We start from the raw sequence: 57,671 nt of genomic DNA, 5'->3' as shown, positions 1-57,671 counted from the left end.
CATTCGTCGCTGGCGATTAAAACAATCGCTGGGCCGTACTTGGCTAAGAAGACCAGAGATGCTGGAAAACCTAGCTCTGACTGACGAACAGGAAATATTGCTTGTTGAGTTCATAAATGAACATAAAAGTCACAAGTAATTAGATATTTAGATTCAGTTTATTCTAGGGTATATACAAATGAGTAATATCATCGCAGCTCTTGAGCAAGAGCAAATGAAATCTGGCCTGCCAAAATTTGGCGCAGGTGACACTGTAGTTGTACAGGTTAAAGTAAAAGAAGGTGACCGTGAGCGTCTACAGGCGTTCGAAGGTGTTGTAATCGCAGTTCGTAACCGCGGCCTTCACTCAGCATTCACAGTTCGTAAAATCTCGAACGGTGAAGGTGTTGAGCGTACGTTCCAAACTCACTCTCCTATGGTTGATAGCATTGCTGTTAAACGCCGTGGTGCAGTACGTCGTGCCAAGTTGTACTACCTACGTGAGCGTTCTGGTAAGTCTGCTCGTATTAAAGAGAAACTTGCTAAAAAGTAATGCTAAATCAGCATTTCTCATAAGAAAAAAGGAGACCATATGGTCTCCTTTTTTTTGCTTTCGGTTTATAGCATGCTATTTATAATGATTATCGCGGTGTCGATTGGCCATCCGCGGCTCTAAGTGATTGATAAACCATTGATAGCTTAGAGCTATGCTCTCCTTAGTATTGATCTTCCGACCACCCATCGCTATCAGACATATCTGGTGCTCCAGGGATCGCGTTATCTTCGTCTGCCCACTCACCAAAATCTATCATCTGGCATTTTTTACTACAGAACGGACGGTGAGGGCTTTGTTCGCCCCATTCTACATCTGCGCCACATTGTGGACATTTTACTATGGTTGGTTTTTTCATTTACAGTTCTCAGTTACAGACGGAAAGCTCAAATTCAATATCTTGATTGCTAGCTTGTCCGGTTTCAAAATTAATAAATTTGATGACAAAACGGTTTTTATGCCCAGATACCATAGGGTAAACACCGTACTCTTGACTAAATTGCAGGCGCACCATATTAGCTTCTTCTGCGTCACTTTGGAAAAATCCGCCGCGAGCTAGCTGTGGCTTCATCTGGTTTGAGCTTCTGGTTAGGTTTAACCATTGCTGTAACCCATGATTTAACGGCGATAAAGAACGTAACCAGCGTTGCGCATCCATCATACGTTTTTCTAGTGGTTGATGAAGCCAGAAATGTAGCGCTGGAAGATCAAAGCAGCACGCACCGCCGGGCAGGTTAAAGCGCTGTCGGATTGACGATAGAAACCTATCTTCTCTAAGCTGGGTCCCAAAGCGCTGCGCCTTAATGACCTCGCTATGGACGCGATCTATCTCACCTAGCAGACCTTGTAAGCGTTTTTGGTCTACTCCAGGAACATTGAGCCAGTTAGAGTAGGTTAATTTAAGCTTATCTAGGTCTTTGAGTAGTTCTGGCTTTAATTGAATTTGCTCAAATATATCTAATAGATCAAACAGTGAGCGAAATAACACATGGTAATGCTGAGTATCAGAGAAGGCTGCACAATGATGAGCCTGTCTTAATAGGCTTTCAATACGTAGGTAAGTACGGCTCTTTTCATTGAGTGGATGTTCGTATTTTTGAATTGTCATACCGAGAACGTTACCTTTCAGTTGCACTTCACTCTCCATTGTTTACCTCTGTCATCGCTAAATATTGGAGATGTAAACGCTCAACCTGTTCAGCTAGGTGCCGATGATCGTTATTGGTTATCACATCATCTGCAATAGCTAAGCGTTGGGCTCTACTTGCTTGTGATTTTAGTATAGATTCAACTTGGTGCTGTGAAACCTGATCGCGTGTCATTGTTCGGTCAATTTGAGTCTTTTCTGAGACATCGACCACTAAAACACGCTGCGCGAGGTGTTGAAGCTCATTTTCTACCATCAAAGGGATAACAAGCAGGCAGTAAGGAGACTTAACATCGTGTATCTGCCTTAGCATTTGCTCTCTAATCAGTGGATGCAACAGAGCATCTAACCACTGCTTTTGCTGGGGGTCATTAAAGATAACGGCTCTTAAACAACGTCGATTGAGGCTGTCATCAGGGTTTAGGATGTGTTGGCCAAACCTATTAGCAATTGCTTGTAGTGCTTCAGTTCCAGCTTGGACAACTTCTCTGGCAATGATATCTGCATCAACAACTTCAATACGGTATTGGTCATGAAATAGGTTAGCGACGGTTGTTTTGCCGCTACCTATGCCACCGGTTAAGCCAATAACTAAGCTCATCATGCACCCCCAAAGTAAATGCCTAAATACCAGTGAATAATTTGGTCACCGGCAATGACATATATCCAGCCCGCAACGGCTAAATAGGGACCGAATGGAAAGGCTTTTTCAATGCCTTGCTTTTTGAGCCTTAACTGGATAATGCCAAATATAAGACCAACAAGAGATGACAGTAAAATAATAAGGGGTAGGGCTTGCCAACCTAACCAAGCACCTAGAGCGGCTAATAGCTTAAAGTCTCCATAGCCCATCCCTTCTTTGCCTGTAACTAGCTTGAATAACCAGTACACACTCCACAGCGACAAATACCCTGCCATAGCCCCAATCACAGCCTGGGATAGCGTGATTGAGCTTATTCCGGTTAAAGCTAAGGCAATGCCTGCCCACATTAAGGGAAGGGTGAGGCTATCAGGGAGCAACATGGTATCGAGGTCGATAAAAGTGGCGCAGATTAAAACCCAAGTAAGCCCAAGCAGTGCTACAGCATATAGGCTGAATCCAAACTGTATTGCGATCACCAGGCATAAGGCGCCAGATAATAGCTCGATAAGTGGATAGCGCGGGCTTATCTTCGCCTCGCAGTAGCGACATTTTCCTCGCAAAAGTAGCCAACCTAAGAGCGGAATATTGTCTCGTGCTTGGATTTGAGTATTGCATTTAGGGCATTGAGAGCGAGGTAAGCTAAGGGAATAATGCCCACTAGGTACCTCAAGTTTCGATTCTGGGTAAGCTTGTGCAAACTCGGTTTTCCATTCCCTTTCCATGATGATAGGAAGGCGATAGATAACGACATTTAAAAAGCTGCCAATAATCAAGCCTAATAGGGTTGCAAGTATTGGAAAAAGAGCCGGAAATTGGATGAAGTAATAATCGAGCATGAATCGCCCATATGCATGAAATTCTGAGAATTATTTTATATTAATCTTCTAGTTGAAGCTATTCATCAAGCTGAATATTGGCAGATAAATAGATAGCACTAATGTCCCTACAATAACGCCCAGTAGTAGAATAGTAATAGGTTCAATCAGCTTATTAATATTGTCTGTCAGCTCAACAAGCTGCTGCTCTAGATTGGTGGCAGCGCGCTGCAGTAGATCAGGGAGCTTACCACTCGATTCACCAATCGCGACTAGCATGCCAAGGCTATCGGGAAGCGTAGGAATGTTGATGATCGACTGATGCAGGGTGTTACCACTCTCTATAGAGCGCTTGGCATTGATTAAAAACTGCTTCAGATAGTGGTTATTTACCATTGAGCTGGCCTGTTGCCATGCATGCAGTATTGGCGTTCCAGATTGAATACTGGATGAAAGAACTAGGCTAAAGCGAGCCCATTCTCCACTTTGAATCGCTTTTCCTAAAATTGGACACAATAAAATCCATTTGTGGAGCGGACGAGTGAGTACGTGATTTTTTTGCAACGCCTTATAGATTACGACTGATACAGTGGAAAAAGAGATAAACAGGCTTACTCCATAGCTTTGTAGCCATATTGAAAGGTCTAATGTGGCTTGAGTAAGGGGTGGAAGCTCAGAGCCAAAACTTAGAAATAGATTTTCAAATTGAGGAATCACTACCATCAGCATTAGTATCATCACCAATAAAGCAACCACAACAACCATGCTTGGATACAGGCAGGCTGCTCGAATTTTTTTGTGTATGGCGGCCTTTTTTTCACGTTGATGTAATGCCCACTGTAAAGACTCAACGAGTCGACCATTGCTTTCACCAGCTGCGACAAATTGCAAATAAGCAGTATCAAAATAATGGTGTTTGCTTAAACTGCTGTGTAAAGACTCTCCTTGGCTTATATCACTCAATATCTGATCCAGAAAAACATACAGTTCGAATCTTTTGTCACGCTGGCGATCTCTAAGCTGCCTAATAGCTTGAATGATAGGGAATCCAGCTTCTAATAGGGTAATAAATTGCAGGGTTAGCGCATCAAGCTGTTGATTGTTAAATGTAAATCGAAATCGATAACTCATGGATACCTGGCTTTGAATTACCTTATCTGGCCGTATCTGTTGTTGCGCTAACATGCTCTCCAATTGGCGATATGAATAGGCATAGCTGTGGCCTGTAATCGACTGTTTAGTATCCGTTACCCCTATCCAGTGGAAACAATACAGCTTAAGCATTGGATGACTCACTGCCTAATACGCGTTTGATTTCAGCCTGATCAGTTAGCCTTTGGTCAAGGCAGTATTGGGCTGCCTTTCTCAGGCTTATACCTTGAATGAGATTACCGCTAGGTTGATGATTGATGTCAGATTGTTGATCAATAGATAAAAGCTCAAAGATCCCCATTCTACCTTTGTAGCCTTCATGGCAGTGATGGCAGGAAGTATTGCAGTGTTTACATAGGGTTCTTATAAGGCGCTGTGCCACCACTAATTTAACTGTGCTAGTGATATCTAAATCAGAAACCCCTAGATTGGCTAAACGTAAAAGTGATTCTTGAGCATTATTCGTATGCAGGGTAGAAAAGACAAGATGCCCCGTTTGCGCAGCATGAATGGCAATCTGAGCCGATTCAGAGTCACGAATCTCGCCTAACATAATGATATCGGGATCTTGGCGCAATAAGGCTCGTAAGGCAGTAGCAAACCCAAAGTGTAAACTCGGGTCTATCTGAATCTGATTGTACTCTTCTACTTGGATCTCTATAGGGTCTTCAATGGTGCAGATACTGAGCCTCGGGTCGTGCAATGATTGCAACATGGAATACAAGGTAAGGCTTTTGCCGCTGCCGGTGGGACCTGTGACCAATATTAATCCATTCGGCTTGGTGAGTTGCTGTTTGAGGTGAGCAAGCTGATAACAGTGCATACCTAGCGCGTCTAGATTAGGAATTATGGGGTCAGCTCTTAATCTCAGTACTACTTTTTCTCCATGACAACTGGGTAAGGTGGAAATTCTAAAATCGATATTTTTCCCAGTTATGTCAAAGCTTAAGCGGCCATCTTGTGGGAGTCTACGTTCTGTAATATCGAGATTAGCCAGTATTTTAATACGGCTAATTAAAGGGAGCGCCTTGGTTGATGCCAATGATCGCCAATGTTGTAACTGCCCATCACAACGAAACCGAATCCAAACGCTATTTAATTGAGGCTGAATATGTATATCTGATGCCTGCTGTTGGTAGGCTTGGGTGAGCATTTGTTCAAGTAATTCACTATCGGAGTTTGAAGAAGGGCTATTTAAATCAGCAAAATATGGCCATGAAACTAAGCTAAGTTTGGTTTCAATTTTATGCATGAATTCCAGTTCACGGCATAGCTGCGACGCATCGGGGTCATAGCTGACCAGATGCAACTGGTTGTGGGAGAATTCAATTGGAAGCAGACTGTCATAGTGAACTGAAAACTGTTTGTCCAAGGCTTCAATTTCATCACCGCTGCTGTTCACGCACTCAATCAAATTAAGCTTTGAAACCTGAGCCAAAAGTTGAGCTATCTGTTGCTGATCAACCGTTTGATATGTCTCAATATAGCTAAGAAGATCCCTTAGATTCATTTGTTGGTTAATTACTTTGTGATACAGAGACAAACTGATAAGTTCAGCTTGTCTCATCGCCTCTAAGTAGAGCCTCATTAACAACCCTTGGGGCGGGTAACATCAACCGCACCACTGACACTACAGCTCCATCCTGTAACACTGTCTCTGATAAAAGACACACTACTGTTTGCCAGTGCACTGTTATTGGCATCAAATGCGAACTGCAACTGATTTGAGCCTTGTATGGATAAGGTACCAAGTGTACCACCGGCGGCGGAGGTGGTATTAATTTCATCTAGAGTTGCAGGAAAGCTACCGGTATCGAGCAGGTATAACTCGGCTTTAGTTAGTAATCCTCGCAGGGTTGCGGTACCAGTCGCAAGCTCTGATTTCTTTATGTAGTCTTGGTACATAGGGACACTAACAGCAGATAAAATACCAATAATAGCCACAACTATCATTAGCTCAATAAGGGTAAATCCTCGGGTATGTTTACGCATGTTTGTTCTCGCTAAGAAAGGGTAATCTAACCCTAGATTGGAGAAATCTGCGTGACCAAAAACACGCCATCACTCTTGCAACAAGCTCAAACAATCAATGCTAATGTTGTATGAAAGGGACTATTAAATGCGAGGCAATGCACAATCAGTCATGCATTTGCTCGCTCTAAAATAGAATCAGGCCAGCTATTTAGCTGGCCTGATTGATATATGAAGTGCGGCTAACCGGTATTATTTGAAGCGCATGGACAGGTCCATCGCCTGTAGGTGCTTAGTTAGAGCACCAACTGAGATAAAGTCTACGCCGGTTTGCGCCATTGGACGGATAGTCTCAAGGGTAACATTGCCTGAGTTTTCTAGTACCGCTCGGCCTTGGTTTAACTTAACCGCTTCACGCATCATATCGAGGGTAAAGTTGTCGAGCATGATAATATCAGCGCCCGCTTCAATAGCTTGTTTTAGCTCGGCTAGGCTCTCAGTTTCAACCTCTACCGGCTTGCCTGGATTGAGCTGCTTTGCAGTAGCAATTGCTTGTTCAATACCGCCACATGCCATGATATGGTTTTCCTTGATGAGGTAAGCATCAAATACACCGATGCGGTGATTGAAGCCACCACCACAAGCGACAGCGTATTTGAGTGCATTACGTAAGCCAGGAATGGTTTTACGGGTATCAAGTAGACGACAGCCTGTGCCTTCTATTTTTTGCACATATTCCGCGGTAGTAGTGGCACATCCGGAAAGGGTCTGGATAAAGTTCATGGCGTTGCGCTCACCTGTGAGCAGGTCACGAGCTGGGCCTGATAGCGTACATAAGGTTTGATTTGGTATCACCGTATCACCGTCTGCTACATGCCATTCAATCACCACTTTACTACCGAGCTGCTTGAATACTTCATCAGCCCACAGCTTGCCACAGAACACACCATTCTCACGAGTAATGATGGTTGCTTGGGCTTGGGTATCTTCAGCGATTAGGCTAGCAGTAATATCTTTTGATGCATCTAAAACGCCTCCAAGATCTTCTCGCAAAGCTTCGCTAACAGTGCGAGTGACTTCACTTGGTAGCTGTTGTTTTAGATAGGCGAGTCGAGCATCGCTGTTGTGAGTATTTTTCATTGTCTCAAGCTTACTGGAGTGTCTGGTTAGAATTGTTGAGAATGATACTATTGCTTTGAATATAATACCAATCTGTATAACAAACTAAGTAGGCCTGTCATGGACGATATATGGTACCCAAGCGCAAAAATTGTGGTTTCACCACACTATGATGATAGAGAACCAGCAGATGAGATCTCGTTGCTGGTGTTACACAATATTTCCCTTCCCCCTGCGCAGTTTGAGAATGGATATATAGAAGACTTTTTTCTAGGTAAATTAGATGGCGCAGGCCACCCTTACTTGGCACTGGTTGCAAGTATGAGGGTGTCTGCACATTGCTTGATTACACGTAGTGGTCAGATTATCCAATTTGTTCCTTTCAATCGACGTGCATGGCATGCCGGAGTTTCCTCCTTTGCCGGTAGAGAGAAATGTAATGATTACTCGATTGGGATTGAGCTCGAAGGAACGGATTTTATTGCTTACACCGAAGCTCAATATGCTGCGCTGGCGACATTAACTCAATTTATCACTCAAACCTATCCTCTTATCACTTCACAACGCATTACTGGACATCAATTTATTGCACCCTATAGAAAGTCCGATCCTGGTCTTTGCTTTGATTGGGTGAAATTTAATAAAATGTTAAATTAATTCATCGTACAAATAAAATCAGCGGTGAATATGGGGTTATGCACTATTTGTCATACAAGAGTGTAAGGGTGTAATTAAATCTAACTGCAACCATTTAGTTACAAAACCCCTTGTTTTGATTGAATTCTTGTTATTGTGATCTCTGTTTTATGATTTAAATCAATTTTTCTGGACAGTGGTTAAATCTATGTGTTAATTTTGCGCCAAATCAAGTAATTGGTATTACCAATTAACAATTGTGCAGGACGCAGACACCTAAATGCCAAAAGTTGCTTTTAAAAGTATTCGCCAACCTAAGCTTTCTGATGTAATTCAGAAAGAATTGGAAAGCCTAATCTTGGATGGAATCCTCTCTCCAGGGCAACAGCTTCCACCAGAAAGAGAGTTGGCAAAGCAATTTGATGTTTCTAGACCATCTGTGCGCGAAGCTATTCAAAGATTAGAAGCCAAGGGGTTGCTAACTCGTCGTCAAGGCGGGGGAACCTTTGTTAATGAACAGTTGTCTTCTAATTTGTCAGATCCACTTTTAAATCTGTTATCAAGTCGTGCTGATACTCAACGAGACTTACTAGAAACGCGGCATGCGCTAGAAGGTATCTCTGCGTATTTTGCCGCGTTGCGCGGAACCAAAGAAGATTTTAAGCGAATATCTCAATGCCATCAGGCAATGAATACCTCTCTCAAATCTGAAGATCTGAATGATGAAGCAAGCGCTATTATGGGCTTTTTAATGGCTATTGCTGAAGCATCCCATAACGTGGTGTTGCTGCACATTGTAAAAAGCTTATCTCCATTGTTGGAGAAAAATGTATTACAAAATTTGAAGCTATTAGCTGAGCGTGAAGACGCAATGCAAAAGCTCAATGAACACCGAGCCATGATAGTTCAAGCGATCATTTCTGGTGAGCCTGAAAAGGCGAGCGAGATGTCGCATACACACTTGGCATTTATCGATGAAACTCTGTCGGATCTGACTCAGGAACAAGGGCGAAGAGCCCGCTCACTGCGTCGAATTCAACAAAACAATCAGTAAGCTTGCGCTTAGTGGACCTAACTTAATATAAAAGGATAGTTATCCATGTCTGACATGAAGCATGACGTTGATGCACTTGAAACTCAAGATTGGTTGGAAGCCCTTGAGTCTGTAGTACGTGAAGAGGGCGTAGAGCGCGCACAATATTTACTAGAACAAGTTCTAGATAAAGCGCGTTTAGATGGTGTCGATATGCCTACTGGCGTTAACACCAACTATATCAACACCATTCCGGCAAACCAAGAACCAGCTTATCCTGGTGATGTAACGCTTGAGCGTCGTATTCGCTCAATCATCCGCTGGAACGCAATCATGATTGTATTGCGTGCGTCTAAGAAAGACCTAGACCTTGGTGGTCACATGGCTTCTTATCAGTCAGCAGCTGCATTCTATGAAGTTTGCTTTAACCACTTCTTCCGCGCTCCAAATGCGACGGACGGTGGCGATTTGGTTTACTACCAAGGTCATATCTCTCCAGGTATCTACTCTCGTGCATTCGTTGAGGGTCGTTTAACTGAAGAGCAGCTAGACAACTTCCGTCAAGAAGTTGATGGCAAGGGTATCCCTTCTTACCCACACCCTAAGTTGATGCCTGAATTCTGGCAGTTCCCAACCGTATCTATGGGTCTAGGCCCGATCTCTGCTATCTACCAAGCTCGCTTTTTGAAGTACCTTGCAGGCCGTGGTCTAAAAGATACTTCAGCTCAGCGCGTTTACGCATTCCTAGGTGATGGCGAGATGGATGAGCCAGAATCACGCGGCGCAATCTCTTTTGCTGCTCGTGAAAAACTGGACAACCTATGTTTCCTAATCAACTGTAACCTACAGCGTCTAGATGGCCCTGTAATGGGTAACGGCAGCATCATCCAAGAACTAGAAGGCCTATTTAAAGGCGCTGGTTGGAACGTTGTTAAAGTTATCTGGGGTAGCAACTGGGATTCACTACTTGCAAAAGACACCACAGGTAAGCTTCTTCAGCTAATGAACGAAACTATCGATGGTGACTACCAAACATTTAAATCTAAAGATGGCGCGTACGTACGTGAGCACTTCTTTGGTAAATACCCTGAGACTGCAGCACTTGTTGCCGATATGACTGATGACGAAATCTTCGCTCTTAAGCGTGGTGGTCATGATTCATCTAAGCTATTCGCAGCATTCAACAATGCGAAAGAAACTGGCGGCAAGCCAACTGTAATCCTAGCTAAAACCGTTAAAGGTTACGGCATGGGTGATGCAGCAGAAGGCAAGAACATTGCACACGGCGTGAAGAAAATGGACATGACTCATGTTCAACACCTGCGTGACCGTCTAGGCCTAGAAGACATTCTTTCCGATGACAAACTAGCTGAACTTCCTTACCTGAAGCTTGAAGCTGGCACGCCTGAATACGAATACATGCACGCTCGTCGTAACGCTCTACACGGTTACACTCCAGCGCGTCTGCCTAAGTTCACTCAAGAATTCCAAGTACCAGAACTAGAAGAGTTCGCTCCTCTACTGGGTGCTCAGAAGCGTGAAATCTCTACCACTATGGCTTACGTTCGTACACTGAACATCTTGTTGAAGAACAAGAGCGTTGGTAAGAACATCGTTCCTATCATCTGTGACGAAGCACGTACCTTTGGTATGGAAGGTCTATTCCGTCAAATCGGTATCTACAACCCGCACGGTCAAGACTACACGCCTGAAGATAAAGGCATTGTTTCTTACTACAAAGAAGCGACTTCTGGTCAGGTTCTTCAAGAAGGTATCAACGAACTAGGTTCAATGGCGTCTTGGGTTGCTGCTGCAACATCATACAGCACCAACGATCTACCAATGATCCCGTTCTACATTTACTACTCAATGTTTGGTTTCCAACGTATTGGCGACATGGCATGGCTAGCAGGTGACCAACAAGCTCGTGGCTTCCTACTAGGTGCTACAGCAGGTCGTACAACGCTAAACGGTGAAGGTCTACAGCACGAAGATGGTCACTCGCACATCATGGCGAACACTGTACCTAACTGTATCTCTTACGACCCAACGTTTGCTTACGAGCTAGCGGTAATCATGCAAGACGGTATCCGTCGCATGTACGGTCCTGAGCAAGAGAACGTTTACTACTACCTAACAGTAATGAACGAGAACTACGCAATGCCAGCAATGCCAGAAGGCGCTGAAGAAGGCATCCGTAAAGGTATCTACAAGCTTGAGTCTTACGCAGGTGACAAGTCTAAAGTTCAGCTAATGAGCTCTGGTACTATCATGAACGAAGCGCGTAAAGCCGCTCAGATCCTAAGCGAAGAGTACGGCGTAGCCTCTGACATCTTCTCTGTAACATCGTTTAACGAGCTAACTCGTGACGGTCAAGCGGTAGAGCGTGACAACATGCTTCACCCACAAGCGGAAGAGAAAGTACCGTACATCACAACGGTTCTTGGTAGCGAGCCTGCAATCGCAGTCACTGACTACATGAAGAACTACGCTGAGCAAGTACGTGCTTACATGCCTTCTGAGTCTTACAAGGTTCTTGGTACTGATGGCTTCGGTCGTTCAGATAGCCGTGAAAACCTACGTCGTCACTTCGAAGTAAATGCTGGCTATGTTGTAGTAGCTGCGCTAACCGAATTGGCTAAACGTGGTGATATTGAGAAGTCTGTAGTGGCTGACGCTATTGTGAAATTCAATATCGATACTGAAAAAACTAACCCGCAACACGCATAAGGTAGAGATAAAATGACAATCGAAATTAATGTACCTGATATCGGTGCTGATGAGGTTGAAGTCACTGAGATTCTGGTTAACGTTGGCGACAAGGTTGAAGAAGAGCAGTCACTGATCACTGTTGAAGGCGATAAAGCTTCAATGGAAGTACCTGCGTCTCAAGCGGGTATCGTTAAAGAGATCAAAGTAGCTGAAGGCGATTCAGTAACAACGGGTTCTTTAATCATGATTTTTGAAGAAGCGGGCGCTGCAACTGCAGCACCTGTAGCTCCAGCAGTTGAAGCGGCTCCAGTAGCAGCTCCTGCGGGCGGCGCTTCTGAACTAAAAGAAGTTCATGTGCCAGATATTGGTGGTGATGAAGTTGAAGTGACTGAGATCATGGTTGCTGTTGGCGATACAGTAGAAGAAGAGCAATCTCTTCTAACTGTTGAAGGCGACAAGGCTTCTATGGAAGTTCCTGCACCGTTTGCAGGTACCGTAAAAGAAATCAAGATCGCTTCTGGCGACTCAGTATCAACTGGTTCTCTAGTTATGGTATTTGAGGTGGCAGGGTCAGGCGCAGTAGCTCCTGCTCCAGTAGCAGCAGCGCCTGTTGCAGCTCCAGCCGCGGCATCAGCAGTACAAGAAGTAAACGTACCTGACATCGGTGGTGATGAAGTCGAAGTGACTGAAATCATGGTTTCTGTTGGTGATAGCGTTGAAGAAGAGCAGTCACTGATTACTGTAGAAGGCGATAAGGCTTCTATGGAAGTACCAGCACCATTTGCCGGTACGGTTAAAGAAATCAAGATTGCTGAAGGCGATTCAGTCACCACTGGCTCTCTAATCATGGTATTTGAAACAGCAGGTGGCGCAGTAGCGCAAGCACCAGTAGCGGCCCCAGCGGCAGCACCTGCTCCGGCAGCAGCAGCTCAAGCACCAGCAACTAAAGGCGACTTCCAAGAGAACCACGAATATGCACACGCATCTCCAGTTGTTCGTCGTCTTGCGCGTGAGTTTGGCGTTAACCTTTCTAAGGTTAAAGGCACAGGCCGTAAGAACCGTATCCTAAAAGAAGATGTTCAGAGCTTTGTAAAAGACGCCCTTAAGCGCCTAGAGTCTGGTGCCGGCGCATCTGGCAAAGGTGATGGCAGTGCACTTGGCCTACTACCATGGCCAAAAGTAGACTTTAGCAAGTTTGGTGATACTGAAGTTCAGAAGCTGTCTAAGATCAAGAAGATCTCTGGCGCTAACCTGCACCGTAACTGGGTAATGATCCCACACGTGACACAGTGGGATAACGCAGATATCACTGAGCTTGAGAAGTTCCGTAAAGAGCAAAACGCATTTGAAGTGAAGAAAGACTCTGGTATCAAGATCACACCACTTGTGTTTATCCTGAAGGCTGTAGCCAAAGCACTTGAAGAGTTCCCTTCATTCAACTCGTCACTATCTGAAGATAATGAAAGCATTATTCTTAAGAAGTACGTGAATGTTGGTATCGCAGTAGATACGCCAAATGGTCTTGTTGTTCCTGTATTTAAGGACGTAAACAAGAAAGGCATCTATGAGCTATCTGCTGAACTAGCGGCTATCTCTAAGAAGGCGCGTTCTGGTAAGCTAACAGCTGCAGATATGCAAGGTGGCTGTTTCACTATCTCAAGCCTAGGCGGTATCGGTGGTACAGCATTTACGCCAATCGTGAATGCACCAGAAGTGGGTATCCTTGGTGTATCTAAGTCTGAGATGAAGCCAGTATGGAACGGCAGTGAGTTTACTCCTCGCCTAATGCTTCCATTATCACTGTCTTATGACCACCGTGTTATCGATGGTGCAGAAGGTGCACGATTCATTACCTTCTTAAACCAATGCCTAAGCGATATTCGTCGCCTGGTAATGTAAAAAACAGAGCAGCTCGCAAGAGCTGCTTTTTGTCGCAAATATTTAACAAAATTGGGCGTAACTGAGATAAGTTAGCGCCGAATTGTTGTATAGCTCACAGCCTAAATGGAATTAGTTTTCTCTTAGTTTACAAGTTTGTAAACTGGGGTAACGCAAATACCCAATTAGCCTGTTAGGGATAATGACTACAAGAGGTCAAAATGAGCAAAGAAATTAAAGCCCAAGTTGTGGTACTGGGTTCAGGTCCTGCTGGATACTCTGCCGCTTTCCGTTGCGCAGACTTAGGTCTTGAAACTGTACTAATCGAGCGTTATAGCAGCCTAGGTGGCGTATGTCTTAACGTGGGTTGTATCCCATCGAAAGCACTTCTTCACGTTTCTAAAGTTATTGAAGAAGCAAAAGCGATGGCAGAGCACGGTGTTGTTTTTGGTGAACCACAAACCGACATTGACAAAATTCGCATTTGGAAAGATAAGGTTGTAACTCAGCTAACTGGCGGCCTAGACGGCATGGCTAAGATGCGTAAGGTTACGGTTATTAACGGTTACGGCAAATTTACCGGTCCAAATACTATCGCTGTAGAAGGCGAGGGTGAAACAACGCTTGTTAACTTTGACAACGCAATTGTTGCCGCAGGTTCGCGTCCAATTAAACTGCCATTTATTCCTCATGAAGACCCTCGTATTTGGGATTCTACTGACGCACTAGAGCTGAAAGAAGTTCCTGGCAAGTTGCTTATCATGGGTGGCGGTATCATTGGTCTGGAAATGGGCACTGTTTACCATTCATTGGGTTCTAAGGTCGATGTTGTTGAGATGTTTGACCAAGTTATTCCAGCCGCTGATAAAGACATCGTTAAGGTGTACACCAAGCGTATTAAGAACAAGTTTAACTTGATGCTTGAAACCAAGGTTACCGCTGTTGAAGCCAAAGAAGATGGTATCTATGTTTCTATGGAAGGCAAAAAAGCACCAGCAGAAGCTGAGCGCTATGATGCCGTTCTAGTTGCTATCGGTCGTGTGCCAAATGGCAAGCTACTTGATGCAGAGAAAGCGGGTATAGAGGTTGATGAGCGCGGCTTTATCAATGTTGATAAACAGCTTCGTACCAATGTACCGCACATCCATGCTATCGGTGATATCGTAGGTCAACCTATGCTTGCTCACAAAGGCGTGCATGAAGGTCATGTTGCAGCAGAGGTTATCTCTGGTAAGAAACACTACTTTGACCCTAAAGTTATTCCTTCAATTGCTTACACTGAGCCAGAAGTGGCGTGGGTAGGTAAGACAGAGAAAGAAGCTAAGTCTGAAGGCATTAACTATGAAGTTGCAAGTTTCCCGTGGGCTGCATCGGGTCGTGCGATTGCATCTGATTGTTCAGATGGTATGACTAAGCTTATCTTTGATAAAGAAACACACCGTGTTATTGGTGGTGCTATCGTTGGTACTAACGGTGGCGAATTGCTAGGTGAAATTGGCCTTGCAATTGAGATGGGTTGTGATGCAGAAGATATTGCATTGACTATCCATGCTCACCCAACATTGCATGAGTCTGTAGGTTTGGCCGCTGAGGTATTTGAAGGTTCAATTACCGATTTACCAAACAAAAAAGCAGTTAAAAAGAAAAAATAGTTTAACTGTTTTAAGTGACTGAATCTAAACCCAGCCAAGTGGCTGGGTTTTTGTTTTTCTGTAACTAATTTTGTCTGCTACAATGCTTGCCCTTTTGATCCTATAGTTGAAGCTATATTCCATTAGTGAGAAGCACTATGAAACATACCGTTGAAGTCATGATCTCTGAGCAAGAAGTGCAAGAGAGAGTAAAGCAGCTAGGCGCACAGATAAATGAGCACTATAAAGATAGTGATGAATTAGTGTTAGTTGGTTTATTACGTGGTTCATTCGTATTTATGGCTGATCTTTCACGAGCGGTTACCGTAAACCACACCGTCGATTTTATGACGGCGTCAAGCTATGGTAATAGTATGCAAAGTACTCGCGATGTACGCATTTTGAAAGACCTTGATGATGACATTCAAGGCAAGGATGTACTGCTAGTAGAAGACATCATAGATACTGGCAATACCTTAAGTAAGGTATGCGACATCCTAGCAATCCGAGAACCTAACTCTATTCAGATCGCCACGTTATTAGACAAGCCTTCTCGTCGTGAGGTTGAGGTAGATGTTAAATGGATCGGTTTTGAGATCCCAGATGAGTTTGTGGTTGGTGTTGGTATCGATTACGCGCAGAAGTATCGTAACCTGCCGTACATAGGTAAGGTCGTACCCCAAGAGTAACCAGTTAACAAAAAGGCAGCTATCAGAGCTGCCTTTTTTGAATGTATAAAGCGACGGTTAGCCTATGATTTTAGCCATAGCTTCTTGATAGGTTGCTTCAAGGCTTTCATGACTAGCACAGTTCATTTCCAGATCCGTTAGTTTGCCATCGCCGATACCATAGATAACGCCGTGTATTTCAACCTGCTGACCGCGATCCCAGGCATTACGTAAAATACTTGAGTTGCCCAAGTTGTACACCTGTTCCGCTACATTGATCTCGCCGAGTTTGTCGCCTTGCATTTCTAAAGGTAGTGAATCAATCAGTTTGCGGTGTTTTAGATAATGGTCGCGAATATGCAGTATCCAGTTGTTGATAAGACCAAGGTTAGGGTTATCAATTGATGCTTGAACTCCTCCACAGCCATAGTGACCACAAACAATAATATGCTTTACCTTTAATACATCAACCGCATACTGAACTACGGATAAACAGTTAAGGTCAGTGTGGATAACCTGGTTAGCTACATTTCGGTGAACAAACAGTTCTCCGGAGTACAACCCAGTCAGGCGTTCTGCAGGCACTCGGCTATCGGAACATCCAATCCATAGAAAGCCTGGTGATTGCCCTGAAGCTAATGTCGAAAAATACTCAGGCATTTCTGCTTTAAGTGATTCAGACCATTTTGAGTTGTTTTCAAATAACTGTTTAATTTCTGGCATGATAAGTCCCTTTATTTATTGAGAATACTATACACAAAGCATTAATTTGAATCTTGTTAAAATAGTGTCAGGATTACTCATCAGAGCTGTTTAGGCTCAAATTAACTAATTTTTTTAGTTTCAATCTTTACTATTGAAATCTGTTACATGGATCGTCATTTATAGTAAAATACATACACTTTTCGATATTATTGGAAATATAGCAGATTCCGATAAGGAATAAAGCGGTAGCTAATATGATTGCATTAGAAATAGAACAGCTTAGAAAAACATATTCAGGTGGGTTTGAAGCACTAAAGGGTGTGAGCCTGAATGTAAAAAAAGGGGACTTTTATGCCTTGTTGGGCCCTAATGGTGCAGGTAAGTCTACCACTATAGGTATTATTTCTTCTTTAGTTAATAAGACCTCAGGTACGGTTAAAGTCTTTGGACATGATATAGATAAAGACCTTGAATTGGCCAAGCAGCATTTAGGCTTGGTACCACAAGAGTTTAACTTCAACATGTTTGAAACCGTTGAGCAGATAGTACTGCAACAAGCCGGTTATTACGGTGTATCACGCCAAGACGCCAAACTCAGAGCGCAAAAATACCTGACGCAGTTGGATCTTTGGAGTAAGCGCAAAGATCGAGCTCGCAGCCTATCGGGTGGTATGAAGCGCCGTCTTATGATCGCTCGAGCATTAATGCATGAGCCTCAACTATTGATTTTAGATGAGCCAACTGCCGGTGTAGATATCGAGCTACGCCGCTCAATGTGGGAGTTTCTAAAGCAGATCAACTTGGAGGGGATTACCATTATTTTGACCACGCATTACCTCGAAGAGGCAGAAATGCTGTGTCGTAATATCGGTATCATCAACCGTGGTGAGCTAATAGAGAATACCAGCATGAAAGCGCTGCTTAATAAGCTTCAGGTTGAGACCTTTATTTTCGATCTTGAAGCGGGTCAGCCACCACAGCAACTTGATGGTGTGGTTAAGCAGAGCTTTAGTAATGGTTCTTTAGAGATTGAACTGCAAAAAGAACAAGGCTTGAATCACGTATTCACTCAGTTAACTGAGCAGGGTATTAAGGTTCTATCGATGAGAAACAAGGCCAACCGCCTTGAAGAACTGTTTGTTACCATTGTTCGTAATCAAACGGAGGAGAAATAAGGTGTACGCGATTTATTGGACGGCATTTAAGAGCCTACTTAGCAAAGAAATCCATCGCTTTATGCGTATTTGGGTACAAACACTTGTACCACCCGCGATTACCATGACGCTCTATTTTGTGATCTTCGGCAGCCTGATTGGTTCTAGAATCGGGCAGATGGGCGGCTTTACTTATATGGAGTATATCGTCCCTGGGTTGATTATGATGAGCGTTATTACCAACTCATATTCAAACGTTGCATCATCATTCTTTAGCTCTAAGTTTCAGAAAAACATTGAAGAATTGCTGGTGGCGCCAATTCCAACCTACGTCATTATTGCTGGCTATGTAATGGGTGGGGTCGTTCGCGGTCTGTTGGTTGGAACTATAGTTACAATAGTGTCACTGCTGTTTGTTGACCTGCATGTTCATCACTGGGGAATTATAATAGGTACAGTGGTGATGACCTCGATTGTGTTCTCACTTGGCGGTTTGATCAATGCGGTGTTTGCGGGATCATTTGATGATATTTCCATTATCCCAACCTTTATTTTGACCCCTCTAACCTATCTTGGTGGTGTATTCTATTCGATAAGTTTGTTACCTGAATTTTGGCAACATATCTCGAAAATCAACCCAATAGTTTATATGGTGAATGCATTCCGCTATGGATTCCTTGGGGTTTCGGATGTCAATATAGTCAGCTCATTTACGGTATTGACTGTGTTTGTCGTGCTGCTGTTTAGCCTTGCGTACTATCTAGTCGATCGCGGTATCGGTCTTAGAAGCTAGTCGCATTTAGTAGCAAAACCATAGAACTAAAAAAGGGCAGTTAAATACTGCCCTTTTTGCTATTTAATGATTGTTGCTTAAGCGAGCTTGACTACTAGGTTATCAATAAGTCGAACTTGACCTAAGAAGGCAGCAACTAAGATAACGGCTTCGCTTGTATCAGCATTAATACTACCCAGGGTGTGAGCGTCGCAAATAAACAACTCATCAGGCTTCATTCCAGCCAGCTGGATAGCTTCCTCACCCTGCTTTATAACAGCGGCAGTCTCCAGTGGGGCTTTAAGCATGTGGTCAGCCATTTGATGCATCACTTTAGCCAGTTGTGGCGCGATAGTAAGCTGCTGCTCAGTTAAACGCCCATTGCGAGAGCTCATAGCAAGGCCACTGGCTTCACGCACGATAGGTACTGGAATGATCTTAATATCCATCGCAAGGTCTTCAACCATTTGTCGAATAACCGCGACCTGTTGGAAGTCTTTTTCACCAAAGCAGGCCACATCCGGTTGAACTAGATTAAACAGCTTAGTAACTACGGTTGCGACACCACGAAAATGCCCAGGGCGAGATACCCCCTCAAGCATCGTAGATAGCTTAGGTACTTCAACCGAGGTTTGGTTCTCTAGCCCCCTAGGGTATATAACCTCAGGGGTTGGAGTGAACACTAAGTCAGTACCTAGCTGTTTAAGCTGGGCAAGGTCTTGCTCTAGAGTGCGCGGGTAGTTGTTGAGGTCGTCAGGGTTGCCAAATTGCATTGGATTCACAAAAATACTGACAACCACAATGTCGGCATGCTGCCTAGCTTCTTTCACTAGCGTGAAATGACCATGATGCAGATTACCCATAGTAGGTACAAAACAGATCGTTTTTCCCTGACGCTTAAAGGTGCGAATTTGCTCTCGCAGCTCAGTCGGTTGTTTTACAGTAAGCATGATATTGTCCTATGCAATCGTGTGGTCTGGACCGGGGAAGGTAGCATCTTGTACTTGCTCAATGTACTGAGTTACAGCGGCGCGCATATCACCAGTTTCAGCAAGGAAGTTTTTAGAAAACTTCGGCATGTAGTTAGCCGAGATACCAAACATATCATGCATTACTAGGATTTGACCGTCGGTAGAATTCCCTGCGCCAATACCAATTACAGGTACATTCAATGCGTTAGTGATACGCTCAGCCAGCTCAGCTGGAACACACTCTAAAAGAATTATTTGAGCGCCAGCATTTTGCAGCTCAAGGGCATCTCGTACCATCTTATCTGCTTGTTCTTGCTCGCGACCTTGGACCTTGAATCCACCAAAAATGTTCACAGATTGTGGCGTTAGGCCTAAATGAGCACAAACGGGTACAGCACGCTCAGTTAGCATTTTAACGGTTTCAGTAAGCCAAGCGCCACCTTCTAGCTTGACCATGTTTGCTCCCGCTCGCATCAGCTTTCCAGCTTCGATACAGGCAAGTTCAGGAGTGGCATAGCTCATAAATGGCATATCAGCCATAAGCAGGCTGTTTGGACTACCTGCTCGCACGCAGCGGGTATGATATGCAATGTCTTCAATGGTTACCGGCAAGGTGTCAGGCTTACCTTGTAGAACCATACCTAGAGAATCACCCACTAATAGAACGGGCATTTCTTGCTGTTCAAATAGTTGCGCAAAGCTCGCATCATAAGCGGTAGACGAAGCGAATTTTCGTCCTTCTGCTTTCCATTTCATTAATGTGCTAACGGTAACTTTTTTCATTTTTTTTGCCTTTACTTGGAAGTAGCTATTCGCCCCACACTCGCAGACCGTTTTGGTCTACATTGCCTATTAGAGACTTAAGTGTGCTTCCATCTGGTAGTACTAAATTAGGTTCAATTTCTTGTAGTGGATATAAAACAAATTCTCGGGTTTTCATTCCATAGTGAGGAACAGTTAAGCGAGGTTCATCTATTACTTGTGTGCCATAGAGTAAAATATCAAGGTCTAGAGTACGAGGTCCCCAACGTTCATCTTTACGTTCACGTCCTTGCTGTTGCTCTATTTGTTGAGTGCAATCGAGCAGTTCGATAGGGGAAAGCTCGGTCTCTATTTTTACAACAGCATTAATGTAATCAGGCTGATTTTGCGGTCCCATAGGGGTACTGCTATATAGAGACGATGCCTCAATGACACGAGTTTTTGGAATATCGGCTAAGCTCTTTATTGCTAGCAAAGCTTGAGAGACAGGGTCTCCCAAGTTGCTTCCTACCGCGATATAGGTGGTGATCATTGGCTTGGTTTCTTGGTGCGTTTGCGGTTACTAGACGAACGACGACGCTTGTTACCACCCTTGCTTGGACTGGCTAGGTCATTGACCATAGCTTGTCGCATATTACGGCCTGAGTGTTGGAAGGTATGCCACCATTTTGCAAGCTGTTGGATTTCGCCTTGTTCGACATTGCCACGCATCTCTAGGAAATCAAATCCAGCTCTAAACTTATTCAGTTCAAGGAGGCGGAATGCGCGCTTTCCTGAGCGGCGGTCTAAGCGGCTTTGCAGCTGCCATACTTCACGAATGGTCGCGGTATGACGGCGAGGGATAGCCGTGCTTTTCACTTGCTCGTCCAGTACGTGATTGCCCGCAGTCATCATCGCATCATAGTAAGCCATACCTTGCTGTTCAACTAAGCGCTCAGCGTAAGCCTCTACTGGATACCATAAGATGGCGGCAAATATAAAGGCAGGGTTGACTCTTTTTCCTTCAGCAATTCGCTGGTCGGTAGACTCTAATACCTGCTCTATCATGCGCTCAGTTTTAGATTCTTCCTCTTCAGTGAAAAATTCAGTAACCTGAGGGAAGAGGTGCTGGAACAGGCCAAATTCTCGTAGCAGGTCATAGGTATCAAGACCGTGTCCAGATTGTAATAGTTTTAATACTTCTTCATACAATCTTGCCGACGGAATACTTTCTAATAAAGACGCTAAATGGTTGATTGGCTCTGCGGTATCATAGCTGATATCCATATCTAGCTTGGATGCAAATCGAATTGCACGTAGCATCCTAACTGGGTCTTCACGGTAACGAGTCTCAGGGTCTCCAATCATGCGTACCATACCGCGCTCAAGGTCTTTAAACCCGTTGGCATAGTCGTGAATAGAGAAGTCAGCAATATTGTAGTACATAGCGTTGATAGTGAAATCACGACGCTCAGCATCTTCATCTATGCTGCCATAGACATTATCTCTTAAAAGCATACCCTGGTCAGATTGAATAGAGGTTTGCTTTTCTGGCTGTTGGTGATGTCCTCTAAAGGTAGCAACCTCAATAATATCGCGACCAAAGATGATATGAGCTAAGCGAAAACGACGTCCAATCAGGCGGCAATTTCGGAACAGGTCTTTTATCTGCTCTGGGGTAGCATTGGTTGCTATATCAAAATCTTTAGGCGATTGTCCAAGTAGCAGATCACGTACACCACCGCCTACTAGGTAAGCGTCATAGCCGGATTTCTGTAATCGATACAGCACCTTTAAAGCGTTTTCACTTATGTGTTGACGCGAGATATTGTGTTGGTCTCGAGTGTAAATCTTAAGGTCGATTTTGCCAGTCGAGTTTTGGCTATCTGAGTCTGTTGTCATCGAATTTAGTCGGTATGCCTGATGGTTACGAGGAGGGATAAACCCTCAATAATTGGGCACATAATAGCTTAGCTTTTTCGATTTGAGAACCGAGTTGTAATTTCAGTTTCAATTGGTAGTTGAGTTAAGCGCCAATTTTGTATGCCCCAACGGATGATTTTCTCAATATTTTGCGATTTTATCGCCTCTGGAATATTAAAACCTAAAAATAGCATAGCCTGCAGTAGAGTTGGTATTGGATTGCAGGTGTCGATAGCTTGAGCGTGATTCTGTTTAGATAGCTTAGCTCCGTTGTCGGTTACCGCGAGTGGCAAGTGTAAGTATGACAGCTTGGTGTAACCCAATATCTGATAAAGGGCTATCTGTCTTCCGGTCGGTTCGATAAGGTCAGCGCCCCGCACTACCTCAGTGACGCCCTGATCAATATCATCTAGTACTACGGCAAGGTTGTAAGCAAACAGTCCATCTCGGCGCTTAATAATAAAGTCTTCTTCTGCTATCTGCGGTGGGATGGATATAGTCCCATGCTTAAGGTCTTCAAACTGTAATACGCTATGGTCTATCTTTATTCTAACCGCGCTGCCTGAGGCACTGTGGTTTTGGTTTCGGCACTGACCAAGGTAAAATCCACCTTCGGCTTTTATTTGCTTGCGCGTACATTGGCAATAATAGGCCTGACCTTGTGTCAGCCATTGCTGAATTTGTTGCTCATAAAGTGCATGGCGTTGGCTCTGATAAACAACCTCACCATCCCAATGTAAGTGGTAGGCTCGTAGTGAATTGAGTATATCTTCACTTGCACCTGGCATTTCTCTTGGGGGATCTAGATCTTCGATGCGCACTAGCCATTGGCCATTTTGAGCGCGCGCTTGAAAAAAGCTACCTAAGGCGGCAACTAAGGAGCCAAAGTGTAGGGGACCTGAAGGTGAGGGAGCGAAGCGTCCTATGTATTGAGTCATAAAGCATTAACCGAAAAAGGGAGCCGAAGCTCCCTTGTAATTCTATTTAGCTAACAGTCTAGTGCAATTAGCCTTGCATTTGCTTTTCTTTAAGCTCAGCTAGCGTTTTGCAATCAATGCAAAGATCTGCTGTTGGGCGAGCTTCTAAGCGACGAATGCCGATCTCAACACCACAAGAATCACAGAAGCCAAATTCGTCTTCTTTGATCTTATTCATGGTCTTTTCAATCTTCTTAATCAAACGACGTTCGCGATCACGGTTGCGAAGCTCTAAACTGAATTCCTCTTCTTGAGACGCACGGTCTACAGGATCTGGAAAGTTTGCTGCTTCGTCTTGCATGTGAACAACGGTGCGTTCAACTTCATCACGTAGCTGGTTGCGCCACGCGCCTAAAATTTTAGTAAAGTGAGCCATCTGTTCTGGTGACATATACTCTTCACCAGGTTTTTCTTGGTACGGCTCAACGCCTGCTATGGCTAGGATGCCTAGCGTTTTTTTCTTTGTCTCTGGCATACCGCATCTCCTAGTAACCTTATCAAACCAACAAGTAGCATGATTTTAAGGCGGGTATCTATACCAAAAAGTCCTAAAGTAGGCAACTTAACGGTTGTTATCTTTTCGCAACTGTACAAATAAGTGTGAACAAATCGTCACTTTATGCGTTAGAGAAGGGCAGTTTGTTACAAACTTCCATACCACTAACCTCAATCTTCGCTTTGTAACAGAGCACTTCTACACCGAATTTTTGGGCTTGTTTTAGCAATTCTGTATACTGCTCATCTATATGGTGTGCAGGGGATACTTTTTCAATCCCTGAATGCAAAACAATAAATAAAAGTACTGATCTTTGCCCATTTTTCACTAATTCCGTCAATTCTCGCAGATGTTTTTGCCCACGGGTGGTAACTGAGTCTGGGAATTGCCCTAAGCCACTGCTTTGATCGGTAAGCAGAGTAACGCTCTTGACCTCAACATAACAATTTTGCCTATTTTGGTCTGTGAGCAAAATATCGATACGGCTGTTCTCTTGCCCATATTTCTGTTCAGTTTTTAAATCTGTGTAGTTACGAAGCTCTGGAATTAGACCTAGTTGTATAGCTTCAACCGCTAAAGTGTTTGCTCGGATGGTATTTACGCAAATCTTATGCCCCTCATCAGTTTCGGTTATTTCCCAGCTATTAGGGTATTTACGCTTTGGGTTGTCCGATGTGGAGAACCATACGCGACTACCAGGCTGGGCACATCCGGTCATGGCACCAGTGTTAGCGCAGTGTATGGTGCGTAGCTCACCTGATTCTAGTGTTAAATCGGCTAAGAAGCGCTTATAGCGTTTTAATAAAATACCGCGTTGTAATGTAGGTGAAAATTCCATTTTGGATGCTTTTGGGTAGAATTGTCGAAAACCATCATCTTGGCATAGGCTCGTGACGTGATACAAGCTCAAAGCTCTTTACCTATAACAGAGATCATAGCGCCACTAATTGACGCTTTATCTTCCCACAATCAATTTGTGATACAAGCACCTCCTGGTGCGGGTAAGTCCACCTATTTACCCCTAATGCTTGTCAAAAGTGGCCAAGTTGAGGGACGGATTATCATGCTAGAGCCAAGGCGCTTGGCGGCTAAAAGTATTGCTACTTATCTGGCATCTCAATTGGGGGAGCCAGTAGGTAAGAGTATAGGATATCGAATACGAGGCGAATCAAAGTCTAGCCAAACGACACGCTTGGAGATCGTCACTGAGGGAATCCTGACTCGAATGATCCAAGCCGACCCCGAGCTTACTGGTGTCGGTATGGTGGTGTTCGATGAATACCATGAACGGAGCTTACACGCAGACCTTGGTTTAGCGCTCGCGCTTGAGGTCCAGCAGGTATTCAATGAACGGCTTAAGATAGTGGTGATGTCTGCAACCCTACAGCACCTTGGCTTAGATAAACTCATACCAGATGCGATGACACTTGAGTCTCAAGGCCGCAGCTATGCTATTGAGCAAAGGTATGCTCCGGCTCCCGCTAACGAACATTTAGTTACTCATATCTGTCGCCAAACTTTGCGCCTACTCAATAAAGAGAGCGGATCAGCATTGGTGTTTGTGCCGAGTGTTGGCCTTATTAACGCCTGTATTGAACGGCTTAGCCAAGATATTAACCTCCCTCAGCAGGTTGAGGTTCTGGCGCTACATGGCAGCCTTGACTTTAAAGCCCAACAACAGGCTATTCAACCAGCCAAAGAGGGATACCGAAAGCTAGTGATTGCCACTAATATTGCTGAGACCTCATTGACGATTGAAGGGGTTCGTATAGTGGTAGATACCGGACTTGAGAATCAAAGTAATTTTGATCTGGTGAGCGGCGTGACTAAGCTCGAGCAAAAACAGATATCTCAATCGTCAGCAATTCAACGAGCAGGTCGCGCTGGACGTACTGAATCGGGAATATGCGTGCGCCTTTATTCTGAGTCTTTGTTTAATCAAAGTGCATTTCATACCCCACCAGAGATACAACGTAGTGACCTTTCATCCTTGGTGTTGGAGGTGTGTGGCTGGGGCGCTCGCAGGCTTGATGAATTGCAATGGCTTGATATCCCGAGCGCGGCAGCAGAAGATGCGGCCCGTCAATTACTGACGCAGTTAACCTTACTCTCTTCTGACCATACTTTGACTCAAGCAGGTACGAGAGCTCTACAATTAGGCTTAGAACCAAGATTGGCGGCTATCTTATTGCGTGCACCACAATCGTTATTAGCAACAGCGATGGCTTGTGTTGCTGTGGTCGAAGAGCCTTTGAGAAACAACGAAGACCTGGCTGGGCAGGTTTTGCAATTAGTGCAAGGGCATCACGCATATCAGAGACGATTATTGACTCGCATTCATAGCTTGAGCCAAAAAATGGCATATCGCTTTGATTGTAAGCAGGTTGACTTAGAACAGCTAGGTAACTGCTTAAGCTTTGGTTTTCCAGATAGAGTCGCCATTAAGCGTAATGGCGGGGATAATACCTATCTCTTAGCATCGGGAGTTGGCGCTTTTATCGATGAGCTCAGTCCACTTGTTAAACACGATCTATTGGTGGTAGCGCGGGTTCAGAAAAGTCGGCAAGCCGATGGGCGTATTTTATTGGCTGCGCCTATTCTGCGTGACGGGCTTGAACAATACCATCCGCTTGAACAGCGAGAGAGCCTTATTTGGGACAGCAACAAGCAAGGTATGCGAGGTGAGAAGCAGCTTCGACTAGGCGCATTAGTTATTGAAAAAAAAGTGATTCCAGTCGCTGATTTGGATTCACAAGCCATAACTAATGGCGTGCTTGATTTTATCACCGAACAAGGCCTGCAGACATTGCCTTGGAGTGACTCTGCCAGTAACCTCCGCACTCGAGTATTGTGCGCTAAAGAGTGGTTGCCGGAGATGGATTGGCCTGACTGGAGTGATGAAAGCCTGATCGCGGATCTTAAACAGTGGTTAGCACCTTATATTCAGTCATCCCGTTCGTTAAAAGATTTGCAAAAATTGGACTTGTTTAAGGTACTTGAGGCTTATCTCGGCTGGTCTGTTACTCAACAGCTCGACCAGCTATTGCCAACTCGCTTGCCAGTACCAACTGGGGGACAAAAAAAATTGGATTACCAATTGGGAATGCCCCCTAAGTTATCGATAAAACTGCAAGAGATGTTTGGGCAACCGAGTTCACCTACTGTCGCTCAAGGGAGAGTTAAGGTGACTCTAGAGCTACTATCTCCAGCACAAAGGCCATTGCAGGTTACTCAAGACCTTGCCGGTTTTTGGATCGGGGCATACAAAGAAGTACAAAAAGAGATGAAGGGACGCTATCCAAAACATCCTTGGCCAGATGATCCAGCTTCGCATGTAGCGACGAGTAAAACTAAGCGTCAATTAAATTCAAAATGATTGGATAATCCATAGTGACTAAAAAGCAAACCAATAATACAAGCAGCGGTACCACTAAGCGTAAGCCGGCCTCTGGTCGTCGTAAAGCGACGCCCAAAAAACGAGCAACGAAGAAATCTCAACAAGTTAGTATCTGGCGCCGATTGTGGGGAGTAGGCTGGAAGCTAGGGCTGGTGGCTGGTGCGGTGCTGTTATTTGTTGTTTTCTATTTAAATACTGTGGTTGAACGTCGCTTTGAGGGACAGTTGTTTGATTTACCTACGGTGGTTTATGCGCGGATATTAAACCTTGCTCCAGGTACTGATATATCCCATGCACAGATGCTAAAAGAGCTTGATGTTCTTAACTATCGTAAGGTGCGCAGTCCTCAGCTGGCAGGAGAATACTCAGCCTCTAGTACCAAAATTGAGTTGATTCGACGCCCATTTGAGTTTCAAGACGGCCCAGAGCCGCAGCGACATGTGATGCTAACTTTCGATGATAAAAGCATCCGCAGTATTAAGTCGCTTGAACAAGATAGAGAACTCGGCTTTTTGCGCCTAGAGCCAAAGATGCTAGGTATGCTTGAGAAAAATGTCGTTGAGCAGCGTTTATTTGTGCGTCGAGAGCAGTATCCCGAGTTTCTTGTAGATGCGCTGCTAACCACTGAAGACCGAGACTTCTATCACCACGATGGGGTGTCATTAACCGCAATTGCACGGGCGTTTGTGGCCAATGTAAAAGCAGGAAGAGCGGTTCAAGGGGGAAGCACCTTGACCCAGCAGCTCAGTAAGAACCTATTCTTGAGCCGAGATAAAACCCTATGGCGTAAGGTCCGCGAGGCATTGATCGCGGTAATTATCGATCATAAATATGATAAAGACCGCATCCTAGAGGCCTATTTAAATGAGGTCTATCTAGGGCAGAGTGCAGGACAGGCTATCCATGGCTTTGGCTTAGGGGCGCGCTTTTATTTTGGACAGCCAGTTGAAGAGCTGCGTATTGACCAACTGGCAATGTTGGTCGGACTGGTCAAAGGTCCATCGTATTACAATCCGATCCGTAATCCTGAGCGCGCTAAGCATCGTCGCGATCTGATCCTTAAGTTGCTCTTTGAACAGGGGATGTTGAATGCCAATCAATATGAGCAGGCGGTTAGTCGAGACCTAGATGTGCAAAAGCACCCCCATATTGCTAGTCGCCAACCCGCGTACTTTCAACAGTTGACCCGTGAACTTAAGAATAATGTCGGAGATAGCTTTGAGAATCATGTCGGTTTAAGGTTATTTACAACCCTAGATCCAGTTTCACAAAGCCTGCTAGAGAAGTCGGTTAAAGAAGTTTTACCTCACCTAGAAAAAGGGCAAGCTAAAAATCTAGAAGCGGCTGCGATTGCGGTCGACCGTCAAACGGGTGAGATACGAGCTATGGTTGGCGGTAGGCGTACCGGATATGACGGCTTCAACCGAGCGTTAAGCGCATCACGTCAGATAGGATCGCTGGTTAAACCTGCCATCTACCTTGACGCATTGATGCAGCCGAATAAGTATCAACTGGCGACCACGCTAGTGGATGAGCCTATCTCTCTCAAAGGAAGCAAAGGGACGGTATGGACCCCGCGCAATTTCGATCGTAAATTTCGCGGTAATGTGCCCATGTTTCGTGCATTGGCTCATTCATTAAACGTACCAACGGTAAAGTTAGGTATGGGGCTAGGGATCAAAAACGTACAAGACTTGATAGAGACATTAGGCGTGCCTAAAAATGAGGTTCGCCCTGTTCCTTCTATGTTCCTTGGAGCCTTCTCTTTGACGCCTATTCAGGTGGCGCAGATGTACCAAACCATCACTAACTCTGGACGCAAGGTACCTCTGAGTGCGTTGAGAGTCGTCATGAATCAAGAGGGAGAGGTTCTATATCAATCCTTCCCTAAGGCGCAACAAGTAGTACCAGAACAAGCGGCATGGCTGGCGACTTACGCTATGAAAATGGTAGTCAAAGAAGGCTCTGGCCGTTATCTAAATGGCCAGTTTTCTCGCTACGCTTTAGCGGGTAAAACCGGAACCAGCAATGATGGAAAAGACAGCTGGTTTGTCGGTGTAGATGGACGTGAAGTGGTCACACAATGGGTTGGACGAGATGACAACAAACCTGCTCACCTCACTGGGTCATCGGGCGCTTTGCGGGTATATGCGAATTATCTATCTCATAGAGAGCCTGAATTACTGCGTCTATCGTGGCCGCAAGGGATTCGTACACTAGGCTATCGAAGTAATAAAGATGGTAGCTTAAGCATAGATTGTAATAGCCAGTATAAGCTACCAGTATGGGATGATTCAGGCGAATTATTGCAGCGCTGTGAGCAGCAAGCTAAGCCCTGGTTTAAGAAAATTTTACCTTGGTAAATCAACAACCTTTATAAATATGTGTTAAGTTTAAGCTATTCTGGAAATGGATATTTAGGAATAGCTTTGCTTCACCGTACCCTTATAACATGCCTGCTCTCTGTGTTTGCTTTTCCCTTGTGGGCGCAAACCGCTTCTTCGTCCCAGTCTGCACAACCTAAGCGCCCTACGATAGCGGTAGTACTTGCCGGAGGCGGGGCTAAAGGTGCAGCGCATATTGGGGTACTAAAGGCGCTAGAAGAGCTTAGAGTTCCGGTTGATATTATTACTGGTACCAGCATGGGAGCATATGTCGGAGGCTTATATGCCTCAGGTCAAAGTGCTGATCAAATTGAGGGATACCTAGGTAGTATCGATTGGTATTCGGGCTACCGAGATCAGGTTAATCGCTCTGACAGACGATTGCGAGATAAAGAGTATGAAGATCGCTATCAGTTAAATACCGACCTTGGTATTGGCTGGGGAACCCTTAAAACCCCTAAGGGAGTGGTTCAGGGTCAGGGGATGCTAAGGATCCTTAGGCAAACCTCGGGCAATCCATTATCCATGGACAGCTTTGACGATATGCCGATTCGCTATCGAGCGGTGGCAACCGATATCGTGGAATTAGAAGAAGTGGTGCTAGATAAAGGCTACTTGGTCGATGCTATGATGGCTTCAATGTCCGTTCCCGGCGCATTACCTCCTTATGAGATTAACGGCCGCTCGTTGGTTGATGGTGGGGTCGTCAATAATATGCCGGTCGACCTTGCGAAAGAGATGGGCGGTGAGCGTATTATCGCAGTCGATATCTCATCCAATTATAAAAATCAAAAGGAAATCCGTAGCTTCCTTGATGTTGGTGGACAGTTGTCAAACTATCTAGTTCAGCGCGGCACCGTCGAACAATCCAAATTGCTTACCGATCAAGACACCTATATTAAGCCTGCGGTTGGGGATATAGGTACTACCGATTTTAGTGCGATGCCAAGTGCTTATGTGTTGGGCTATAAAGCGGCAATGGCACACAAAAAAGAGCTTGAACGCTACTCTATTTCCAAGCAAGAGTATGCTAAGTATCAGCAGCAAAAAGCGGTTAAACGACACCTGATTTTATTTGGTGATAATATCCCCGTTGAGACTATAGAGGTGCGAAATCAGAGTCACTATAACTCCGAGTTATTGGCGAGGCGTATAAACCTTGACTCCGAAACGCGTCCAACTGCAGATGAAATCGAAGAAGGGATTAACCGCCTTTATGCTTTAGATAGATTTGAACGAATCACCTATAAGTATGAACAGCGAGAAGATGAAAACGCAATAGTTGTGGACGTAGATGAGAAAGACTGGGGACCCAATTACCTTAATTTCCGTTTTTTCTTAGAAGATGATTTTACTACCCAGAGTCAGTATGGCTTGGGAGCGTCGATAAACTTTACCGACTTAAACCGCCAAGGGGCAGAGCTAAGAACCAGCTTTGAGCTTGGTACAGACAAGTTGATTGCCGCAGATCTGTATTCGCCATTCTTTGCTAACCAGCTGTTATTTAATACCTTAACCTTTAAGTATACCGATGAGGGAAGAAACGTATCTCTCAATAATTTTCAGGGTAATGAAACCGAAGATTTAAGTGATACATCGGATTATATCCCACTGACTTATAAACAGTTTCAAGCCGATATAGGCTTAGGGTTACAGCCTGCATTGTGGAATGAGATTAAATTTGGGGTTCGCTATACCCATGGTAATGCAGAGGTTTCTTTTCTACCTTCGCAGGGAACGATTGGATTTCAGCGTATAGGCTTATATGTCCGTTACCTGCACGACACATTAGATAGCCTTTCTTTGCCAACCAAAGGTTCATTTTTACAGCTTGAATATGTTAGCTCGTTTGACAAAGTTGAAGACCCAAGTGATCCAAATACTGATGATGAGCGCGTTGATGAATACAAAGCCAATTTTGCCACAGCTCATACCTTTTTTGATAAACACACCTTCGTTTTAAGTACCGATCTTGGGATATTTGATTCTGAAAATAAATCAGTTCCTATCGATCCCTATGACCTAGGTGGCTTCCTTAATCTGTCCGGTATTCCTCGTAATTCATTGATTGGTAGTAACAAGTTATTTGGTAAGCTTATTTACCGTTACCGCTGGTTTGAAAATGATTTTGGAATGTTCCAATCCCCTATTTATATTGGTGCTTCAGCGGAATATGGGGGGGTTTGGTCTAATTCAGATAGAAGCTGGGGAGACCTGCCGTTATTTGTTGCAGGCTCTGTATTTGCTGGCATAGATTCGCCACTTGGCCCTGTCATCCTGGGGTATGGTCAAACTGAAGACAATATGAGTTCGGTATATCTGATAATAGGTAACTCGTTTCGGTAATTGATAGAAATAGTCGAAAGTTTCATCACAACTTGTAGTGTTGATCAAATGAGTTAGATTTTAATTTAAAGTTAAATTTGATATCCTCAAGCGACCATTTGGCGTCTAAAGCTTTTGTTTGCACAAACAAGAGGACTCTATTTATCAATGAGTTTGGCGCCTGATCCAAGGACGTCTAAGATACCTTCTTAGACCAAAATCAGAGGAATGAAGTTGTGCTTGAAGCTTATCGCAAACACGTAGCTGAGCGTGCTGAACAGGGTGTGGTTCCAAAGCCCCTAGACGCTGAGCAAGTCGCAGGTCTTATCGAACTACTTAAGAATCCACCTCAAGGTGAAGAGACCTTCATCTTAGACCTTCTAGAAAACCGTATTCCACCGGGCGTAGATGAAGCCGCTTACGTTAAAGCGGGCTTTCTAACAGCTATCACTAAGGGTGAAGTTGAATCGCCGCTAGTGAGCAAGCAAAAGGCGGCTGAGCTACTTGGCACCATGCAGGGCGGTTACAACATTGAACCGCTCGTTAGCCTATTAGATGACGCTGAACTAGCCCCTATCGCAACAAAAGCACTCTCTCATACACTGCTTATGTTCGATGCCTTCTACGATGTAGAAGAGAAAGCAAAAGCAGGTAATGAATTCGCTAAGCAAGTGGTGCAATCGTGGGCAGATGCCGAGTGGTTTACCTCAAAAGATAAAGTTGCTGAGAAAATTACCGTTAAAGTATTCAAGGTGACAGGTGAGACCAACACGGATGATTTGTCACCCGCGCCCGATGCATGGTCACGTCCTGACATCCCAGTGCACGCAAAAGCCATGCTTAAGATGGAGCGCGAAGGCATCCATCCTGATGAGCAAGGCAGTGTAGGCCCTATTCGCCAAATAGAAGAGCTGCAAAAAGATGGCATTCCATTAGCTTACGTTGGTGATGTTGTTGGAACAGGCTCTTCTCGTAAATCAGCGACAAACTCTGTGCTGTGGTTTATGGGTGACGATATTCCGAACGTGCCAAACAAGCGTACTGGCGGTATCTGTTTAGGTGGAAAGATCGCACCTATTTTCTATAACACTATGGAAGACTCAGGTGCATTGCCAATTGAACTGGACGTGCAAAGCATGAATATGGGAGATGTCATCGATATCTTCCCATATGAAGGCGTAGTGCGTAAGAACGGTGAGGTAATCTCTACATTTGAACTAGGCAAAGTACTGCTTGATGAAGTTCGTGCCGGCGGGCGTATCCCTCTGATTGTGGGTCGTGGCTTGACTAGCCGTGCTCGTACATCTCTAGGTCTAGAAGAAACAGATTTGTTTGCTAAACCTGTTGACCCATTGGCATCGAGTAAAGGCTACACGCTAGCGCAGAAAATGGTGGGTAAAGCCTGTGGCGTAGAAGGTGTACGTGCAGGACAATACTGCGAACCTAAAATGACCACAGTGGGTTCTCAAGATACAACCGGTCCTATGACGCGTGATGAGCTAAAAGACTTAGCATGTTTGGGCTTCTCTGCTGACCTTGTGATGCAGTCTTTCTGTCACACATCAGCGTATCCAAAACCTGTTGATGTAAATACTCACCATACACTACCTGATTTCATCATGAACCGCGGCGGTGTATCGCTTCGCCCAGGTGATGGTGTTATCCACTCATGGCTAAACCGTATGTTGCTTCCTGATACTGTCGGTACGGGCGGTGATTCACATACTCGTTTCCCACTAGGTATTTCTTTCCCTGCAGGTTCTGGTCTTGTGGCCTTTGCTGCGGCAACGGGTGTTATGCCTCTGGATATGCCTGAATCTATCTTGGTGCGCTTTAAAGGCGAAATGAAGCCGGGTATCACGCTACGTGATCTGGTTCATGCCATCCCTTATTACGGCATCAAGCAAGGTCTACTTACGGTTGAGAAAGCAGGCAAGATCAATGAATTCTCTGGTCGCGTTCTTGAGATTGAGGGTGTTGAACACCTAAGCGTAGAGCAGGCATTTGAGCTATCTGATGCATCTGCGGAGCGAAGCGCTGCAGGTTGTACGGTTAAGCTCTCTCAAGAGTCTATCGAAGAGTACTTAAACTCTAACATAGTGATGCTTAAGTGGATGATCGCTGAAGGTTACGGTGACCGCCGTACTATTGAGCGTCGCATTACCGCTATGCAAGAGTGGGTAGATAGTCCAGAGCTGATGCAAGCGGATAAAGACGCTGAGTATAAGCATGTGATTGAGATTGATCTGGCTGAGATCGATGAGCCAATCTTGTGCGCACCTAATGATCCTGATGATGCACGTCCACTATCTGAAGTACAAGGTACTGATATTGATGAGGTATTCATTGGCTCATGTATGACCAATATTGGGCACTTCCGCGCAGCAGGTAAGCTATTGGAGAAATTCAACGGCCAGCTAGATACTCGTCTTTGGGTTGCACCTCCGACTAAGATGGACCGTGACCAACTGACAGAAGAAGGCTACTACGGCATCTTTGGACGTGCAGGGGTTCGTATCGAAACTCCAGGTTGTTCACTGTGTATGGGTAACCAAGCGCGCGTTGCGGACAAAGCAACGGTAATCTCGACGTCCACACGTAACTTCCCGAACCGTTTAGGTAATGGCGCTAATGTTTATTTGGCTTCAGCAGAACTTGCGGCAGTAGGGGCTATTTTAGGTCGTATTCCGACTAAGGAAGAATACCTAGAGTACTCATCGCAGATCGACGCGACGGCAGCGGATACTTACCGTTACCTGAACTTCCATCGCATGGGACAGTACACAGAAAAAGCAGACACGGTTATTTTTCAAGAGCCTGCTTAAGCAACAATATAAATAAAAGATCAAACCGCTGCTTTGCAGCGGTTTTTTTTGCGGTAAAATCCGAGCTCAAACTAAAGTGATTGAGGCAAGCATGGAATTTGAGTTTAAGCGTGGATTTGGCGAGTTTAGCGTTCGAACCAGTATGGGGCATGAGATCATTGGTCGCTGGTTACAAGAAGAGGTTGGTCGTGATCTAACCAAAATTGAGCAAGTTAATGCTTTGATTGCTGTAGCCCAGCAAAGCTTCTGTGAGGCTCATAAATTAGTGGGTAATGAAATCTCCCTCACCATCGAATCTGGTGAGGTTCTTGTTCAAGAGAACGCAATGTTATTTCAGTCTGAACATGAACTTGAGCCTGATTTTGAGCTGTATGATAGTGAAAGCTATGCGGTGTGTGGGCTAGAAGATTTTGAGGCTCTTATTCAGCAATGGCTACGCTTTGTTACCACCGGTCAATAATCCACCATTTAGGTAATGCACTAAAATGGTGTTTTGATAAATAAATGTTCTTTTTTGGTGAATAGGTTGCACTAAATTTGTGCATTGATGAGGGTTTATTTACATTTAAATATAATTATCTTTGATTTTCAATGACTTAAAAAGTTGGCACGCCCTTTGTATTAATATGATTGTTATCGAATTAACTACGCAGAGGGAAAGCGATGAAACTCATTAACGCAATAATTAAACCCTTCAAATTGGACGATGTGCGAGAAGCACTGTCTGATGTGGGCATCGAAGGAATGACAGTTTCTGAAGTAAAAGGCTTCGGTCGTCAAAAGGGTCACACAGAACTATATCGTGGTGCTGAATATCAAGTTGATTTTCTACCTAAGGTAAAGTTAGAGATTGCAACTCAAGCCGAGAATGTTGATCGAGTGATTGAAGCGGTATCCAAAGCAGCTCATACCGGAAAAATTGGTGACGGTAAGATTTTTGTTTATGACCTATCTCAAGCGGTACGCATCCGTACTGGTGAGCTAGATACCGAAGCCCTTTAATTTATCACGGACGAGAGAGTTAATTATGGAAATTGCAGCAACAGTAACTGAGCTTCGCTACGCTCTAGATACATTCTTCTTTTTGATTTCAGGTGCGTTGGTCATGTGGATGGCAGCCGGCTTCGCAATGCTAGAGGCTGGGCTAGTACGCTCTAAGAACACCACTGAAATCCTTACCAAAAACTTCTGCCTATATGCGATAGCGTGTACCGTATACCTAGTTGTTGGTTACAACATTATGTACGTTGATAATAGTGCGGGTAGCTGGCTACCATCATTTGGGAGCCTGATTGGTTCTCAGGGTGAGGGCGCAGATCACTCCCTAGAGTCTGACTTCTTTTTCCAAGTAGTATTTGTTGCAACCTCTATGTCAGTGGTATCAGGTGCTGTCGCTGAGCGTATGAAACTGTGGTCTTTCTTGATCTTTAGTGTGGTATTAACCGGGTTTATTTATCCAATGGAAGGGTATTGGACTTGGGGTGGTGGCTTCCTTTCTGAAGCAGGCTTTAGTGACTTTGCCGGCTCAGGTATTGTACATATGGCAGGTGCTGCCGCAGCATTATCTGGTGTTATTCTGCTAGGTGCTCGTAAAGGCAAATACGGCAAGAATGGCTCAGTACACCCTATTCCGGGTTCAAACATGCCATTAGCAACACTAGGTACATTTATTCTTTGGTTTGGCTGGTTTGGATTTAACGGCGGCTCACAGTTGATGATATCTGACTTTGAAAACGCAACCGCTGTTGGTCAAATCTTCCTAAATACGAATGCAGCTGCCGCAGCTGGTGCAATCACAGCTCTATTGGTTTGTAAGATAACATGGGGTAAAGCAGACCTAACCATGATTTTGAATGGCGCGTTAGCGGGTCTTGTCGCTATTACTGCTGACCCTCTATCACCATCGCCAATGGCCGCTGTAGGTATTGGTGCAGTAGCTGGCGTTATTGTGGTGTTCAGTATCGTAGCCTTTGATAAGATCAAGATTGATGATCCAGTAGGTGCTATCTCAGTACACGGCGTGTGTGGTTTCTTTGGTCTTATGGTAGTGCCTCTAAGTAATGCTGATGCGACCTTTGGTATGCAGCTATTAGGCGCTGGGGTTATCTTTGGCTGGGTATTTGGTGCAAGCTTAGTGGTATGGGGCATACTTAAAGCAACCATGGGAATCCGTGTTACCGAAGAAGAAGAAATCGAAGGAATGGATATCCATGACTGTGGTATTGGTGCATACCCAGAGTTTATGACTGTGAAATAAACAGCAAATTAACAAACGATAATATAAACGAACCTGCCCTTGGGCAGGTTTTTTTTATGGGGAAACCCATTTATAGGCCTATGTTTAAAACGCGCGCATGATATTGATTCTCAATATCATGCGCGCGTTCACAATTTCTAACAACAACTATTAAAAGTACGCCAATACTTGTTTTTAAGCATTGCCTTGCATAGGTGCGTGAATATAATAACCGAACTGATAATTATTCTCACTTTAACTAGGAAAGCAAGATGAAGAATCTTTTGGTTATGACGGCTGCTGTTGGCACTGTACTTTCTCCTATCGCAATGGCTGCTGAAGAAGTCAATGTTTACTCTTACCGCCAACCATTCTTGGTTCAACCTATGTTTGACGAATTCACTAAAGAAACCGGTATCAAGGTTAATGTGAAATTCTCAAAAACAGGGATTGCTGAGCAACTTACCAAAGAGGGTGAATATAGCCCTGCTGATGTTGTGTTAACTACTGACATTAGCCGTCTTGTTGAACTGGCAAATAAAGAGGTAGTTCAACCGGTTAATAGTGAACAGATTAATCAAAATGTACCGGCACAATATCGTGATAGTGACAACGAATGGTTTGCTCTAACGTTGCGTGCGCGTAATGTTTACTCTTCGCGAGATCGCGTTGGTAAATTAGCGACTGATTTTGACTACAAGGACTTAGCGAACCCAGAGTACAAAGGCAAAATCTGTACTCGTAGTGGTAAGCACCCTTATAACGTATCTTTGGTATCAGCGATGATTGCACATTATGGTGAAGCTGAGGCAAAGACGTGGTTAGAAGGCGTAAAAGCAAACCTAGCGCGTAAACCACAGGGTAACGATCGCGCCCAAGTTAAGGCTATCAAAGAAGGTTTATGTGACTTGGCTTTAGGCAATAGTTATTACCTAGGCAAGATGCTAGAAACAGCCGAGCAAAAAGTATGGGCTGATTCGGTGTATATTAACTTCCCAGGTCAAGAATCAACCGGTACGCATGTCAATGTAAGCGGCATGGCAATGGCGAAGCATGCACCAAACCATGATAACGCTATAAAGCTTATGGAGTTTTTAACCGCTGATAAGGCGCAGCAAATGTACGCTGAGGATAACTATGAATATCCAGTTAAACCAGGTGTGAAACGCTCTGAATTAGTTGCTTCATGGGGCGAGTTTAAGGCTGATACCCTTGCTCTAGAGAAGATAGCCGATAACCATGAAAAGGCGGTAAAACTGTTAGATCAGGTGAAGTTTGATCTGTAAATCAGACCCACTTTACATAACGAGGAACAAAACCCGCGTATAATTACGAGTTTGGCGTTGAGTCTTAGAGACTGAGCGCCTTTTGTTGTTTATAAGCTCCTTGGATTTTGCAGATACAAGTGAAATTCCAATAAACCCAAAGGGTCAATAGAACCTCCTAAATGAAAGAACATTATCCTCTATTTAACATCAGCAGCGGTCTAGTTTCCCTGATTTTGGTGTTACCTATTCTTGCTATCTTCTATACCAGCTTAGGCGGTGATAACGAGCTGTTTTCACACCTATTGCAAACCGTAATGCCGACCTATATAAGCAATACTTTTTGGTTAGTATTTGGTGTAATGCTGCTGTCGTTAGCCCTTGGTATTCCAAGTGCTTGGCTAATGGCTATGTGTCAACTGCCTAGTGCTCGCATATTGCAATGGGCACTGGTATTGCCGATGGCAATGCCGGGCTATATCGTAGGTTATATATTTACTGATTGGTTCGATTTTGCAGGCCCAATTCAAGTGATGCTTCGAGACTTAACGGGTTGGGGGCCTCGCGAATATTGGTTTCCTGATATGCGCACCTTAGGCGGGGCAATATGGGTGATGTCATTGGTGCTTTACCCTTATGTGTACCTATTATGTCGCGCTGCTTTTATGGAGCAGAGCGTGAGTATTTTACAGTCAGCTAGGCTATTGAAGTGTTCACCATGGCAGAGTTTTTGGCGTATTTCCCTACCTATCATTCGTCCTTCTATCGCTGTTTCATTGTCTTTGGTCGCGATGGAGGCGATAGGGGATTTTGGGACCATGAACTACTTCGCCGTTAGTACCCTTACTACCGCTGTTTATGATACCTGGCTTGGCTACTCAAACCTTGGCGCAGCGGCCAAGATCTCGGCGGTAATGTTGCTGGTGATCATTTTATTGATCAGTAGTGAACGCTATAGCAGACGCCGCCAAAAGTTGTTTCAACATCAATTTAATAGCCATGAAGAATTTCGATATCAATTGCACGGTTGGAAGAAGTGGGCTGCCGTTATCTGGTGTTGGTCTATTGTGGCTGTGGCGTTTATTTTTCCTCTGATACAACTTGGTATGTATGCGTTAGCCTACTTTGAGCAAAGCTGGACCACTGAGTTTTATCAATACTCAATTAATAGCCTCAAGGTTTCTGTGATGGCTGCAAGCTTTGCTTTGATGGTGGCAATCTTAGTGAACTTTAATCAGAGGCTTTCTAACTCAAAACTAGGTAATGCCTGTGCGCGCGGTGCCTCATTGGGGTATGCCGTACCCGGAACTGTGTTGGCTATCGGCATTATGGTACCCGTGCTTACCGCTGATCACTGGATCAATGATGTGGCAAAGTATATGGATTGGGGCAGGCCGGGATTAATCTTGTCTGGGTCAATGTTTGCCCTGGTGTTTGCTTTTGTGGTGCGTTTTTCTGCCGTGGCGATTGGCACTATCGAAAGCAGTGTTAATAAGGTATCGCCCTCATTGGATATGGCTGCACGTACTATGGGGTGCAATAGCACTCAGATGCTAACTAGGGTTCATATTCCACTGATGAAAAGAGGTGCTTTGATCGCATTTCTATTGGTGTTTATTGAGTCAATGAAGGAGCTAAATGCGGCTTTATTGTTGCGACCATTTAACTTTGAAACCCTTGCGACTTACGTCTACAACTTCGCCTCAGATGAGCAGCTTGAGCTGGCCGCAATGCCTGCGGTGCTGTTGGTTTTAGTTGGACTTATCCCCTTAATAATTGTTAACCGTTCTCTGGAGCAAGCACACTAATGAGCCGTACATTAACCATTAAGAATCTAACCTGTAAGTATGATGTTCAGGTAGTGCTAGAGAACCTTTCTTTGACGGTTCAACAAGGAGAGATAGTCTGTTTGTTGGGGGCCAGTGGCTGCGGAAAAACAACCCTATTAAAAGCAATATCAGGGCTGCTTCCTTTGACTCAGGGACATCTAGAGCTCAACGGCCATATTATCGATGATGGTAAGCGTTGGCTTGCTCCTGAACAGCGTAACATAGGAATGATCTTCCAAGACTATGCGCTATTTCCTCATTTGACCGTAGCGCAGAATATCTGTTTTGGAATCCGGGATCTAAGTAAAGAAATTCAAGCGGAACGTGTACAAGATATGCTTGAAATGGTGCATCTGCAAAAGCTGGGGGATCGCTATCCACACCAGTTATCAGGTGGACAGCAACAGCGGGTCGCAATTGCGCGCTCTCTGGCCTACAATCCCGATCTTTTACTGCTTGATGAGCCGTTTTCTAATATTGATACTCAAGTTAGACATAAGTTGATCTCTCAGATCCGAGGCATATTTAAGAAGGCGGGGGTTACCGCTATCTTTGTTACCCACAGCCGTGAAGAGGCGTTTGCTTTTGCCGATAAGATGGCAGTGATGAATAAGGGAGTGATTGAGCAGTTTGGTAGTGCATCAGACCTTTACCACAACCCTTCTAGCCGTTTTGTAGCAGACTTTCTTGGTGGTGGCAGTTACTTACCTGCAATTGCCCTTGGTGAGGGGAAGTATCAAACCTCATTGGGGATCGTACATGCTACAGCCAACCAACAGGTAGAGGATAAGGCGCACATATTATTGCGTCCACAACATCTATTGCTATCTAAAAATGAACAGGGTGCGACTCGAGTACTTGAGCAGCAGTTTATGGGTGATCACTTCCGATATGTAGTAGAGATTGATGGCTGTCGAATGCTGTCAAGTTCTGCAGAGCAGCTTGAAGTGGGTAGCTATGTTGACGTAAGGCTTGCAACCACCTCACTGTTGGCGTTTTCCTAACAGGAAATTACCCCAGACAAGCGTTTGAGCTATCTGGGGTATTGCAATTACTTACCCCAAGGGTTTCTGTAGTTTATCCCTCTGGCATCAAGCCCTTTTAGGTCGCTTTTTAGGCGAGATAAGAAGTCGAGCCATTGACGATGTTGGGGCTGGGTCCAGCTGACCTCCGCTATAGCTTGTAGCCTAGGGTGAACCATATAGTTTAACTTTTGTGGGCTGTCGATTAACTCACACCACAGCGCTGCTTGAACACCTAATATCTTGTCACGAATCGGGTTGTCATGGGCGATATCTTGCATCGGTGTATAGTGATAAGCGTGTTCAAGTGGGGTGACATTAGCCCAATAAAATCCAGATTCTGTCTTGTCAAAATCCTGCGCCATATCTAGATAGGTGAACTGACCCGGTTGCAATACCACATCAAACCCCTTACCGGCGCACTCGATAGCTGCTTGTTCACTTTGCCATGAATAGATAACGGTATTGGTGCTGACTTTGTCCCCATGCTGAGCCTCTTCCCAACCCAACATCCGCTTACCAAGCTGCGCCAGTTTTTGTTCTACGTGACGTAGCAGATGGCCTTGTAGCTCTTTGGCTGAGTTTAAGCCTAGAGTTTGCATCTGTTTTTGACACAGTTCACTGTCGCTCCATACCCCTTCTGGCACTTCATCGGCACCAATATGTAACATAGGTGCAGGAAACAGTGCCGCTACTTCTTCGATAACCGTATCAAGGAAGTGGTAAGTTCCTTCTAGTGCTGGTGACAGAACGTTGTCGGTATAGTGTTGGACACTGCGGTAACTAGAGTGGTCTTGATTGTCGACCAGTAGATGTGGCAGAGACTTGATTGCTGCGCGACAATGACCAGGAATATCAATTTCTGGAATAACAGTAATGCCGCGCGCGTCAGCAAATTCAATAACCTCACGTACTTGTTGTTGGGTGTAGTAGCCACCGTATTTACGGTCTATATGCCTAAACTGAGAGGTGAGAACCTCATTTGGCCCTCGCCACGCTCCGATCTCTGTTAGCTCAGGGAAGGCGTTAATTTCTAATCGCCAGCCTTCATCGTCGGTAAGATGCCAATGGAAGTAGTTGTATTTATAGCGAGCAAGTTGGTCAATGACACTCTTTACAGTATCTAAGCTGTGGAAGTGTCGACAACAATCTAGCATCATGCCGCGATAGCTATACAGAGGTGCATCTTGGATCTGTACACAGGTAAGCTCAGTGCCTGAGCCAAGTAGTTGTATTAGGCTAGCGATAGCATTGCGAAAGCCCTGCTGGTCGTTAGCGGTAATGGTGACTTGGCTTTGCGTTATGCACAGCTGATAGCCGCCTTCGGTGAGTGAATCTAGTTGTTCAAATACCAAGCTTGGGTTAGTGTCGCTGGCTTCAAATTGTATCTGTGACACCGCTTGCTTTAACCATATAATGGCAGGCAGTGCGGCATCTGCAGTAGCTTGATAATGACAAATATTGTCTAAAGTCAGCGTGCCTTGGGTAACCGTGACCTCATTGGGCATCGGAATAATTGGAAGGGCACTGGCTTCTACACTTGGCACAACGCTCGGCTCATTATAGGCTTCAGTGAGCGTTGGGGCATGCACTGTTACCGGTTGTTGGCCGGTTTGGGTTACAAGGTATGCCTCTAGAATACCATCGCATTCCAATCTTAGAGCAGGGCTCTCCATCTCAAAACAAAGCTGAATACTGTCGCCTTGCGCAATAACAGGCAGGTCACTCAAGATGCAGCGACTGCCTAATTGGGCGAGTGTTCCTATAGAGCTACTATTTGGCTTTAGAAAGCGAGTAATAGAGAAGCATAGGCTCCACTCTTCTAACGAGTGCGGGGTTTGGTTGCTTAGTGTTAGCTCAAACTGCGCGGTATGTTGGTCTTTTTGGGACACGCTTTGGGTGATAATCAGGTGTGTCATGTTAGCCTCGTGAATACAAATTGTGGAGTGGCTGATTGGCCAGCATTAGAGCGCCATGCATGGCGTCTCCCTTCGGTGTAGTGATAAATTGATTTATTGCCGGAGATAGCCATGCTTGAATGCGTTCAGCAATCCCTCCCATTAGGCAGATCTGGCGGGCTCCTTTTTTGTGTAGAGCCCATAAAAACATTTCAATATCTTGTGCAGTTTGCTGTAGCAATTCAATCGCAAGGGGATCGCACTCTTGGGCCAAGGCAAAAATCTGCGGTGAAAACTGGGCATAATCACGGGGCAGAGCGCTCTTTGACCACAGCACTATGGCATCAATATCATGCTCAAAATGTGTCATTATTAATTGGGTTAACTGAGTGCTTGGGCGAATGTCATCCTGGGCTAGTAATACTTGTTGTATCAGTCTAAGCCCCATCACCGCACCACTGCCTTGATCAGAGATTGGAAATTCGCGCCCACCTACTACATGTTGCTGCCCCTGTTGTAACAAGATGCCACAGCTGCCTGTACCGGCAATCATTATCGCGCCATCTTGACCTTGGTGAGCTCCCAAGCATGCCCCATAGGCATCCGTGTTTAGGGTTATCGATGCAAAGGGATGAGGCAGGGCCATGAACTCCAGCCAAGCACTGGCTTGTTCGGCGCCAGCTAATGCCGCTCCTATATGCATGTCCTTAAATTGCTCTGCGTGAAACCCAGCATCTAACAAGGATTCAATTATCGCATCTAGAGCGCGGCTAGGGCCAAGGAGCAGATTTGCACTGCCGCTTTTTCCATCGGCTAGCCACTCGCCTTGCTCGGTTGTTACCCGCGCACGGCAGGAGGTTCCACCACCGTCGATGCCGACTAGATAACTCATAAGCTCTCCTGTTTTGCTTGCAGTGCAATCGCGAGTAGATACCAAGTAGCATGAGGGATCCACTGCTCTGCCCAGCGCCAGTTCTGTTCCATATCGTCAGCCTGAGGCTGTGGATTAAAGGCAATATCATGTGGGTCGTTAAAGCCTGCGGTAATACCATTACATATCCCACCTTTAGCATTAAAGAACCCCAGCTCAGGAAGATAATCTGGGTTATTGTGACCGTGGCCATCTAGCATGCACATGTCATATGGGTTACAGCCTAATATCCAATCTAGACACGATTGACTGTAGTGTTGTAGGTCAACTTTTAGTTCTGCTTTCACCTGGTTACTGACCATGTATCCCATACATGCTAGCGAAGCTAAACGAGCGTTTTCGCCTTGCCACCAATAGCCACTCTCATTGTTTTGTGCAATAAAAAACGCACTGCGTTTGCTGCTGTCTAGGTCTTTAACGTACTGGCGAGGATAGGCAAAAGAGTTCGCAACTTCGTGACTAATATTGAGTTCAAATGTGATGGCTTGCTCTATGGTATGGGTCGCTAATTCTGCCTGTTTAGGATCGGTCTCTAACTGCACATATTGCGATAGAGCAATCACAGGCAGTCCAGCATCTGAGGCATGAAAGTAAGGACGTTGCGCATTTGCACTCCAAAATCCGCAGTAGTTGGCATCACTATGTTGACGCAGCATCAGCTGCTTAGCCCAAGCGCGCGCCTCATCTAAAAAGGTTTGTTGTGTAGTAGTGCGGTATAACTCGCAACAGGCAACAAGCGCACAATATTCATCTATGATATTTTGCTGACCATCATCGAGATAATTGAGGTTATGCTTCTTGAGGTGCCAGTAACCTTTCTGTGCCGCTTCAATATAGGCAGTGCGTATTGAAGCCTCAATTAGGGGCTCACGACCTACAGCGGCTAAGGCTGCGATGCTCATGCCGCCACCTTGACGAAATCCAGCTTCATAGTCACTGCCTTTATACCCTTGCTGGGTTTGATAGGCACATAGCTCCCTTTGCTGGGGGACTTTAGTCCATTTATCAAACACCGTCATATAGAAAAAGCCAGATTGGTGCTGCATTTTCAATAAGAAATCTGCGCCATGCTTGGCTTCTTCGATGAGTCGAGTTTGAGTGTATTGAGGTGCAATTTGCGCCTCTCTTAGTATTTGCAAGCTGTGTTGTAAGCTCCAGACTACTAATGGTATTTGCTGTGGATTTAGATAGTTAGCATAAGATAGATGACTTAGATATTTACTGACATCCCCAGAGGCGTCATACCAACCACCCTGTACGTCTCTGATCTCTTCACTGCCAAATATAGTAGCGCGTCGATCAGCTTCATCATAGATACCACCGCAACGCTGCGATTTAAAGTAATGGATTACATCGGAAAAGGTGTGTTGATATAGCAGCCTTTGCGAGATGGCGAAATGGTGAGAGTGAGTCTCGTTATAGCTGGCATAGTACTCGCAAATATTGGTTAAAGCTGAAAAATCAAATTCATAGCTATACCCAATTTGCCAATTGTCGGTAATAGTAGGAGAGCCAAGCGGCACCTCAAGAACTCGTTGATGGTCGCTACAGCGGCGGATCTCTACATGCCCAGAGTGTGCACTATCAGGGGCAAGCATAACCCCCTTCTTTGGACTCTTTGGCGAAAATCCAAGGTGATTAATAAGGATCTTCATATCTGTCTCGTTATAAAAATTGCCCCCTTGACGGGGGCATAAAGGAGTGAATCGTTAGATTATTTTTCGTGCAAGTAGCAGCGTACAAAATGGTTTTCAGATAACTGAGTTACCCCAGGTAGTTTCTCTTTACATTGCTCTGTCGCTTGTTGGCAACGCCCAGCAAATGGACAGCCAACTGATTCTGGTGTCCAAAGCGGGATCTCACCCTTATTGCCTTTAAGCTTCTCGTGAATCGATTTAGATGGATCGGGCACGGCAGAGATCAGCAATTGAGTATATGGGTGCTGAGGGTTTGCAATAACCTCATCGGTATCACCCCATTCCACCATATGCCCGACATACATTACTGAGATATCTTCGGCGATGTAACGTGCTGTTGCGATGTCGTGAGTGATGTAAAGCAGAGACATTTGCTTCTCAAACTTCATCTCTTCCATCAGATTTAACACCCCTGCACGAATCGAAACATCTAGCATGGATGTTGGTTCATCGGCTAATACCACCTCAGCTCCAACTGCGATATTTCGGGCAAGGTTAACCCTTTGACGCTGGCCACCAGATAGTTGATGCGGGAATTTAGCCGCAGTTTCTTTCGGTGGGATCAGTCCGACCTGATCTAAAAGATCGTAGACGCGCTCTTGCAGTTCTTTTTTATTACTGGCTGATACCTTGTTATGAATGATCAGTGGTCGAGCAATATGGTGGAAGATGTTGTGGGTCGGGTTTAGTGAGCCAAACGGGTCTTGCCATACCATCTGCACACCTTCGCGGTAGTGCATCAGCTCTTTCTTTTTCTGAATAGTTTGAATATCTCTTCCACGATATTCGATGTTGCCCGTTGTTGGGGCATACATCTTAGCTATCATTTTAGCTGTGGTTGACTTACCTGAGCCGGACTCACCAACTACGGCCAATCCGCGGCTTTTGTACATCTTGAATGATACGTCGTTGATAGCACGCATCATTGGGTTTTTTAGTGCATGGCTGCTGACTGGAAAGTCTTTGACTAGGTTTTTGCCTTCAATTAGTAGCTCGCCTGTAGGTTTACTCATGTTTGTTCTCCGAATAGCTCTAGCTAACTGCCGTTTGAATGATTGGCTCACCGTAAAGGTGACAGTTTGAATAGCGGTTAGGCTCTATCTGTCTTAGGTGAGTTGCGTCGCTACGACAAGCCTCATGTACGCGATCACAGCGCGCCTGAAAACGGCAGCCTTGCGGTATTTGCAGTAGGTTAAGCGGATTTCCCGGAATCCCTGTTAACTTGGTTTTCGGACCAATTAGTGGTGGGAAGGAGCTTCCCAAACCGCGGGTATACGGATGATAAGGGGTCTCTAAGATCTGTTTTGCAGGCGCAACCTCAATCAACTCTCCAGAGTACATAATCCCAATTCGGTCAGAAAACTCGACCATCAGAGATAAGTCATGGGTGATGAATAAGATTGAGAAACCAAACTCTTCTTTTAGGGCATAGATCTTTTGTAAGATCTCTCGCTGTACAACTACATCCAATGCTGTAGTCGGCTCATCCATGATGATCATCTTAGGGTTTAAGGCAAGGGCTATTGCAATTACTAAGCGTTGACGCATACCACCAGAAAACTGATGCGGATAGTCACTTAAGCGACTTGGGTGGATATCGACAATCTCAAGTAGACCTTCAGCTCGAACTCTAGCTTGATCACGGGTCATATTGGTATGACGCATGATCACATCGCAGAATTGCTCTTCCATAGGCAGTACTGGGTTTAGCGCGTTCATTGCGCTTTGGAATACCATTGACATCTCACTCCAGCGAAAACCTTGCATACGGTTATCGCTGTATTGAAGGATATCTTCGCCATTGAATATCACCTCACCACCAGTGATAAATGCAGGTGGCTTATGTAGGCGCATCAGCGAAAAGGCCACCGTGGATTTACCACAACCGGATTCGCCAGCTAGACCAAAGACTTCACCTGGGGCGATGTCAAAGCTTACTTTATTACAGGCACGTACGTCGCCTGCATCGGTAATATAATCCACGCATAGGTCGCGGACAGAAATTAACGGTTCAGTCATAATTTATTCTCCGCGCATTATAGGGTGACTTGGGGGTGTTTCCAGCTGCTCTTTACGAATCTTCTCGTCTTGCTTAGCCATTTTCTTCCAACGACGCATACCTTTATGTGAGCGCAGTTGTGGGTTTGCAATCTCATCCACAGCAAAGTTAAGTAGCGCTAAGCCTGTCACTAATAGTGTCAGTGCCAGACATGGAGCAAGTAGTTCCCACCATGCACCGATTAGCATCGAAGAGGAGGTCTGTACGTTATACAACATGATGCCCCAGCTAATAGTGTTCGGGTCACCCATTCCAAGGAAGGAAATGGTTGCTTCCATCATGATGGCGTACATTACCGAACCGATAAAGCTTGCACCTACAATGGAGATAAGGTTGGGTAGGATCTCGACAAAGATAATGCGAAACGGTGACTCACCAAGTACCTCGGCGGCTTTTACAAATTCCTTTTCACGCAGAGCGAGGGTTTGAGCTCGAACCACCCTTGCACCCCAAGCCCAGGAGGTAATACCTATTATCAAGGCTATGGTTAGCGGACCTGCCTCCCCGATAAATGCGGCAACCACAAATAGTAATGGGTACTGGGGTATAACCAGCATGATATTCATGGCAGCGGTTAGAAATTCATCGACTTTACCACCAAAGTAGCCAGCAGAAACTCCGATTACGGTAGCCAAGAAGCATACAGTTAGACCTGCACCAAAACCCACCGCTAGTGATACGCGAGCACCATAGGCAACTTGTGCCCAAACATCACGTCCCATACGGGTTGTGCCTAGAGTATGCTCTGCATCTTTAGACATATGTAGGGTACGGGGATGGTTGGCAATATTCTCTGCTACCCATCCGTCAGGATTAGCTTGAGCCATCTTCACGATAGGTGCCGGATACTCATGGGGCTTACCGGTACGCTTATCGGGAGCGTGCGAGGTAATAAGTGGTGCAAAAATCGCAATAAACAAAAAGATACTCAGGATTGAAACACCAATCATGGCAACGGTATTACCGCGAATTAGTTTAAAGATGTCTTTCATGATTATTTGCCTCCCTTACGTAGGCGAGGGTCCAATACAACATAGAGCATGTCGGCCAACAGGTTAAAGAACAGCATAAATAGAGTCATAATCAGCAGTTGTCCCTGCAAAACCTGATAGTCACGTGCAGTAATAGCATTAAATAGAACCGTACCTAAACCTGGGTAGTTAAAGATGATTTCGATGATTAACTGTCCACCGATAGCCATACCAAGTGACATAGATAGAGCGGTAACACTTGGCAATAGTGCGTTACGAGCAGCGTAGTTAAATACCACACGGTTTTCGCTCAAGCCTTTGCCTTTTGCCATTGTGATGTAGTCTTCGGCAAGCAGGTTAATCATGTTGTTACGCATGTTGACCAGGAAGCCACCAATTTGCACAAGAGAAGCACAAACAAGGGGTAGGAATGCGTGATAAGCGACATTTTTTATAAAGGCCCATGAGGTCCAGTCTGGAGTTGTTCCAGGTGTATACGCATAACCGGTTGGAAACCATTTCAGCCCTATGGCAAAGATAAACATCGCCAACATTGCAATAACCACTTGTGGTACAGCTTGTACGATAAGCATACCGGGAGTGATGAAGGTATCGTACTTGCTACCGCGTTTCCATGCGGCAAAGATGCCTAGAATAGAGCCGATGGAAAATGAAAGAATAACTGCAGTCCCTGCTAGAAATAGAGACCAGCCAAAAGCTCCACCAAGTAATTCATTAACACTCAGCGGGTAGAATTTAATTGAGGTTCCTAGCTCCCAGCTAAGAATGCTCTTTAGATAAGTAAAATATTGAACCCATAATGGGCCGTCTACAAAACCAAGCAATTGTCTCATTGCTTCGATTCGCTCAGGGGTTACCTGTGCTGTCGCATGCGCGAACATCATTGTGACTGGGTCGCCCGGCATTGCGCGCGGAATTATAAAGTTGATCGTGGCAGCTACAAGTAGCGCCAAGCAATAAAACGATAAACGTCTAAGAAAATATCCCATACATACACCTAATCATCCGTGATTCCGGATACAGCTTTGTGAAATCTGTAGCAACTACTTGGGCAGCGTAATACAACAGGGTTTGTTAGGAGAAAAAGCGGCGCTATTGCGCCGCTACTCTCGGAGCTAATTACTTAACTGGTTTTAGGTCAAGAACGTGTAGAAGACGCTCTGGGATACCAGCCCAAATGTTTGGACGGCCTTTCGCATTATCTTCATTCCACCAACCCGTGAAGCGAGTGGTGTTATATTGATAAGTACTTGCACCAGACATCACTGGGATAGTTACCTGATCCGTTGCAATAATGCGTTGGATGTTATGTGCAATCTGCATTTGCTCTTTCTTATCAGCTGTTTTGTAGAAGCTGTTTAGCAGGTTGTCTAGGTCTGCGTTTTTGTAGAAGTGCATTGCAAAACGCGGCATACCGCTGCCTTCTTGTAGTGCTGAGTTATACGCACTGTTCCAATATAGGTGCGGGTCAGCGCCGTGGAAGTAGTTGGTATAAGCTAAGTCATAAGTACCCTCAAGCATTGCTTGGTTGTATACCGCAAACTCAGGAGTACGTGCACGAGCCTTGATGCCAACTTCGTTTAACTGCTCAACAGCAAGTTGAACGGTATTGTTGAAGTCAGTCCAGCCGTTTGGTGATTGAATTAACAGCTCAAACTTCTTGCCTGAAGGGGTTTCTACGAAGCCATCACCGTTGGTGTCTTTGAAGCCAATCTTTTCAAGTAGCGCTTTTGCGCCATCAGCATCATACGAGTTGAAGTTTTTGTACTTGTTGTGTACGCCTTCATCAGACCAAGCTTCAAATGCGTAACCTAGACCTGAACCAAAGTCATTCACAGTGCCCGCGCCATAGAATGCGATATCGATGATGGTTTCACGGTCGATAGCCATACTCATTGCGCGACGGAAGTCAACGTTAGTTAAGGCTTCATGCTTTGCTGCATCAGGGTTTTTAAAGTTAACCATCAGCGCTTGTGTACCAGCTGCTGGATACCAGTAGCCATGATTTGGGTTAACTGATTTGTAAGTACGCTCAATATCAGGAATGAATGATGAGGTCCAATCCAGTTCAGAGTTAACAATCTTGCTTAGTAATTGGTCGTTGTTCGCGATTTGAGGAACGCGCAAGCAGTCGACATCAAGATTTGATGCATCCCAGTAATTTGGGTTAGCACATTGGATATAAAGCTGAGGAGTAAAGGTGTCAATCTCAGTAAACGGGCCTGTACCAACTGGGTTTTCATTAGTATATGAAGTTGGATCTTCTACTTTAGACCAGATGTGTTTTGCGACAACTGGTACCTTCGCAATCTCGTAAGGTACGTTAGAGTTGCCTTCGGTTAATACAAATCGAACCTGATGGTCATTTAACTTCTCAACCTTAGCAACCCATTTATTAATACCAGTTTGGTCTAAAGAGGTTTTGCTTTTTACTAGATTAAATGAGTAGACAACATCATCTGCGGTAAAAGCTTGGCCGTCAGACCATTTTACCCCTTTACGAATGTCAAAGGTGACACTCATTAAGTCGTCAGCCATCTTGAAGTTTTCAGCCAAACGCATTACTGGCTTGTTGCCGTGCATTTCATTGAAAACAACCAAAGGCTCATAGATGAACTCAGTGGTAGTACGTAGATTTGTCGCAAGATACGGGTTGAAGTTGCGAACCATTGTTGGGTAAAAATCTGGGACTATGGTCAGTTCTGAACGAGCTTCTGCTGGAGCAGAAACAGCCGTTGCTGTCGTCGCGATTAACGCGGTAGCAATCGCTGTCTTTTTAATAGTAGCAAGCATGGTATGTCCTTTGTTTCGTTTGCTGAATTATTGTGTAATGCCACCAATTCATGTTGAGCCGTTATCCATATTCCATCAGTTTGGTGCTCTCGATGTAGGGGGAGAGTTGGGCTCAAATCCTTTGGTTAAGAGTAAAGTTATGCTTTCTGTAAAAATCGTCAATTTGCGTGCTCGTTAAAAACGTCAAAATGGCCGCAATGTACGTTAATATCGTTAAAACCTATCTCTAAATGACAGTAGGTAAACAGTGTTTAACCCTTGCTTTACTTTGCAGTGTTGATTGTTTGTTAGTGCTTACTTTCTTTTGGGTTGTTTAATAGCAATTGGTTGTATGTTTTTATTAGTATGTGTGATGTGAGGTATGAGTATTCAGGCTCTTTATTTGTGAGTTAAAATTAAGTGACTTTGAATGTTGTGATAGCACTCGCATTAATGATTAAAAGTGAAGTTTTGCGCCCAAATAAAGCCGATTATAGCGAGTGAGTGCGAAATCTACAGCGCTATTTAGCGCTTTTCATAGCCTTTGTTTGAGGTGTAAAAAAAGCAGTGTTGGATAAGTAAGGGAAGTGTTAATAACCAAGCCCCAATTAAAAATAACGTGGGGCTTGTGGAGAGGATTGGCTAGTTTTGGATTACGAGGTGCTGTAATTGGTCTCTTAATGAGATGAGTTGAGCTCTTAGTGCGTCATCTTTGTCTGTATGCACAAGGATATAGTCCATAGAGCTAAGCACAGTTCGCCAACGGGGGGTTTTAGGCAGAGTCTCAGGTCTTAGGTACTTATCTAAAGTGCGCGTTTGCAGTGTACTTCTATCGAGGTAGACTCGCCATAAGCCACTTTGCTCAGCAAAGGTGAATTTAGTTTGCCCATCATGGGTCTCCCAGTATTCAATTGCCTGATTCATACACTCTACTATTAGCTGGCGCAGTGCTTGCTGCTTGCCACTTTTTTCACCTTCAACCTTAGTGACTAATTGAGAAAAATCGCCGCCTAATTCACGAATGGTCTCTAATTGGGAGTGGTCTCCGGCAAAGGCATATTGAGACATAGCATCTAGTGCAATTTCTAGATTAGAAATATGCTGCTTCACATTATGCGGGTCATTGTTGAAGATAAACATGCCGCGCATTCCGGTCTCTAACGGGAGAGTGAAAATGTCGCTGGGTACGATGTGCTTCTGTTCTTGAATGAAAATATCTATATCCATGCTACGGTGTGGCTGATCGAATGTGAGGTATTTAGGCGCGATAAACTCTTCGATACTTGAACGTCGTAGTTGCTCAATTGAACGCTTGAATAGCTGTGTAGCAGTGTGGTTAGCGTAGCTGATTTTATGCTTTTGGTTGATGCATATTATCGCTTCTGGGGTGTTTTCTAGTTGCTCAAGTAGCTTGGATTGAGTATCTAATAATATGGCTTCGGTCTGCTCAAGTTGAGATAGCTCTTCGCTTAGTACTAGGTTTTGCTGCTTACGTTTCAGGGAGAGGCTAGCATCAATATGAACCTTAATTCGAGCGGACAACTCATGTTTGTTGAACGGCTTTACAAGGTAATCATTAGCCCCAACTTCAAAGCCCTTTATCTTATCTTCCGTTTGATTAAGCGCGGTGAGCATCACGATCGGCAGTTCATAGCGCGAGTAGTTTTGACGCAACCTTTGGCATACTTCATAGCCGGTAACCTCAGGCATCATAATATCGAGCAACAACATCGCTGGCTTTTGTTGTTCAACCATATTTAGGGCTTGCTGCCCATCACTAGCACACGCGACACGGTATCCTTCTAAACGTAGGAAGCTTTCCAGTATGCGTAAATTAACCGGTTCATCATCGGCAATCAGTATCAGCTTGCCGTCGGGGTTTTCTGGCAAAGCTATAGGCTCTTGGGTAAGGTTAAGCATCTCATTACTGACAATCTTAAAGTGCTCGGTCTCTGTTTGGTCACGTAGTTGACCTTCATTAGCTAAGGGCAAGGTGAGCCTAAACGTTGTCCCTAATAGTGGCTGACTGCTGACCGATAGCGTGCCATCCATTAATTCAATCAAGTGCTTACTTATCGACAAACCTAACCCAGTGCCGTGTTGATAGCGAGCAGACTGACTTTGCATTAATGGCTCGAAAATTGTTGCTAGATCCTGTTCCGGAATACCTCGGCCAGTATCAATGACCTCAATAACCAGTTGTTCCGCTTCCTGGGTAGCATTGAGTACCACCTTACCTTCATTAGTAAACTTTATTGCGTTGCCAATAAGGTTGTATAAAACCTGTTCCAATCTTTGTGGATCCGCGCTGACCATAGGTAGGCGCGGGTCAATATGGTTCAGGAGTCTCACCGGTTTATTGACGATTAAGTGATTAGAAAGCTCAACCACCAATTGCGCAGAGCTTGCTACCGACACCGCATGGTGCTCCAATTTTAGGTCGCCATAGCGCATCTTATGGTAGTCCAACAAGTCATCAACTAGGTTCGATAGGCGGTTGCCACTGTTTATAATAATTTCCAGCTGAAAACACTGTGCACTTGGGACATTGCCATGCGCTCCAGACAATAAGGTTTGTGCTACACCTATCATGCCATGCAGTGGAGTACGCAGTTCATGAGAGGTGGTGGCGAGAAACTCATCTTTAAGTTTATCTGCACTTTGCAGGTCTTGGTTCTGCTTGGCTATGGTCTGCAGATTATACTCAAGCTCTTGGTTTTGATGTTCGATAAGCGCAATTTTCTCTCGTACTGAGCGCTGCATACGCGCAAAGCTTACCGCCAATCGACCAATCTCATCCTTTCTTTGAGCCCCTTCTACTTCTTCTGCCAGGTCACCTGCTGAGATACGCTCGGCGGCCCAAGTGAGCTTGAGTAAAGGTCGAGTAATGAGATTGGCGAGGTAGTGCGAGGTAATAAAAACCAGTATCAAGGCCACAATAATGATGCCGATAAATAGTTTCTGTAGGTTAGAAACCCGAGCAAAAGCTAGCTCTTCAGGAGATTGTGAAAAAATAGACCACAGCATGCCGTGGATCTCTAATGGGGAAAAAGAGGCCATCATGATGGCATTATTGTCGTCGGTGTATTGAGTGATATCTACAGAAGATTTGTGCTGTTGTAGGGCTGAGATCTCTTCTACATGTTCTGGATTTCCAGAGAGCAGATTTTGATATTGGTCGAGCAATAAAATACTGACATTATTTGCTGAATCGTCGGTGATAATACTTTTTAAACGCTCGATAGGTAGGCGCATAAAGGCGTAGCTGTGCAGATGGCCTTGCTGGATAATAGGTGAAGCAAACCACACAACCCTTTGTTTTATATCGGTACCTGTTGCTCGGCTAAAGTCGCTCATTAGTACTAAGTCGTTGTATTTGAGCAAGTCTTTCTGTTTATTCGACATGCTTGCCTTGAGGCTATCGAATAGCTTACCTAGTTGACTGCTTTGATAACGACCTGAGTCTAGATTTGTCGCAAAATAGTCGTTTTTTAGCGTTGAATAGGCGACGTTACCATCTAGGTCGACCAATAAAATATCGTCAAAATCTGAGCGTTGTAAAAGATCTAGATAGGTGCTGTGGTATCGGTCATGGATCAGTCGATATCGCTCAACACCCACAAAGTTAGCTGAGTTGCGCACTGTTGGTTGGCTCAATACTGCGCTAGTACCTGGAACATAACGTTTCTGACCAATTTCTCTAGACTGTTCAATGGTTTTGCCTAAGCGGCGAAAGCCATCAATCAGGCCATAGAAGCGCCCACCACTGGAATAGGCTAACTCGGAGTGTACAAAGCCCACCACCTCAGCATCGAGGTTATTGAAGTAGGTTGAAACCTTTTGACTGGCACCATTTCTAGCAGCAATGAGATATTGCGTGCTTTGTTCGGTGAGATCTAAGCTATGGGCACGTAGAAAGAAATATCCGACTATCAGCATAGGGGTTAAGCTGACAATCAAGAATATTGCCATTAGGTTGCTTTTGATACTTTTGAATTTGGGAGTTGTTGAGTTTTGAGCCATGAAAGCAAGACATAATAAGCCTAAGGTGCCTTGCAATTTACCCTTGTTACTGCGTTATACAAAGCCATATGTTAAAAAAGCGTGTCGCTAAACACACTTTTGAAACATACGAGTAATGTTATTTAGTTGCGTGATAAATAACAAATTTATTAGTTTTATTGATGGTTTCGCAGTTGTTGAAAGCCTGTTCGATAATAGGTGGGTATTTTAAGAAACTATTTGCCACAATAATTAGTTCGCCACGCGCTGTTAGCTTGGTTGGGGCTTTGGCTAACAAGGTTTCAGTTGCGCTGTAGCTGGTATCTAATCCTGAGTGGAACGGGGGGTTACTGACGATAAAGCGGTAGTTATCACTAGTATGTGAATAGACATCGCTGGCAAAAACACGACCTTGTATACCGTTTGCGGTTAAGGTGCGGCGGCTAGACTCTAGGGCAAAAGCACTAATATCACACATCTCTATTTCAATCTTAGGATTGGCCAGTTTCATTGCTGTGCCGATTATGCCAGCTCCACAACCAAAGTCTAAAACCTTGCCTGATAGCTTAGGAAGGCTGTCTAGCAACAGCTTAGAACCAAGGTCAAATTCGCCATGGCTAAATACACCCGGCATACTGATAACATCAAGCTTGTGATTGCCTAGAGTGACAGGGTATGACTTAAAGTAATCATCAAGATTAAATGCTGGTGGTTGCTGCTGGCATATACCCCAGTAGAAAGAGCAGCGACGAGCTGAATCATATTTCTTGATTGTACCTAGAGGAGTAAACATCTTTTCGATGCTTTTTATCCCGGAGCGGTTCTCACCAATCACAGCTATCTCGGTGTCACTTCCCAACTTGCTAAATAGCATATTGAGCAGATATTGCGCCTCACTCTTCGCTTTTGGCCAATAGAGTAACACCATATCGCAGTTGTCTTGGTTGTCATATTCCACACCAAATTGACTATTGATACCCTGACTTTGCATCTGCTGATGGTAACCAAAGTGAGTAGTAAAGACAGTCACAGATTCGGCAACCTCAAGCAACTGCTTAGGGAATAGATCCTCTGCTTCACCGGCGATAACTATCCGCTTTCCTGAAAAGTATTCCATCTGGCGTTGGGCTATTTGGCTTGGAGGTGTGTAAACACTCATATTTTTAACTCGTATTTATCTTTGATCCTGACTGTCGAGAAAGTCTTTAAATTCTTCTTCGTACATATTGAACAGCACCAAAGTGATGGCAAAGATTAACGGGCCGTAGATTAAACCAATTAAGCCGAACACATGCAAACCGCCAAGCAGAGAAAAGAAGATCATTAAGGTGCTCATCCCTGCACTGCCTTGCATGAGTAGTGGGCGCAGGATGTTATCAATAGAGCCTACGATAGTCACGCACCACACTAATAAGAATATAGCCCAACCCGTTTCACCACTAATCAGTAGATATAAACAGGCCGGAACCCAAATAAGCGCTGTGCCTATGACTGGAATAAAGGAGGCGAAGCCCATCATAGTTCCCCAGAATAAGCCAGGGAAGCCCGCTAGCCACATTGCGATACCACCCGCAAGACCTTGAGCAATGGCGGTTAAGAAAGAGCCCATAACCGCAGATTTTGATACCTGCTCTATTTCATCTAGTAGGCGATCTTCTTGAGAGCGAGACAATGGCAGGATATGGCGCATTGCTGAGATAATATGGTCGCGATCTCGCAACAAGAAAAACAACACAAACAGCATCAAGCCAAAATTAAGTAAGAAGGTCGTCGCATTACCAATCACTGTGGCACTGATAGCGACTAAGTGAGTGCCAAAACTAGACGCAAGTTCTGCAATTTTTTGCCCTATCTCACTAGGCTCTAATGTATCAAAGGGGAGGTAGGTATTTATAAATTTTAGACCTTTCACAATCCAAGGTTGTGAAAATAGCTCTTGGATTCCACCGCCAGAGACCCATTGATACACATCTTGCGAAAAGCTAGAACCTTGCTGAACGATCGCAGTAAATACGAGTAATAGGGGAATGACAACGATAAAGGTCAAAATGATGCAAGAGAGCAGTGCACAGGTATTACGCATGCTAGGCATCTTTTGTTCAAGCTTATGATGGATCGGAAACATCAACAGCGAAATGATAAATGCCATCACTATTGAGTTAATGTAAGGGGTGATCAGGGTATAACAGGCGTAAGCCGAAAATATGAGTGCGGCAATTAATAGCCATTGGCTTGAATTTAGTTTTATTTTATCAGGCACTTGTGTGTCTTCAGTTTCACATTAGAGTATTTATCATCATATACCCTAGTGCAAAAAAAGCACAGGGATGTGCTCCCTGTGCAGTTAAAAGTTTATTTTAA

Annotated in this window: 49 protein-coding genes (2 of these 49 only partly in view); 21 read left to right on the top strand and 28 right to left on the bottom strand. The window is 44.7% G+C overall.

Annotation, left to right across the window (positions count from 1 at the left end; all coding sequences use genetic code 11):
* Positions 1 to 139 carry the end of a tRNA (guanosine(37)-N1)-methyltransferase TrmD gene (gene trmD / locus OCU28_RS09330; protein WP_261815936.1) on the top strand. 608 nt of this gene lie to the left of the window's left edge, so only the last 139 of its 747 coding nucleotides appear in the window; its start codon lies beyond the left edge, outside the window; it ends in the stop codon at positions 137 to 139.
* Positions 140 to 178: 39 nt separating this feature from the next.
* Complete coding sequence (rplS, locus tag OCU28_RS09325) at positions 179 to 532, top strand: 50S ribosomal protein L19 (RefSeq protein ID WP_261815935.1); 354 nt, start codon at positions 179 to 181, stop codon at positions 530 to 532.
* A 163-nt stretch (positions 533 to 695) separates the two neighbouring features.
* On the opposite strand, the gene yacG is transcribed toward rplS, so the two are convergent.
* The 8 genes from yacG to nadC form a co-directional block, all read right to left on the bottom strand.
* Positions 696 to 890 carry a DNA gyrase inhibitor YacG gene (gene yacG, locus OCU28_RS09320; protein WP_261815934.1) on the bottom strand — a complete coding sequence of 65 codons (195 nt, stop codon included), beginning with the start codon at positions 888 to 890 and terminating at the stop codon, positions 696 to 698.
* A 9-nt stretch (positions 891 to 899) separates the two neighbouring features.
* Entirely contained in the window at positions 900 to 1,640 is a 741-nt protein-coding gene (gene zapD / locus OCU28_RS09315) for a cell division protein ZapD (protein WP_261817473.1), read from the bottom strand.
* A gap of 28 nt (positions 1,641 to 1,668) precedes the next feature.
* Complete coding sequence (gene coaE / locus OCU28_RS09310; RefSeq protein WP_261817472.1) at positions 1,669 to 2,280, bottom strand: dephospho-CoA kinase; 612 nt, start codon at positions 2,278 to 2,280, stop codon at positions 1,669 to 1,671.
* Positions 2,280 to 3,158: a prepilin peptidase gene (locus tag OCU28_RS09305; RefSeq protein WP_261815933.1), complete on the bottom strand. Its 879-nt coding sequence runs from the start codon at positions 3,156 to 3,158 to the stop codon at positions 2,280 to 2,282. The genes coaE and OCU28_RS09305 overlap by 1 nt, the downstream gene beginning before the upstream one ends.
* 48 nt (positions 3,159 to 3,206) lie before the next feature.
* Positions 3,207 to 4,421, bottom strand: coding sequence for a type II secretion system F family protein (locus OCU28_RS09300; RefSeq protein ID WP_261815932.1), 1,215 nt, complete (start codon positions 4,419 to 4,421; stop codon positions 3,207 to 3,209).
* A complete protein-coding gene (locus tag OCU28_RS09295; protein WP_261815931.1) occupies positions 4,414 to 5,877 on the bottom strand; it encodes a GspE/PulE family protein in 1,464 nt (487 codons plus the stop codon). Before OCU28_RS09295 ends, OCU28_RS09300 begins: the two co-directional genes overlap by 8 nt.
* Positions 5,877 to 6,281: a pilin gene (locus OCU28_RS09290; protein WP_261815930.1), complete on the bottom strand. Its 405-nt coding sequence runs from the start codon at positions 6,279 to 6,281 to the stop codon at positions 5,877 to 5,879. The genes OCU28_RS09295 and OCU28_RS09290 overlap by 1 nt, the downstream gene beginning before the upstream one ends.
* Before the next feature lie 231 nt (positions 6,282 to 6,512).
* Positions 6,513 to 7,400 (bottom strand): carboxylating nicotinate-nucleotide diphosphorylase, encoded by an 888-nt coding sequence (nadC, locus tag OCU28_RS09285; protein WP_261815929.1) that lies wholly within the window; start codon positions 7,398 to 7,400, stop codon positions 6,513 to 6,515.
* 99 nt (positions 7,401 to 7,499) lie between these two features.
* Here nadC and ampD point away from each other — a divergent pair, with 99 nt between their 5' ends.
* The 6 genes from ampD (at position 7,500) to hpt (ending at position 15,958) form a co-directional block, all read left to right on the top strand.
* The gene (gene ampD / locus OCU28_RS09280; RefSeq protein ID WP_261815928.1) at positions 7,500 to 8,036 is read left to right on the top strand and encodes a 1,6-anhydro-N-acetylmuramyl-L-alanine amidase AmpD; all 537 of its coding nucleotides are present in this window, start codon (positions 7,500 to 7,502) and stop codon (positions 8,034 to 8,036) included.
* A 259-nt stretch (positions 8,037 to 8,295) separates the two neighbouring features.
* A complete protein-coding gene (gene pdhR, locus OCU28_RS09275; RefSeq protein ID WP_261815927.1) occupies positions 8,296 to 9,069 on the top strand; it encodes a pyruvate dehydrogenase complex transcriptional repressor PdhR in 774 nt (257 codons plus the stop codon).
* Between the two features lie 45 nt (positions 9,070 to 9,114).
* Complete coding sequence (gene aceE / locus OCU28_RS09270) at positions 9,115 to 11,778, top strand: pyruvate dehydrogenase (acetyl-transferring), homodimeric type (protein ID WP_261815926.1); 2,664 nt, start codon at positions 9,115 to 9,117, stop codon at positions 11,776 to 11,778.
* Positions 11,779 to 11,790: 12 nt separating this feature from the next.
* Positions 11,791 to 13,659, top strand: a complete 1,869-nt coding sequence (gene aceF, locus OCU28_RS09265) for a pyruvate dehydrogenase complex dihydrolipoyllysine-residue acetyltransferase (RefSeq protein WP_261815925.1) — start codon at positions 11,791 to 11,793, stop codon at positions 13,657 to 13,659.
* A gap of 200 nt (positions 13,660 to 13,859) precedes the next feature.
* Complete coding sequence (gene lpdA / locus OCU28_RS09260) at positions 13,860 to 15,290, top strand: dihydrolipoyl dehydrogenase (RefSeq protein WP_261815924.1); 1,431 nt, start codon at positions 13,860 to 13,862, stop codon at positions 15,288 to 15,290.
* A 137-nt stretch (positions 15,291 to 15,427) separates the two neighbouring features.
* Positions 15,428 to 15,958, top strand: coding sequence for a hypoxanthine phosphoribosyltransferase (hpt, locus tag OCU28_RS09255; protein WP_261815923.1), 531 nt, complete (start codon positions 15,428 to 15,430; stop codon positions 15,956 to 15,958).
* 57 nt (positions 15,959 to 16,015) lie between these two features.
* On the opposite strand, the gene can is transcribed toward hpt, so the two are convergent.
* Complete coding sequence (gene can / locus OCU28_RS09250; RefSeq protein WP_261815922.1) at positions 16,016 to 16,660, bottom strand: carbonate dehydratase; 645 nt, start codon at positions 16,658 to 16,660, stop codon at positions 16,016 to 16,018.
* Positions 16,661 to 16,896: 236 nt separating this feature from the next.
* On the opposite strand from can, the gene OCU28_RS09245 reads away from it, so the two are divergent.
* The gene (locus OCU28_RS09245; protein ID WP_261815921.1) at positions 16,897 to 17,817 is read left to right on the top strand and encodes an ABC transporter ATP-binding protein; all 921 of its coding nucleotides are present in this window, start codon (positions 16,897 to 16,899) and stop codon (positions 17,815 to 17,817) included.
* Between the two features lies 1 nt (position 17,818).
* Positions 17,819 to 18,589, top strand: a complete 771-nt coding sequence (locus OCU28_RS09240) for an ABC transporter permease (protein ID WP_261815920.1) — start codon at positions 17,819 to 17,821, stop codon at positions 18,587 to 18,589.
* A gap of 77 nt (positions 18,590 to 18,666) precedes the next feature.
* Here the strand turns inward: OCU28_RS09240 and panC are convergent, their stop codons facing one another.
* The 7 genes from panC to sfsA all read right to left on the bottom strand — a co-directional run bounded on the left by panC (position 18,667) and on the right by sfsA (position 24,514).
* Entirely contained in the window at positions 18,667 to 19,518 is an 852-nt protein-coding gene (panC, locus tag OCU28_RS09235; RefSeq protein ID WP_261815919.1) for a pantoate--beta-alanine ligase, read from the bottom strand.
* A gap of 9 nt (positions 19,519 to 19,527) precedes the next feature.
* Positions 19,528 to 20,322: a 3-methyl-2-oxobutanoate hydroxymethyltransferase gene (panB, locus tag OCU28_RS09230; protein ID WP_261815918.1), complete on the bottom strand. Its 795-nt coding sequence runs from the start codon at positions 20,320 to 20,322 to the stop codon at positions 19,528 to 19,530.
* 25 nt (positions 20,323 to 20,347) lie between these two features.
* Positions 20,348 to 20,833, bottom strand: a complete 486-nt coding sequence (gene folK / locus OCU28_RS09225; RefSeq protein WP_261815917.1) for a 2-amino-4-hydroxy-6-hydroxymethyldihydropteridine diphosphokinase — start codon at positions 20,831 to 20,833, stop codon at positions 20,348 to 20,350.
* Positions 20,830 to 22,182 (bottom strand): polynucleotide adenylyltransferase PcnB, encoded by a 1,353-nt coding sequence (gene pcnB, locus OCU28_RS09220; protein WP_261815916.1) that lies wholly within the window; start codon positions 22,180 to 22,182, stop codon positions 20,830 to 20,832. Before pcnB ends, folK begins: the two co-directional genes overlap by 4 nt.
* Positions 22,183 to 22,250: 68 nt before the next feature.
* A complete protein-coding gene (gene gluQRS, locus OCU28_RS09215) occupies positions 22,251 to 23,141 on the bottom strand; it encodes a tRNA glutamyl-Q(34) synthetase GluQRS (protein WP_261815915.1) in 891 nt (296 codons plus the stop codon).
* Positions 23,142 to 23,208: 67 nt separating this feature from the next.
* Complete coding sequence (gene dksA, locus OCU28_RS09210) at positions 23,209 to 23,655, bottom strand: RNA polymerase-binding protein DksA (protein ID WP_261815914.1); 447 nt, start codon at positions 23,653 to 23,655, stop codon at positions 23,209 to 23,211.
* A gap of 142 nt (positions 23,656 to 23,797) precedes the next feature.
* Complete coding sequence (sfsA, locus tag OCU28_RS09205) at positions 23,798 to 24,514, bottom strand: DNA/RNA nuclease SfsA (protein WP_261815913.1); 717 nt, start codon at positions 24,512 to 24,514, stop codon at positions 23,798 to 23,800.
* Between the two features lie 57 nt (positions 24,515 to 24,571).
* Here sfsA and hrpB point away from each other — a divergent pair, with 57 nt between their 5' ends.
* From hrpB to OCU28_RS09155, 10 genes are all read left to right on the top strand, one after another.
* Positions 24,572 to 27,052 carry an ATP-dependent helicase HrpB gene (hrpB, locus tag OCU28_RS09200; RefSeq protein ID WP_261815912.1) on the top strand — a complete coding sequence of 827 codons (2,481 nt, stop codon included), beginning with the start codon at positions 24,572 to 24,574 and terminating at the stop codon, positions 27,050 to 27,052.
* Positions 27,053 to 27,066: 14 nt separating this feature from the next.
* Positions 27,067 to 29,436, top strand: coding sequence for a penicillin-binding protein 1B (mrcB, locus tag OCU28_RS09195; protein WP_261815911.1), 2,370 nt, complete (start codon positions 27,067 to 27,069; stop codon positions 29,434 to 29,436).
* A 66-nt stretch (positions 29,437 to 29,502) separates the two neighbouring features.
* Entirely contained in the window at positions 29,503 to 31,803 is a 2,301-nt protein-coding gene (locus tag OCU28_RS09190) for a patatin-like phospholipase family protein (RefSeq protein ID WP_261815910.1), read from the top strand.
* A 215-nt stretch (positions 31,804 to 32,018) separates the two neighbouring features.
* Positions 32,019 to 34,607 carry a bifunctional aconitate hydratase 2/2-methylisocitrate dehydratase gene (gene acnB, locus OCU28_RS09185; protein WP_261815909.1) on the top strand — a complete coding sequence of 863 codons (2,589 nt, stop codon included), beginning with the start codon at positions 32,019 to 32,021 and terminating at the stop codon, positions 34,605 to 34,607.
* A 91-nt stretch (positions 34,608 to 34,698) separates the two neighbouring features.
* Positions 34,699 to 35,067 carry a YacL family protein gene (locus tag OCU28_RS09180; RefSeq protein WP_261815908.1) on the top strand — a complete coding sequence of 123 codons (369 nt, stop codon included), beginning with the start codon at positions 34,699 to 34,701 and terminating at the stop codon, positions 35,065 to 35,067.
* A gap of 203 nt (positions 35,068 to 35,270) precedes the next feature.
* Entirely contained in the window at positions 35,271 to 35,609 is a 339-nt protein-coding gene (gene glnK, locus OCU28_RS09175; protein ID WP_261815907.1) for a P-II family nitrogen regulator, read from the top strand.
* 25 nt (positions 35,610 to 35,634) lie between these two features.
* The gene (locus OCU28_RS09170; protein WP_261815906.1) at positions 35,635 to 36,864 is read left to right on the top strand and encodes an ammonium transporter; all 1,230 of its coding nucleotides are present in this window, start codon (positions 35,635 to 35,637) and stop codon (positions 36,862 to 36,864) included.
* A 251-nt stretch (positions 36,865 to 37,115) separates the two neighbouring features.
* Positions 37,116 to 38,129, top strand: a complete 1,014-nt coding sequence (locus OCU28_RS09165) for a Fe(3+) ABC transporter substrate-binding protein (RefSeq protein WP_261815905.1) — start codon at positions 37,116 to 37,118, stop codon at positions 38,127 to 38,129.
* A gap of 161 nt (positions 38,130 to 38,290) precedes the next feature.
* Positions 38,291 to 39,916 (top strand): ABC transporter permease, encoded by a 1,626-nt coding sequence (locus OCU28_RS09160; RefSeq protein ID WP_261815904.1) that lies wholly within the window; start codon positions 38,291 to 38,293, stop codon positions 39,914 to 39,916.
* Positions 39,916 to 40,941: an ABC transporter ATP-binding protein gene (locus OCU28_RS09155; protein WP_261815903.1), complete on the top strand. Its 1,026-nt coding sequence runs from the start codon at positions 39,916 to 39,918 to the stop codon at positions 40,939 to 40,941. The genes OCU28_RS09160 and OCU28_RS09155 overlap by 1 nt, the downstream gene beginning before the upstream one ends.
* A 47-nt stretch (positions 40,942 to 40,988) precedes the next feature.
* On the opposite strand, the gene OCU28_RS09150 is transcribed toward OCU28_RS09155, so the two are convergent.
* The 8 genes from OCU28_RS09150 to OCU28_RS09115 all read right to left on the bottom strand — a co-directional run bounded on the left by OCU28_RS09150 (position 40,989) and on the right by OCU28_RS09115 (position 51,329).
* Entirely contained in the window at positions 40,989 to 42,878 is a 1,890-nt protein-coding gene (locus OCU28_RS09150; protein ID WP_261815902.1) for a beta-N-acetylhexosaminidase, read from the bottom strand.
* Position 42,879: 1 nt separating this feature from the next.
* Entirely contained in the window at positions 42,880 to 43,749 is an 870-nt protein-coding gene (locus OCU28_RS09145; protein WP_261815901.1) for an N-acetylglucosamine kinase, read from the bottom strand.
* A complete protein-coding gene (locus OCU28_RS09140) occupies positions 43,746 to 45,443 on the bottom strand; it encodes a glycoside hydrolase family 9 protein (RefSeq protein ID WP_261815900.1) in 1,698 nt (565 codons plus the stop codon). The genes OCU28_RS09145 and OCU28_RS09140 overlap by 4 nt, the downstream gene beginning before the upstream one ends.
* Before the next feature lie 59 nt (positions 45,444 to 45,502).
* Positions 45,503 to 46,498: an ABC transporter ATP-binding protein gene (locus OCU28_RS09135; protein WP_261815899.1), complete on the bottom strand. Its 996-nt coding sequence runs from the start codon at positions 46,496 to 46,498 to the stop codon at positions 45,503 to 45,505.
* A gap of 19 nt (positions 46,499 to 46,517) precedes the next feature.
* Entirely contained in the window at positions 46,518 to 47,504 is a 987-nt protein-coding gene (locus tag OCU28_RS09130) for an ABC transporter ATP-binding protein (protein WP_261815898.1), read from the bottom strand.
* Positions 47,505 to 47,507: 3 nt separating this feature from the next.
* On the bottom strand, positions 47,508 to 48,536 hold the full coding sequence (locus tag OCU28_RS09125) for an ABC transporter permease (RefSeq protein WP_261815897.1): 1,029 nt from the start codon (positions 48,534 to 48,536) through the stop codon (positions 47,508 to 47,510).
* A gap of 2 nt (positions 48,537 to 48,538) precedes the next feature.
* Entirely contained in the window at positions 48,539 to 49,525 is a 987-nt protein-coding gene (locus OCU28_RS09120; RefSeq protein WP_261815896.1) for an ABC transporter permease, read from the bottom strand.
* Positions 49,526 to 49,655: 130 nt separating this feature from the next.
* Positions 49,656 to 51,329 (bottom strand): ABC transporter substrate-binding protein, encoded by a 1,674-nt coding sequence (locus tag OCU28_RS09115; protein WP_261815895.1) that lies wholly within the window; start codon positions 51,327 to 51,329, stop codon positions 49,656 to 49,658.
* Between the two features lie 37 nt (positions 51,330 to 51,366).
* On the opposite strand from OCU28_RS09115, the gene OCU28_RS09110 reads away from it, so the two are divergent.
* On the top strand, positions 51,367 to 51,507 hold the full coding sequence (locus tag OCU28_RS09110; protein ID WP_261815894.1) for a hypothetical protein: 141 nt from the start codon (positions 51,367 to 51,369) through the stop codon (positions 51,505 to 51,507).
* Between the two features lie 443 nt (positions 51,508 to 51,950).
* Here the strand turns inward: OCU28_RS09110 and OCU28_RS09105 are convergent, their stop codons facing one another.
* The 4 genes from OCU28_RS09105 to hemL all read right to left on the bottom strand — a co-directional run.
* The gene (locus OCU28_RS09105) at positions 51,951 to 55,331 is read right to left on the bottom strand and encodes a response regulator (RefSeq protein WP_261815893.1); all 3,381 of its coding nucleotides are present in this window, start codon (positions 55,329 to 55,331) and stop codon (positions 51,951 to 51,953) included.
* 118 nt (positions 55,332 to 55,449) lie between these two features.
* Complete coding sequence (gene rsmC, locus OCU28_RS09100; RefSeq protein ID WP_261815892.1) at positions 55,450 to 56,469, bottom strand: 16S rRNA (guanine(1207)-N(2))-methyltransferase RsmC; 1,020 nt, start codon at positions 56,467 to 56,469, stop codon at positions 55,450 to 55,452.
* Positions 56,470 to 56,484: 15 nt separating this feature from the next.
* The gene (locus tag OCU28_RS09095; protein WP_261815891.1) at positions 56,485 to 57,570 is read right to left on the bottom strand and encodes an AI-2E family transporter; all 1,086 of its coding nucleotides are present in this window, start codon (positions 57,568 to 57,570) and stop codon (positions 56,485 to 56,487) included.
* Positions 57,571 to 57,662: 92 nt separating this feature from the next.
* On the bottom strand, positions 57,663 to 57,671 hold the 3' portion of the coding sequence (hemL, locus tag OCU28_RS09090) for a glutamate-1-semialdehyde 2,1-aminomutase (RefSeq protein ID WP_261815890.1). Its footprint extends 1,275 nt past the window's final position; 9 of the gene's 1,284 nt are visible here — the last part of the coding sequence; its start codon lies off the right edge, out of view; it ends in the stop codon at positions 57,663 to 57,665.

Origin of the sequence: Vibrio gallicus (assembly GCF_024346875.1) — a bacterium.
GTDB classification, from domain to species: Bacteria; Pseudomonadota; Gammaproteobacteria; order Enterobacterales; family Vibrionaceae; genus Vibrio; species Vibrio gallicus.
Note: the sequence above shows the minus strand (reverse complement) of the source record. Positions and strands in the feature narration are given on the sequence as shown.

Coding starts and splice junctions, on each gene's coding strand:
- rplS (WP_261815935.1), top strand. CDS start 179: ATGAGTAATATCATCGCAGCTCTTGAGCAAGAGCAAATGAAATCTGGC.
- yacG (WP_261815934.1), bottom strand. CDS start 890: ATGAAAAAACCAACCATAGTAAAATGTCCACAATGTGGCGCAGATGTA.
- zapD (WP_261817473.1), bottom strand. CDS start 1,640: ATGACAATTCAAAAATACGAACATCCACTCAATGAAAAGAGCCGTACT.
- coaE (WP_261817472.1), bottom strand. CDS start 2,280: ATGAGCTTAGTTATTGGCTTAACCGGTGGCATAGGTAGCGGCAAAACA.
- OCU28_RS09305 (WP_261815933.1), bottom strand. CDS start 3,158: ATGCTCGATTATTACTTCATCCAATTTCCGGCTCTTTTTCCAATACTT.
- OCU28_RS09300 (WP_261815932.1), bottom strand. CDS start 4,421: ATGCTTAAGCTGTATTGTTTCCACTGGATAGGGGTAACGGATACTAAA.
- OCU28_RS09295 (WP_261815931.1), bottom strand. CDS start 5,877: ATGAGGCTCTACTTAGAGGCGATGAGACAAGCTGAACTTATCAGTTTG.
- OCU28_RS09290 (WP_261815930.1), bottom strand. CDS start 6,281: ATGCGTAAACATACCCGAGGATTTACCCTTATTGAGCTAATGATAGTT.
- nadC (WP_261815929.1), bottom strand. CDS start 7,400: ATGAAAAATACTCACAACAGCGATGCTCGACTCGCCTATCTAAAACAA.
- ampD (WP_261815928.1), top strand. CDS start 7,500: ATGGACGATATATGGTACCCAAGCGCAAAAATTGTGGTTTCACCACAC.
- pdhR (WP_261815927.1), top strand. CDS start 8,296: ATGCCAAAAGTTGCTTTTAAAAGTATTCGCCAACCTAAGCTTTCTGAT.
- aceE (WP_261815926.1), top strand. CDS start 9,115: ATGTCTGACATGAAGCATGACGTTGATGCACTTGAAACTCAAGATTGG.
- aceF (WP_261815925.1), top strand. CDS start 11,791: ATGACAATCGAAATTAATGTACCTGATATCGGTGCTGATGAGGTTGAA.
- lpdA (WP_261815924.1), top strand. CDS start 13,860: ATGAGCAAAGAAATTAAAGCCCAAGTTGTGGTACTGGGTTCAGGTCCT.
- hpt (WP_261815923.1), top strand. CDS start 15,428: ATGAAACATACCGTTGAAGTCATGATCTCTGAGCAAGAAGTGCAAGAG.
- can (WP_261815922.1), bottom strand. CDS start 16,660: ATGCCAGAAATTAAACAGTTATTTGAAAACAACTCAAAATGGTCTGAA.
- OCU28_RS09245 (WP_261815921.1), top strand. CDS start 16,897: ATGATTGCATTAGAAATAGAACAGCTTAGAAAAACATATTCAGGTGGG.
- panC (WP_261815919.1), bottom strand. CDS start 19,518: ATGCTTACTGTAAAACAACCGACTGAGCTGCGAGAGCAAATTCGCACC.
- panB (WP_261815918.1), bottom strand. CDS start 20,322: ATGAAAAAAGTTACCGTTAGCACATTAATGAAATGGAAAGCAGAAGGA.
- folK (WP_261815917.1), bottom strand. CDS start 20,833: ATGATCACCACCTATATCGCGGTAGGAAGCAACTTGGGAGACCCTGTC.
- pcnB (WP_261815916.1), bottom strand. CDS start 22,182: ATGACAACAGACTCAGATAGCCAAAACTCGACTGGCAAAATCGACCTT.
- gluQRS (WP_261815915.1), bottom strand. CDS start 23,141: ATGACTCAATACATAGGACGCTTCGCTCCCTCACCTTCAGGTCCCCTA.
- dksA (WP_261815914.1), bottom strand. CDS start 23,655: ATGCCAGAGACAAAGAAAAAAACGCTAGGCATCCTAGCCATAGCAGGC.
- sfsA (WP_261815913.1), bottom strand. CDS start 24,514: ATGGAATTTTCACCTACATTACAACGCGGTATTTTATTAAAACGCTAT.
- OCU28_RS09180 (WP_261815908.1), top strand. CDS start 34,699: ATGGAATTTGAGTTTAAGCGTGGATTTGGCGAGTTTAGCGTTCGAACC.
- glnK (WP_261815907.1), top strand. CDS start 35,271: ATGAAACTCATTAACGCAATAATTAAACCCTTCAAATTGGACGATGTG.
- OCU28_RS09170 (WP_261815906.1), top strand. CDS start 35,635: ATGGAAATTGCAGCAACAGTAACTGAGCTTCGCTACGCTCTAGATACA.
- OCU28_RS09165 (WP_261815905.1), top strand. CDS start 37,116: ATGAAGAATCTTTTGGTTATGACGGCTGCTGTTGGCACTGTACTTTCT.
- OCU28_RS09160 (WP_261815904.1), top strand. CDS start 38,291: ATGAAAGAACATTATCCTCTATTTAACATCAGCAGCGGTCTAGTTTCC.
- OCU28_RS09155 (WP_261815903.1), top strand. CDS start 39,916: ATGAGCCGTACATTAACCATTAAGAATCTAACCTGTAAGTATGATGTT.
- OCU28_RS09150 (WP_261815902.1), bottom strand. CDS start 42,878: ATGACACACCTGATTATCACCCAAAGCGTGTCCCAAAAAGACCAACAT.
- OCU28_RS09145 (WP_261815901.1), bottom strand. CDS start 43,749: ATGAGTTATCTAGTCGGCATCGACGGTGGTGGAACCTCCTGCCGTGCG.
- OCU28_RS09140 (WP_261815900.1), bottom strand. CDS start 45,443: ATGAAGATCCTTATTAATCACCTTGGATTTTCGCCAAAGAGTCCAAAG.
- OCU28_RS09135 (WP_261815899.1), bottom strand. CDS start 46,498: ATGAGTAAACCTACAGGCGAGCTACTAATTGAAGGCAAAAACCTAGTC.
- OCU28_RS09130 (WP_261815898.1), bottom strand. CDS start 47,504: ATGACTGAACCGTTAATTTCTGTCCGCGACCTATGCGTGGATTATATT.
- OCU28_RS09125 (WP_261815897.1), bottom strand. CDS start 48,536: ATGAAAGACATCTTTAAACTAATTCGCGGTAATACCGTTGCCATGATT.
- OCU28_RS09120 (WP_261815896.1), bottom strand. CDS start 49,525: ATGGGATATTTTCTTAGACGTTTATCGTTTTATTGCTTGGCGCTACTT.
- OCU28_RS09115 (WP_261815895.1), bottom strand. CDS start 51,329: ATGCTTGCTACTATTAAAAAGACAGCGATTGCTACCGCGTTAATCGCG.
- OCU28_RS09110 (WP_261815894.1), top strand. CDS start 51,367: ATGCCACCAATTCATGTTGAGCCGTTATCCATATTCCATCAGTTTGGT.
- OCU28_RS09105 (WP_261815893.1), bottom strand. CDS start 55,331: ATGGCTCAAAACTCAACAACTCCCAAATTCAAAAGTATCAAAAGCAAC.
- rsmC (WP_261815892.1), bottom strand. CDS start 56,469: ATGAGTGTTTACACACCTCCAAGCCAAATAGCCCAACGCCAGATGGAA.